This window comes from Humibacillus xanthopallidus, from assembly GCF_044793955.1.
Taxonomy (GTDB): Bacteria; Actinomycetota; Actinomycetes; order Actinomycetales; family Dermatophilaceae; genus Humibacillus; species Humibacillus xanthopallidus_C.
Genome location: NZ_CP084995.1, coordinates 1,258,950 through 1,316,128 on the forward strand (window position 1 = coordinate 1,258,950; position 57,179 = coordinate 1,316,128).

Here is a 57,179-nt window from a genome sequence, read left to right on the forward strand (position 1 = left end):
CGGAGACCTGCGCGCCCGGCTCGCCGACCTCGCGAGCCGTCCCGAGCGCATCTCGATCCTGCCGCAGGTGACTGCCACCCTCGACGAGCTGCGCAGCGTCGGGCTGGGTGACCTCGTCGAGGACCTCGCCCGCCGCGGCATCGGCACCGACCAGGTGATCCCGGAGGTCGAGCACGTCTGGTGGGCCTCGCTCGCCAAGGAGATCACGGTGAGCGACCCGGCCTACGGGGCGCACGACGGGGCGGGCCTGCGTCGCGACGTCGCCGAGTTCGCCGAGGCCGACCGGGCGCACCTCACGGCGACCGTCGCGCGCGTGCGAGCAGCGGTCGCGCGCAACGTGAGGGAGGTCCTCGCCGACCACCCGGCGCAGGAGGCACTGGTGCGCGCCGAGGGCGGCAAGTCGAGGCGGCACAAGGCGCTTCGCGATCTCATGCCCCAGGCATCGGCCGCGCTCACCGCGATCAAGCCGTGCTGGGCGATGAGCCCGCTGGTCGTCGCATCGACGCTCCCGCCCGGCAAGTGGTTCGACGTCGTCATCTTCGACGAGGCCTCGCAGGTGCAGCCGGCCCAGGCCATCTCGGCGATCAGCCGGGCCCGGCAGGTCGTCGTCGCCGGCGACGAGCGACAGCTGCCGCCGACGAACTTCTTCACCGTCGTGTCCGACGACGAGGGCGCAGCCAGCGCGACACCCGCCGACGAGACCCTGACCGACGGCTTCGAGTCGGTGCTCGACGTGCTCTCCGCCGCGCTGCCCACCCGCGACCTCACGTGGCACTACCGCAGCCGCGACGAACGCCTCATCGCCTTCGCCAACGCGCAGATGTATGACGGCCGGCTCACGACCTTCCCCGGCACCGCCATCGACTCCGCCGTCGTCTTCGAGCCGGTCGACGGACAGGCCGTCGTGCAGGCCGGCGTCGACACCATCGAGACGACCGACGGCGAGGTGGCGCGAGTCGTCGAGCTCGTGCTGGAGCACGCCCGCACCCGTCCGAACGAGTCGCTCGGCGTCATCGCCCTCGGCATCAGGCACGCCACCCGGCTCGACGAGGCCGTGACCAACGCCCTGCGCGACGCTCCCGAGCTGGCGGCCTTCTTCGCCGACGACCGCGACGAGCGCTTCTTCGTCAAGAACCTCGAGCGCGTGCAAGGTGACGAGCGCGACGCCATCATCCTGTCCATCGGCTACGGCAAGACGCCCCACGGCCGGGTGCTGCACCGCTTCGGGCCGCTCAACATCGAGGGCGGGGAGCGGCGGCTCAACGTCGCCATCACCCGCGCCCGCTCGCGCATGACGGTCGTCTCCGCACTGCGGGCGACCGACCTCGATCCGACCCGGCTCAAGGCCCGCGGGGCGCTTATGCTGCGCGACTTCCTTGCCTATGCCGAGGCCGGTGGCGGCCGCGGCGACGAGGACACCCTCTTCGCCAACGCGCCGACCACGACCGACCCGCTCCGCAGCGACCTCGCTGCGCGGCTGCGCCGCGAGGGCCTCACTGTCCACGAGGACTTCGGCACCGCCAACCACCGGATCGACCTCGTCGTCGAGGACCCCTACCACCGCGGGCGCGGGCTGCTCGCCGTCGAGACCGACGGGCCGCGGTATGCCGCCTTGCACAGCACGCGTGACCGTGACCGTCTGCGCCCCGACCAGCTCATGCGGCTGGGTTGGCTGCACGAGCGCGCCTGGACCACCGACCTCTTCCGCGACCCGGCCCGCGAGATCGCCCGCATCGTGACGATCGTCAAGGCGATCCAGCCCCCTGCACCGCAGCCGCCAGACGACACCGTCACACCGGGCGAGGACGAGGGCGCGGCAGACGCGGAGGTCGATGCCGGCGCCGACACGACCGGAGCCGCCGCCAGCGATGGGGGAGGAGGCGACGATGGGTCGGCGACTTCCGGCGCAGACAGCGCTCCCGCCGCCGGCGCCGCCAAGGCGAAGCGCAAGCGTCGCCGCGTCTTCCGCAAGGGCACCGGTGCCGCTGCCGAGCCGGACGGCGACGGGACGGGCGCGTCGGGTGCAGTCCCGTCCGAGCCGGGCCCGGCGCTCGGCCGCAGCAGCGACGAGCTCGACCTCGGCTGGGGCGAGCGACCCACCGGCTCCGGTGTCGGGGACACCTGGCTCCAGGAGCAGCGCCCCCCGCACTACGAGTGACCACGCCCCGAAGCCGACTCCGCCCCGCCGTGATTCAAGGTGACGCCGGGACCGACGTGGGGTGCAGGATCACCTCGAATCGCGGGAGGGTGGGTGAGGCTCGGCGCGGGTGTGGAATGTGGTGGACCGCGCCGACGTTGTGGGGCGCATGAACACGACGACGCCCTTCTCCCTGCGGCTCTCGCTCGCCCAGGGTCTCTTCGACCGCGGTGACTTCCGCGAGGCCGCGCTCGCGCTGGCCGAGCTCGTCGAGGAGATCGAGGGTGCCGCCGCGAGGGAGACCACGCCCACGTTCGACGACGGGGTGCTGCACGGCACAGACGACCTGCGGCTGCTGCTCGCTCGGGCCTACTACCACTCGGCCCAGCTCGGCCGTGCGGAGGTGACTCTGGCCCGGATCACGACCGAGTCGCCCACCGACGCCTACGCCCACCTGCTGCTGGGCCGCACCCTGCAGCGGGCGGGTCGGCACGCCGAGGCCGCGCGCCCCCTGGCGCTCGCCGAGATCCTCGGCGACTACGAGCGTCCTCAGGTCTACGGCGCCACGACCCGCTCCGAGGCCGTCTGACGGTCCGACGGTCCGACGGTCCAACGGACTGACGACCCTCCAGCGCTGGCCACTCGACGGTCGGCTGGCACGGCGAGTGGCGTGTGATTGCGCGGCCGCTCGAGGGTGGGGGCCGGAGACGACGAAGGGGCAGGAGCCGGGTGGCTCCTGCCCCTTCGGGGTGCGGCATGCGGGCCGCGACGACGTCGCTCAGCGAGAGCGCAGCGAGTCGCGGATCTCCGTGAGGAGGAGCACCTCGGGTGACGGGGACTCCTGCTCCGGCTCCCTGCCCTGGGCGAGGCGTTCGAGCAGCTTGTTCACCGGCAGGACGATGATGAAGTAGACGGCGGCCGCGATGATGAGGAAGTTGAAGAGCGCATCGAGGATGAGCCCGAGCGAGAACTGGGCGTTGTTGAGCGTGAAGTTGCCGACCTGGGTGAGGTCGGGCTTGCCGAAGATGGCGGCGATGACCGGCGTGATGAGGCCCTTGACGACGGCGTTGACGACGGCGGTGAAGGCTGCGCCGAGCACGACGGCGACCGCGAGGTCGATGACGTTGCCGCGCATCACAAAGTCCTTGAAACCCTTGAGCATGAAGGTGATCCCTTTCTGTGCGTCCCCCGGAGGGGTCCCTGGGGACCGCGACGGTGCGCGGCCTGGTGACCTCGGCCCGGCGGCGGTGCCGGGGCTTGGCTCGACCCGGTGTGCGGGCGACCCGAGCCTAGCGTGACAAACCGGTCGGTGGCCGCACGGCGACGACCAGTCCCTGGCCGCCGTCGAGGCCGCTGAGGCTGCGCGCCACCGTCGCGGCGGCGGCGGCGTCGAGCGCGACCGTCAGCTGCGGCGAGGACCCGCCGCCGAGCACCGACGCCGACTCCGCGGGTCGACGCACCGCGAGCACGACCACGTCGGTGGCGGCGGCATCACCCGAGCCCGTCGCATAGAGGTCCACACGCGTGCCGGGGCGGGTCGCCTCCCCGACGTCGAGCACCGGCACCGACATGGCGACCGACCCGGCGGGCTGCCCTGCCAACAGGGCCGCACCGACGAGCCGCTCGGACGTCACGATGTCGCGGCTCGACAGCGCCGTCGCCGTCGTGCGACCGACGACGTCGGCGTATGCCGAGAGGCCGGTCTCGGGGACCGTGCTCACCGGGCGCCCGGCCAGCTCGACGTCGGCGCGCGTGACCACCGCGCCCGCAGGCAGGTCGCGCACGGCCACGACGACCTCGCGGCCACCGGCCTGGGTGGCACGAGGCGCCACGGCCGCGAGCGTCACCGCAGCTGCCGCCGCTGCGATCAGGGCAGCCGCCCACCGCCGCCACCGGGCCCGGCGGGCCAGGCGTTGACGGGTGTTGAGCGAGCGTCGCCCGGCCGGGCCGGAGGTCGGTGCGCCCGGCCCGTGGTCGGCTCCCGGTCCCGTGACTGCGGGTCGCGTGCGCGCGGGTCTCGTGAGTGCGGGTCGCATGGATCGGGCCGCTCGGTCGCGAGGTCGGGTCGGTCAGGGCAGGGTGATCGGCAGGTCGATGCCGTCGAGGCTGCGCCGGCACGGGCAGGTGGCCTCGGCGTCGTCCTCGTGCGCGGGCAGTTGACCGATCGCGTCGCGCAGCAGCGCCTTGAGGTGCTCGACGTTGTCGGCAAAGACGCGCAGCACCTCCTCGTGCGTCACCGCCTCGCCGCCCTCGACACCGGCGTCGAGGTCGGTGACCATCGCGATCGTCGTGAAGCAGAGGGCGAGCTCACGGGCGATGGACGCCTCGGGCATGGCCGTCATGCCGACGATGTGCCACCCCGCCTGCTGGTGCATGAGGGACTCGGCGCGGGAGGAGAAGCGCGGCCCGTTGACGACGACGAGCGTGCCGTCGCTGACCACCGCGAGCGGAGAGAGGCGAGCCGCATCCACCGCGACCTGCCGGCCGTTGGGGCAGTAGGGCTCGGCGAACGACACGTGGACGACGGGACCTTCGGCCTCGTAGACCGTCTGCGACCGGCCCCACGTGCGGTCGACGACCTGGTCGGGGACGACGATCGTGCCGGGGCCGTAGTCGGGGCGCAGCGAGCCGACCGCACACGGTGAGAGCACCTGTCGCACCCCCAGCGAGCGCAGCGCCCAGAGGTTGGCGCGGTAGTTGACCCGGTGCGGGGCGAAACGGTGGTCGCTGCCGTGCCGGGCGATGAAGGCGACCATGCGCCCCTCGACCTCGCCGACGACGATAGGGTCGCTCGGGGGCCCGAAGGGGGTCTCGACCGCGACGGTCTCGTAGGTCTTGAGGAAGTCGTAGAGGCCCGACCCGCCGATGACGCCGATCTCGGCGCGCGGCCCCGCGGGCGACCGGGTGGGCGAGGGTGCGGACGGGACGGGGGAGCCGGAGGTCTCGAGGTCGGCGAACGTCGTCATGCGGGAAGCCTAGGACGCCAGGGGGCCCAGTCGTCCGGCATACGGGCTGCTTGGGGACAACGTCCCCGCGTGTCAGGAGGGTGTGGACGACGACGTGCTGGGCGACGTCTTGGCCTTGGTGGCGGCGGGCTTCGACGACGCACCCGATGAGTCGGAACCCGACGACCCCGAACCGGACGACCCCGACGACGATTCCGACGACCCCGTCTTGCCCGCACCCGCGCTGGAGGAGTCGGAGGAGTCCGACGAGCCGCCGGCGGCAGCCGCACCCGACCCAGACCCGGCGCCCTTGGCGGCGGCCCGCGAGTCCGTCTTGTAGAAGCCCGAGCCCTTGAAGGAGATGCCCACCGGGTGGATCACCTTGCGCAGCGTCGTCTCCCCGCACTCCGGGCACACCGTCAGGGAGTCGTCGGTGAACGACTGGCGGATGTCGAAGGCGTGGCCGCAGCCGGTGCACGCGTAGGAGTAGGTGGGCATGGGTGAACCTCGAGCTCGGGGAGGAGAGGGGACGGAACCGCCCGCCAGTCTACGGCCAGCCGGAGAGGCGCCCGTCACGGCTCACGTCGCGGATGCGCTGCTCGGTGCGGGAGCGCACGGTCGACGTCGTGACGACCAGGAGCCGGTCGCCGTGCCGGATCGTGGTGTGCGGCGCCGGCACGAAGCCCTCACCTCCCCGCACGATGAGCGTCACGTTGGCCCCGGGGGGCAGGCGCAGCTCGAAGACGGCGACTCCGTGCAGTCGCGAGTCGTCGCCGACCGTCACCTGGATGACGTCGGCACCGATCTCGATGAGGGTCGTGCTCTCGAGGTCGACGTCGACCGAGTGGACCTGCTCGGTGAGCCCGAGCCGCCGCGCCACCCACGGGAGCGTCGGGGCCTGGACGATCGTGAAGACGACGACGAGCACGAAGACGAGGTCGAAGATCCACTCGGTGTCGGGCGTGCCCGCCGTGAGGGGCACGGTCGCGAGCACGACCGGCACCGCACCCCGCAGGCCCGCCCACGACAGGAAGGCCTGATCTCGCCACGACATGCGAAACCACGACACCGACGCAAACACCGACAGCGGCCGCGCGACGAGCAGCAGCACGAGGCCGATGACGATGGCCGGCACGAGCTGGGCCCCGAGGTCGCGGGGGTCGGCGAGCAGCCCGAGCAGGACGAAGAGCCCGATCTGGGCCAGCCAGCCGAGCGCGCTGCCGAAGCTCTGGAAGGACGTGCGGTTGGGCAGCCCCATGTTGGCGAGCACGAGGGCGCAGAGGTAGGTCGCGAGGAAGCCGGAGACGTGGACGGCGGCGCCTGCGGCATACGCGAGCACGGTGAGCGAGATGACGCCGATCGAGAAGAGGGCCGAGGATCCGCCGGCCACCCGGCGCAGCAGCTGCCCGCCGAGGGCGCCCACCCCGATGCCGACGACGGCGCCGCCGACGAGCTCGACGGCGGCGAGGAGGAAGAGCTGCCACCACGCCTGCGACTCGCCTCCGGGGACGCCCTGAGCGGAGAAGGCGACGACGAGGATGACGACGGGGGCGTCGTTGAAGCCCGCCTCGGCCTCGAGCATGCCCGACAGCCGCTTGGGCAGCGGCACGTTGCGCAGCACGGCAAAGACCGCCGCGGCGTCGGTCGAGGTGACGATCGCCCCGACCAGCAGCGAGATCGTCCATGACAGCGGCAGGAGCGTGTGCGCGGCGATGGCCACGACGATGACCGAGACGGCGACGCCGACGGTCGAGAGAAGCGCGGCCGGGGCCACCGAGTCCTTGATGTTGCCCCACGACGTCGTGAGGCCGCCCTCGGCGAGGATGAGGACGAGCGCGGCGTACCCCAGCACGCGGGTGATGGAGGCGTCGTCGAACTGGATGCCGAGGCCCGCGTTGCCGAGGGCGAGGCCGATGCCGAGATAGATGAGCAGCGACGGCAGGCCCGACCGCGCCGACAGGCGCACCGCCGCGACGGCCACGAGCAGCACGATCGACCCGATGAGGAGCACACGTGTCAGGTCGTCGAGAGTCATTCCCGACGACGTGACGGACGCGAGCGAGATCACGGGCAGCTCCTGACGTGTGGGCCCATGAAACCACCTGGCCCACCCGGCCCGTCGAGAGGTCCATGAGGCAAAGTCGTCGGTTCGGCAACGATGTCGCGCCGGCCCCGCACGGCTGCGCCGGGGTGTCGCGACGGTGTCCTAGGCTCGGTGCGTGCCACGGATGAAACGAGCTCGTCGGGTCCTGATCGTCGTCGCCGTCCTGCTCGTCATGGCGGTCGTCGGTGTCGGGGTGCTCGGCGTGTCGACCGTGCGGCAGAGCTTCCCGCAGACCGGGGGCGAGCTCGCGATCGAGGGCCTCACGAGCACCGTGTCGGTGCTGCGCGACGACCGCGGCATCCCGACGATCACTGCCGACAACGCGAGCGACCTCTTCCGCGCCCAGGGTTTCGTCAGCGCGCAGGACCGCTTCTTCGAGATGGACCTGCGTCGCCACCTCACCGCCGGCCGGCTCGCCGAGATGGTCGGAGCGAGCGGCCTCGAGTCCGACAAGGCCGTGCGCACGATGGGCTGGCGCCGCGTCGCCGAGCAGGAGCTGCCGCGGCTGGCGCCCGAGACCCGGCAGTACCTCCAGGCCTACGCCGACGGCGTCAACGCCTACATCGCCCAGGCCGAGTCGCCCGAGAAGATGTCGCTCGAGTACACCTTCCTCCAGCGCCGCAACCCCGGCTACCGCGTCGAGCCCTGGACCCCCGTCGACTCCCTCGCCTGGCTCAAGGCCCTGGCCTGGGACCTGCGCGGCGACTACAACGACGAGCTGACCCGCGCACGTCTCTCACGCCGCGGCATCTCGCTGAAGCAGATCGCGCTGCTCTATCCGCCCTACCCCTTCGACCGCCACCTGCCGATCCTCTCGGCCGAGGACTGGGCGCCCGGCGCGGCCGACGACGCGGCGACCGACCAGGCGGCCTCTGCCGTGCCGGCCGCTCCCGCCGCCCTCTCCGACCTGCGCAGCAGCGACGGTGCCCGGGCCGTCGACGCCGCGATCGCCGCCCTCGACGCCGCGCCCTCCACGCTCGGTCGGGGCGATGACATCGGCTCGAACTCGTGGGTCGTCTCGGGCCCTCGCTCGACGACGGGCAAGCCGCTGCTCGCCAACGACCCGCACCTCGCCCTCTCGATCCCCGGCATCTGGTCGCAGGTCAACCTCCAGTGCCGCGAGGTCACGCAGGCCTGCCCCTTCCGGGTGTCGGGCTTCACCTTCTCGGGGGTGCCGGGGGTCGTCATCGGCCACAACGAGCGCATCGCGTGGGGCATGACCAACCTGCGCCCCGACGTCACCGACTTCTACCTCGAGCAGGTCTCGGGCGACACCTACCTGCGCGACGGCCAGCGGGTGCCCCTCGAGAAGCGCGAGGAAACCCTCAAGGTCGCGGGCGGCGCCGACGTCACGATCACCGTGCGCAGCACCGTGCACGGCCCGATCATGTCCGACGTCTCCGCGTCGGTCGACGAGGCGGGTGACCGCGTCGTCGTGCGCGGGGCGCCCCAGTCCAACCGGTATGCCGTGTCGCTGGCCTGGACGGCCCTGACGCCGGGCACCGCGGGCGACGCGATCTTCGCCCTCAACACCGCTCGCGACTGGGACGACTTCCGGGCGGCGGCGGCGCAGTTCACCGTGCCCTCGCAGAACCTCGTCTATGCGGACACGGCCGGCCACATCGGCTACCAGACGCCCGGCCGCATCCCGGTGCGCCGCTCGGCGACGCCCGGTGCGCCTCCCGGCTACTGGCCCGCGCCGGGCTGGGACAGCCAGTGGGACTGGAAGGGATGGGTGCCGTCCGCGGACCTGCCCCACGTCTTCGACCCCGACGAGGGCTTCGTCGTCACCGCCAACCAGGCGGTCACGGCGAGCACCACCCCCTTCCTCACGACCGAGTGGGACTACGGCTTCCGCGCCCAACGCATCCGCACCCTCCTGGCCGCCAAGGCGAAGGTGTCGCCCCAGGACATGTCGCAGATCCAGGGCGACGTGCGCAACACCTACGCGCCGGCTCTCGTCGAGCGGCTGCTCGCGGTGCAGGTCGACGACTTCACCGCCCAGGCGCAACGGCTGCTGCGCGACTGGGACGGCAGCCAGCCCAACGACAAGTCGCGTGACTCGGCCTCGGCCTCCTACTACAACGCGGTCTGGAAGCACCTGCTCGACTACACCTTCGACGAGCTGCCGCCCGACCTCGCGCCCGACGGCGGCAGCCGCTGGATGATCGTGCTTGAGCAGCTGCTCGCGGACCCCAAGAACGAGTGGTGGGACGACCGCACGACGCCCGGCCTCACCGAGGGCTCCGGCGAGATCCTCAAGCGGGCCCTCGTCGACGCCCGGCTCGACCTCGCCCGCGAGCTCGGCAAGGTGCCGGCGCAGTGGCGCTGGGGCCGTCTGCACCAGCTCGACCTGCGCCACCCGGTCATGGGTGACGACTCGCTGCCCGAGGTCGTGCGCAGCATCTTCAACCGTGAGGGCATCGAGCTGGGCGGCGGCAACTCCATCGTCAACGCCAACTCGTGGAACGCCGCGAAGCCCGGCTACGACGTCATCGCCGGCCCGTCGATGCGCATGGTCGTCGACCTCGGCAACCTCGACGGCTCGCTCTGGGTCAACTCGACCGGCCAGTCCGGTCACACCTACGACGACCACTACGCCGACCAGATCGACGCCTGGGCCGCGGGCGAGAGCTTCCCGTGGCCGTTCACCGAGGCGGCGGTCCGCGAGGCGTCGTCCGACGAGCTGACGCTCGTGCCGCCGGGCGCCCCCACCGGCTGACGTATGCCGTCCGGCCGGCTCACGCTCGCGGCGCGGGGTGGGGGCCCGCAGCCGGTCGGGGGCGGGTGCCCTCAGCCGACGCGGACGAGCCGGCCCGTCGTCGTGACATAGGCATCGACCGGGAGGTCGTGCTCGTCGACGGGCAGGTCGTCCTCGCTCGCCTCGCCCTCGTGCAGCAGGGTGACGACCGGCGCGGCCGGGTCGCGGTGGAGCAGGGCCCGGTCGTAGCAGCCGCCGCCCTGGCCCAGCCGCGCGCCGTGCCGGTCGACGGTGAGGCCCGGGGTGACGACGAGGTCGCACGCCGAGAGTGCGTCGACGCCGAGCCACTCCGAGCGGTCGTCGGGACCGCGCTCGTCGGCACCGGGGGCAGCCCGCCGCCGCGTCACGGTGCCGCGGTCACCGACAGCCCCCCGGACGGGATACCGCCACTCGAGCGAGAAGTCGTCGAGCACGACGGGCACGATGACCTCATGACCTGACTCGAGGAGCCGCTCGATGAGCCGGCCCGTCGGCGGCTCGTCGGGGAGCGACTCGTAGACGGCGACCCGGCCCTCGTCGGGCACGAAGCGCAGCACGGTCTCGGCGATGGCCTCGGCGGCGTCGGCGACGCCCGCCCCACCAGGGGCCGAGCGAAGCGCGGCAGCGAGCCGGGAGCGGCGCTCGCGGGCGGCGTGACGCAGGTCACGTTTCGACGCCCCGCTCACGGACCCGCTCACGGAGCCGTTCACCCCGAGCTCCTAGCGGTGACGTGGCTCCGGCCCATGCCGTCCATCGTAGGGTGATGGCCATGACTGACCAGGGGCTGCGCGAATCCGTGGACCTGATGCGCCAGCGCGGCCTCGGGCCCGAGGCGATCAAGGTTTTCGAGTACTACTACGAGCAGCTCGAGGCCGGCGCCCAGGGCACCATCCCGGAGGACAGCATCGACCCGCTCGGCGAGATCCAGGCGCTCGGCGAGGTGCAGGTCACCGACGAGGAGGCGCGTCGGGCGCTGTCCCAGACGGCCGTCATCAAGCTCAACGGTGGCCTCGGCACGGGCATGGGCATGACCGGCGCCAAGTCGGCCCTCGAGGTGCGCGACGGCCTCACCTTCCTCGACATCATCGCCCTGCAGGTGCTGGCGCTGCGCGAGCGCTGGGGCGTCGAGCTGCCGCTCGTGCTGATGAACTCCTTCCGCACCTCGGAGGAGTCGCTCAAGATCCTCGCGAAGTACGACTCCCTCGCCGTCGACGGGCTGCCCCTCGACTTCATCCAGAACGCCGAGCCCAAGCTCACCCCCGGCGACCTCACCCCGGTGAAGTGGCCGCGTGACCCCGAGCTCGAGTGGTGCCCGCCGGGGCACGGCGACGTCTACGTCTCGCTCGTCACCTCTGGCGTGCTCGACTCCTTGCTGGAGAAGGGGATTCGGTTTGCCTTCCTCTCCAACTCCGACAACCTCGGTGCCACGTGCGACCCCGACGTCGCCGCCTGGATGGTCGAGCACGACGTGCCCTTCGTCGCCGAGGTGTGCCACCGCACCAAGAGCGACCGCAAGGGCGGTCACCTCGCGGTGCGCAAGAGCGACGGCCGCCTGATCCTGCGCGACACGGCGATGGTCGAGGACGGCGAGGAGCGCTACTTCCGCGACATCCGCCGCCACAACACCTTCAACGCCAACAACGTGTGGATCAACCTCGAAGTGCTGCGCGAGCGCATGACCGCTCGCGAGGGCGTGCTCGGCCTGCCGATCATCGTCAACCACAAGAACGTCGACCCTGCCGACCCGTCCTCGCCCGAGGTCATCCAGATGGAGTCGGCGATGGGCACGGCGATCGAGGTCTTCGAGGGGTCGGAGGCGATCCTCGTGCCGCGCACCCGCTTCCGTCCGGTCAAGACGACCAACGACCTGCTCGTGCTGCGCTCCGACTTCTTCTCCCTCGACGAGAGCTACCACGTCGTCGCCGCGGGCGACCGGCCCGAGCCCTACGTCGACCTCGACTCCGCCTACCGCTTCGTGTCCGGCTTCGAGCAGCGCTTCCCGCAGGGCGTGCCCTCGATGAAGGACTGCACGAGCCTGCGGGTCATCGGTGACCCCGTCTTCGGCAGGGACGTCACCCTCGTGGGCGAGGTGCTCATCGACGGCTACCACCGGGTGCGTGACAACGCCGTGCTCGGCGAGCAGGCGCAGCCCGAGCCCGCCACGCGCCGCGCCCCGGCGGACGTGCGCACGGTCGACGAGCACCTACGGGCGATCCTCTCCTCGCTGGAGCCGGCCCCGACGGCGCCGATCCCGCTGACCGAGAGCCTCGGGCTCGTCGTCGCCCGCGACGTGCGGGCCAAGGTCAACCTCCCCGGCTTCGACAACTCGTCGATGGACGGGTATGCCGTCGTGTCCGACTCGCTCGCGGGCGCCGGCTCGCAGCCGGTGCGGCTGCGCATCGTCGGCGAGGTCGCTGCCGGTGACGACCCGACCTTCCGGGTCGGCCCCGGCGAGGCGGCCCGCATCATGACCGGTGCCAAGATGCCGCAGGGCGCCGACGCCGTCATCGCTGTCGAGGACACCGACGGGTCCGCCGGGGGTGAGGTCGAGTGCCGCGCGGAGGCGCGGCGTGGCCGCTTCGTGCGCCCTCTCGGCGAGGACGTCGCCGCCGGCGCGGTCGTCGTGTCGGCCGGCGAGATCGTCGGCCCGCGCACCATCGCCGTGCTCGCCGCCTGTGGGCACGCGACCGTCGAGGTGCACCGCCGGCCGCACGTCGTCGTGCTCTCCACCGGCGACGAGCTCGTCGCGCCAGGGGACCCGCTCGGGCCCGCCCAGATCCATGACTCCAACTCCTCGATGCTCTGGGCGGCCGCGGTCGCCTCCGGTGCGTCCGCGGAGATCCGCACCGCCGTCGGCGACACCGACGAGGAGCTGCTCGCCGTGCTCGACGAGGTCGTCGGCGTGGCCGACGTCATCATCACGAGCGGTGGCGTCTCGATGGGGGCCTACGACGTCGTCAAGAGCGCGTTGCGCCGCGAGGGCATCGACTTCGTCAAGGTCGCCATGCAGCCCGGCAAGCCGCAGGGCTTCGGGCACCTCAGCGGGCCCGGCGGACGGCAGGTGCCGCTCTTCGCCCTGCCCGGCAACCCCGTCTCGTCGTTCGTGTCCTTCGAGGTCTTCGTGCGGCCGGCCCTGCGCCGGCTCATGCGCCTCAAGCCGGAGAAGCGCCGCCTGCGCGCCGCCAGCATCACCTCTGGTGTGCGCTCCCCGGAGGGGCGCCGGCAGTTCGGCCGGGCCGTCGTGTCGCGCTCGCCCGAGGGTGAGCTGCTCGCCTCTCCGGTGGCCGGCCAGGGGTCGCACTTCCTCGCGGACCTGTCGCGGGCCAACGGCCTCTTCGTCGTGCCCGAGGACATCACCGAGCTCGTCGCCGGCGAGCACGTCGACGTCATCCTCCTCGACGGCGAGGCGTGAGATGAGTGACGCCACCGGCACCGGCGCGGCGCCCACCGGTGACGCGGACGCCCCCCGGCTGACGCACGTGCGCGCCGACGGCAGCGCCCACATGGTCGACGTGTCGGCCAAGGCCGTCACGGCGCGCGAGGCGAGCGCAGCGGGTCGGGTGCTGCTGAGCGCTCACGCGGTCGCGGCGCTGCGCGGAGGCACGGTGCCCAAGGGCGACGCGCTCGCCGTGGCCCGCGTCGCTGGCATCCAGGCCGTCAAGCGCACGCCTGACCTCATCCCGCTGGCGCACCCGATCGCCGTGCACGGCGTCGTGCTCGACCTGCTCGTCGTCGACGAGGGCGTCGAGATCACCGCCACGGTGCGCACGGCCGACCGCACCGGCATCGAGATGGAGGCCCTCACCGCCGTGAGCGTCGCAGCCCTTGCGCTCATCGACATGGTCAAGGCCGTCGACAAGCACGGCCGCATCACCGACATCCGGGTCACCGCGAAGTCGGGCGGACGCTCGGGTGACTGGCATGAGTGAGCCGGACCTCCCGGACCACGAGACCGGGCCCGGCTTCGGAGCGGGGCGCCGCGCTGTCGTCGTCACCGCGTCGACACGGGCGGCCCGTGGCACGTATGCCGACCGGTCGGGTCCCGTGATCGCCCAGCGCCTGCGCTCGTGGGGCTTCGCGGTCGGAGACCCGGTCGTCGTGCCCGACGGCGACGAGCTGGGGCTGGCGCTGCGTGACGCCCTGGCGAGCGAGCCGGAGCTCGTGCTCACCACGGGCGGGACGGGGCTGACCCCCACCGACTCGACTCCCGAGCAGACGCTGCCGCTGCTCGACCGGCTCGTGCCCGGGGTCGCCGAGGCGATCCGCGCGGCGGGCGTCGCCAAGGGGGTGCCGACGGCCATGCTGTCGCGCGGTCTCGCCGGCGTCGCCGGTCGCACCTTCGTCGCCAACCTTCCCGGCTCGCGGGGCGGGGTCGCCGACGCGCTCGACGTGCTCGAGCCGGTGCTCGGGCACGCCCTGGCGCAGATCCTCGGGAGCGACCACGGGAGCGGCCACGGGAACAACCACGGGAACGACCACGGGGTGTGCGGGTCCGCATGAGGATGCCGTGGCGTCCGCACCGCGACGGACAGGCGGGCTGGCCCGTCGTGCTGCGCGACGCGTCGGCCGAGCCGGCCGTCGTGCTGCGCCCGCTGCGCACCTCCGACGAGGCGGAGTGGCAGCAGGTGCGCCGCGACAACGCCGCTCACGTGCAGCCGTGGGAGCCGACGCTCCCCCCGGGCTCGGACTCGCGCACACCGGTCACCTTCCGCCAGTTCGTGCGCGACCTCGACACCGAGGCGCGGGCCGACCGCGCCATGCCGTGGGCCATCGAGGTCGATCGCCGCATCGTCGGGCAGGTGCACATCTTCGGCATCATCCGTGCCGCCCAGCTATCGGGCGCCGCGGGCTACTGGGTCTCGCAGGCCGTCACCCGCCGCGGCATCGCCAGTCGCGCCCTCGCGCTCGCGATCGACCACGCCCTCGGGCCGGCGGGCCTGCACCGCATCGAGGTCAACATCCGGCTCGACAACGTCGCCTCGCTCGGCGTCGCGCGTCGTCTCGGCCTGCGCGACGAGGGCATCCGGGAGCGCTACCTCCACATCGACGGCGCCTGGCGCGACCACCGCTCGTTCGCCGTCACGACCGAGGACCTGGCCGGGTCGACGGTGATGGCTCGTCTGTCACAGCAGTAACACCAGCCTCTTGCGCGACACGCACCCGATATGCATGGTGCGCCAGCGCCCCCGGCCTACCGTGGGGTTCGTGCAAGTGGGGAGCCTGATCTTCGTGGTGATCGTCGCGATCTGGGCTGCGTATTTGCTGCAGCACTGGGTGCGACGTCGTGATGACGCTGCCGCGACCCGGTCGGTCGACGGCTTCTCGAAGGCCATGCGGGTGCTCGAGAAGCGGCCGCTGCTGCCGTCCACCGAGCTGCGCGCTCCGCGTCCCAACTCGTATGCCGTGAAGCCGGCCGCCGCCGCCCGCGCCACGGTCGACGTCAAACGGGCCGTGCCGGCCGGTGCCACGCGCGCCTCCTCCCCCCTCGTCGCCCGGCGGGCCAGCGAGCACCGCGTCGAGTCCCTGCACCAGCACCAGATCGACCAGCACGAGATCGACCAGCAGCACCCGTCCGACGCACACCGCGGTGAGGTGGATCGAATGCCCGTGTCCCACAGCCCAGCAACCCGAGACCGAGGCCGGGTCGCCGGCAGGCCGCCGGCCGGCTCGCACCCCGGCGCCCCCCGCCGGCAGCCGGTCCGCCCTGACTCGAGCCGGCATGACCCCAGCCGCCATGACCCCAGCCGCCATGACCCCAGCCGCCATGACCCCAGCCGCCTCGGCCCGTCCGACTCCGGTCAGCAGCGTCCGTCCCAGCACCGGGTGTCGATGGGGCAGCGGCGCCTGCGCGCAGCCCTGCTGCTCGTCGCCCTGCTCTGGGTGCCGGTCTCGACCGTGCTCGCCATCACCGGCGTGCTGCTCTGGGTGTCGGTGCCCTTCGCTCTCGTCACGCTCGTCGTGGTGCTCTACTGGCTGCGCACCGAGGCCCAGGCCGACCGTGCCCACCGCGCCGAGCAGCGGTCCGGTCGCAGCGACGGCACCGCGGACTCCCGCGCCGACCGTGGCCGGGGCGACGCCCCACCGGTCCTCTCGAGCGAGGACACGCAGGTCATCAGCCACCGGGCCATCGAGCAGGCGCGCCGTGCGGCAGAGACCGCCACGCACGACCAGCGTGAGCGCACCGAGAGGCACGAGCGGCACGAGCGGCACGAGCCGTCCCGCGACACCGCGGCCGCCCGCCACGCGCACGAGCCGGCGGCGGTCGCCTCGGCCCACGCGGCGGCATACGACGGCGTCTTCGACGTGCAGGCCGCCCAGACGGCTGGCGTGCCCGTGCAGCCTGCCGCTGCGGCAGCCGAGGCTGCCCCCGGCAGCTGGAGCCCCGTGCCCGTGCCGGTGCCGACCTATGCGCTCAAGGCGAAGGCCGAGCCCCGCTACACCGACGACGGCATACCCGCCGACGTCTTCGACACCCCGGAGTTCGCCGACGAGGCGGACGAGCTCGACGACCGGGCGCTCTTCGCCCGGCGCGCCGTCTCCGGCTAGCCCCCAGGCACACGAAACGCCCCGAGGCCACAGCGGCCTCGGGGCGTTCGTCGTGGCGGTGGTCAGGCGGACGCTGGTGAGCCGCCCTGATGAGCGCGTTTCTCGAGCTCGTCGTCGAGCTCTTCGCGCGTCTCGCCGATCAACAGGTGCTTGCCGACGGCGTTGATGACGGCCGCGAAGGGCACGGCCACGAGCGCCCCGACGATGCCGGCGGTAATGGAGCCGATCGCGATCGCGAGGATGACCGCGAGCGGGTGCACGCTCACCGCCTTGCCGAGCAGGAAGGGCTGCAGCACGTGCGACTCGAGCTGCTGCACGCCGATGACGACCGCGAGCATGATGAGCGCGACGCCGGGGCCGTGCGCGACGAGGGCGAGCACGACCGCCACGAAGCCCGAGAGCAGCGCACCGACGATGGGGATGAAGGCGAGCAGGAAGACGAGGATGCCGATCGCAAAGGCGAAGGGCACCTTGAGGATCGCCGCACCGACGCCAATGCCGACGGCGTCGACGAAGGCCACGATCATCGTCGCGCGCACGAAGGCGGAGAGCTGGTCCCAGGCGATGACGGCCGAGGAGTCGACGCGGTCACGCGCCGTGCGGGGGAAGAGCCGCACGACCCAGGCCCAGAGGCGCGGGCCGTCGTAGAGGAAGAAGAAGAGCGCGAAGAGCGCGATGAAGACGCCGGCGACGAAGTGCGTGGCGGTCAGGCCGAAGGCGGTCGCGGTGTCACCGAGGTTGCCGGAGCTGCTGACCTGGTCGCGGATCGTGTCGAAGTAGTCGTTGAACTGAGCGTCGGTGATGTTGAAGGTCGTGCGCACCCAGTCACGGATCTGGCTGAGGCCGTCGGCGAGCTTGGTCGTCAGGTCGGAGAAGCCCGACGTGAACTGGCTGCCGACGAGGGTGAGCAGTGCCGAGATGACGACGATGGTCGCGACGACCGTGAGGCCGGCCGCAGCCCCCGCGGGCATCACGGAGCGCAGCCGCAGCGCGATCGGGCGCAGCAGGGCCGTCAGCAGCAGGGCGATGGCTATCGGCACGATCACCTGGGACACCGACCGCACCAGCAGGGCCAGGCCGAAGAGGGCGGCCGCGATGAGCAGGAGGCGCCACGACCACTCGCTGGCGGCCTTGACGCCGGCGGGCACGACGCCGACACCGGTCGCAGGACGCTCGAGGTCGGCGGGAGGAGCGGGCGTGTAGTGCGACGTGTGCCCGGGCGCAGGGGCGCCGGAGTCGGTCACGTCTGGGCTGGCGTCGTCAGCCACGGGGTGGGTTGAGTTGTCGGTCACGAGGCCACCGTATGCTGCCCGGTCGGGTCGGCGCCGCACGGCTCGGCCGGACGAGGGCTCGTCGCGAGCGGGGTGGTCTCGCGCTGCGTAGGGTCGAGAGCATGGACACGGCACGCGCAGACCAGGGCCCGGATCTCGCCGTCACCGGCTCGACGGGCTGGCTCGGCGGTCTCGTCGCCCGTGACCTCGCGCAGCGCGGGGTCGCGCAGCGGCTCGTCGTCCGCGCCGCGTCCCGGGCGCCGGACCTGCCCGGGGCCTCCGTGGTGGAGTGCACCTACGGCGACCGCGAGGCGGCCGAGCGGGCGCTCACCGGGGTGCGCACCCTCTTCATGGTGTCGGCGGCCGAGCAGGAGGACCGGCTGACGGAGCACCGCACCTTCGTCGACGCGGCGGCTGCGGCGGGTGTCGAGCACGTCGTCTATCTCTCCTTCTTCGGTGCTGCACCGGATGCCACCTTCACGCTCGCGCGCGACCACTGGGCGACCGAGGAGCACCTGCGGGCATCGGGCATGGCCTGGACGTTCCTGCGCGACAACCTCTACCTCGAGTTCATGGACCACATGGTCGGTGACGACGGGGTCATCCGTGGCCCAGCCGGCGACGGGCGTGCAGCGGTCGTGTCACACGCCGACATCGCGCGCGCTGCCGTGGCGGTGCTGCTCGACCCGGATGCGCACGCCGGGCAGACCTACGACCTCACCGGTCCGGAGGCGCTCACCTTCGAGGAGATGGCGGCGGTCATCACCGAGGTCTCTGGACGGGACGTGAGCTTCCACGACGAGACGGTGGAGGAGGCGTATGCGTCGAGGGCCTCCTATGGCGCCCCGGACTGGCAGGTCGATGCCTGGGTGTCGACCTACACGGCGGTGCGCGCAGGTGAGCTGGACGGCGTGAGCCCAGCTGTGGAGGGGCTCACGGGTCGGCGTCCCACGTCACTGCGCGAGCACCTCGAGAGCCTCCCCGAATCGAGGTGATGCTGGTGGGGAGGTGGCTGCCGCGATCACCTCGACCCGGAGTGTGAGCGGGCCAGGTCAGTGCACGAGGTCGGCGGTCTGGCGGGCGATCGCCAGCTCCTCGTTGGTCGGCACGACGGCCACGACCACCCGGCTGCCGTCCGGCGAGATCACGGTCGGCTCGGTGACGCGCCCTCCGTCGGCCTCGTTGCGTGCGGGGTCGACGGCGATGCCGAGCCCGTCGAGCCCGTTGGCCAGGCCCGCGCGCACCCGAGGGCTGTTCTGGCCGACGCCGGCCGTGAAGACGAGGACGTCGATGCGTCCGAGGTGGGCGAGGTAAGCGCCGACATAGTGCTTGAGCCGGTGCACGAAGACGTCGAGCGCCAGCCTCGCCGCCTCGTCACCCGCGTCCAGCCGCTTGCTGAGCTCACGGAAGTCGTTGACACCGGTCAGGCCGAGCAGGCCCGACCGCTTGTTGAGCATCTCGTCGATCTCGTCGATCGAGAGACCGACCTGGCGCGAGAGGAAGGCGTGCAGGCCGGGGTCGACGTCACCCGAGCGCGTGCCCATGACCAGCCCCTGCAGGGGAGTCAGACCCATCGAGGTCTCGATGGCGACCCCGCCCCGGATGGCCGAGGCGGAGCAGCCGTTGCCGAGGTGCAGCACGACCTGGTTGAGCTCCTCGACGGGGCGCCCGAGCAGCTCCGCGCTCGCCCGCGAGACGAACTGGTGCGAGGTGCCGTGGAAGCCGTAGCGGCGAATCGCGTGCTTCTGCGCGAGGTCGCGGGGCACGGCATACGTGGAGGCCTCGGGCGGCAGGGTCGAGAAGAAGGCGGTGTCGAACACGGCGACGTGCGGCACGTCGAAGTGTGACCGCGCGGCCTCGATGCCCGTCACCGCAGCCGGATTGTGCAGTGGCGCAAGGGGACTGAGCGCCTGGATGCGAGCGACGACGTCGTCATCGATGACGACGGGCTCGGAGAAGTCTGGCCCGCCGTGCACGACGCGGTGCCCGACGGCACGCAGTGACACGGCATCGAGGTCGACCCCGTCGTCAGCAAGCCTTGCCCGCATGGCCTCGAGCGCAGCGGCGTGGTCGGCGACGTCGCTGCCGGACTCGCCGATGCGCTCGATCACACCGCTCGCGCTCACCTCGCCCGACTCGGGCACGAGCAGCTGGTACTTCAACGAGGACGACCCGGCGTTGAGCACGAGCACGGGTCGCTCTGTCTGGTCGGACGGGTCGGGCTGGTGGGGGTTGTCGTTCACCCGGTGGCTCCCTGCTGGGCGGAGGCGGACAGGCTCTGCGCCTGCACGGCGGTGATCGCGACGGTGTTGACGATGTCGTCGACGAGGGCGCCGCGCGAGAGGTCGTTGACGGGCTTGCGCAGGCCCTGGAGCACCGGCCCGATCGCGACGGCGTGCGCGCTGCGCTGCACGGCCTTGTAGGTGTTGTTGCCCGTGTTGAGGTCGGGGAAGACGAAGACCGTGGCCTTGCCGGCGACATCGGAGTCGGGCATTTTGGCGCGCCCGACGACGGGGTCGATGGCCGCGTCGTACTGGATCGGCCCGACGAGCCGCAGGTCGGGGGAGCGCTGGGCCACCAGCTCCGTTGCGGCACGGACCTTCTCGACGTCGGCCCCCGACCCGCTGGAGCCGGTGGAGTAGGAGAGCATCGCGACGCGCGGGTCGATGCCGAACTGCGCGGCGGTCTGGGCCGACGAGATCGCGATGTCGGCGAGCTGCTCGGTCGTCGGGTCGGGGATGACGGCACAGTCGCCGTAGACGAGCACCCGGTCGGCGAGGCACATGAGGAAGACGCTCGAGACGGTGCGCACGCCGTCGGCGGTCTTGATGAACTCCAGCGCCGGCCGGATCGTGTGGGCGGTCGTGTTGACGGCGCCGCTGACCATGCCGTCGGCGAGGCCGAGGTGCACCATCATCGTGCCGAAGTACGAGATGTCGGTGACGACCTCGCGGGCGCGCTCGAGGGTCATGCCCTTGTGAGCCCGCACGTCGGCATACGTCTGGGCGAAGCGCTCAACGAGCTCGGGGTCGTGGGGAGAGACGACGCGTGCCTCGTCGAGGTCGAGGCCAAGGGCGGAGCCGCGGGCGCGCACGGCGTTCTCGTCGCCGAGGAGCGTGAGCTCGGCGACGCCGCGTCGCAGCAGGACGTCGGCGGCCTCGAGGATGCGGTCGTCCTGGCTCTCGGGCAGCACGATGTGGCGGCGGTCCGACCGTGCACGCTCCATGAGCTGGAACTCGAACATCAGCGGTGTGCGCACCTCCGACGACGACACGTCGATGGCCCGCAGCAGGGTGGCCTGGTCGACCCGCTCGGAGAAGAGGCGCCGGGCGGTCTCGATCTTGTTGCGCGAGCTCGCCATCATCGGGCCGCGCACCTGCATCGCGGCCTGCGCCGTGTGGATCGTGTCGGCCTCGGTGAGGGCGATGGGCAGGTCCTGCTGCACACCGGCGGTGAGGCGCGCGATCGTCTCGGGCATCTCGTAGCCGCCCGTGAGGATGATGCCCGCGAGCGCGGGGAAGGTGCCCGACTGGTGCGCCAGCATCAGGCCGGGCACGAGGTCGGTGCGGTCGCTCGGGGCGATGACGGTGACGTCGGTGCGCAGTCGCGAGAGCACGTTGGGCAGGCTCATGGCGGCCACGACGAGCCCGAGGCTGTCGCGGTCCATCCACGACTCCGAGCCGAGCACGAGGCGCGCGCCGACGGCCTCGGCGAGCGAGCGGAAGCTGGGGGCGGCGAGGAGCGCGTTCTCGGGGATCGCCGCGGTGACCGGGTGCGGCAGGTCGGCGAGGGCGGCGCTCGTCGCCTCGAGGTCGTCGGGCTCGACGCGGTTGGCGATGACGGCCACGGTGAGGGCGTGGTTGGCCTTGAGCTCGGCGAGGGCGCTGTCGGCGGCGACGCGCACCTGCTCGGGCGTGCGGTCGCGGCCGTGCACGACGAGCACGACGGGGGAGCCGAGGTTGGCCGCGACGCGGGCGTTGAACGACAGCTCGGTGCCGGTCGAGACGTCGGTGTAGTCCGACCCGAGCACCACCATGACCTCGAAGCGGCTCGCGAGACGGCTGTAGCGCTCGACGATGAGGTGCAGGGCCTCGTCGGGGTCGACGTGCGCCTGGGCATAGGTGACGCCGAGCGCCTCCTCGTAGGTCTGGTCGGTGCCGGGCTGCGCGACGAGCATCTCGACGATGTGGTCGACCTCCTCGTCGGGCCCGCTGCCCCCGAGCGTTGTTAGGGGACGGAAGACCCCGACTGACCCGACCTCACGGATGAGGGCGTCGAGCAGGCCGAGGGCCACCGCCGACTTGCCGGTGAGTCCCTCGGGCGACGCGACATAGACACTGCGGCTCACACGACGAACCTAGCGGTCGAGGCGACGGATCGGCAGGGCCCGCTCGCCGCGCGAGTCGTCACCGTCCACCCGGGTCAACTCCCGCGCCGGGGCGCGGGGCGGTCGTCATCCCGAGCCGGTCGAGGAGCCGGACGGCATCCCACGGCGCATGGCCGCGAGCGTCGTTGTCGAAGTAGACGTGCACGTCGTGCCCCTGATCGAGCCAGCGCCTGCACGTCGCGGCCCAGCGGTCGAGCGACGCGTCGGTGTAGCCGCTGGCATAGAGCTCCGTCTCGCCGTGCAGACGGACGTAGCGGAAGTCGCTCGTCGCATCGTGCATCGTCGGCCACCGGCCGGCACTGTCGGCGACGACGATCGCGATGTCGTGCTCGGCGCACAGGGCTCTCACCTCGTCGGAGTCAAAGCTCGGGTGCCGTGGCTCGAGGGCATGACGCAACGGTTGGTCGACCTCGCAGGTCGTGAGCGTCCGGTCGTCGTCGAGCCTGTCATCGTGACAGGTGGCGAGTCCGGCAGCCGCGCCCGTGGTGCGCGGGAGCAGGTCGAAGAAGCCTCGGAGCCGATCAGCGTCGAAGGCGAGCCGCTCGGGCAGTTGCCACAGCACGGGGCCGAGCTGGCGCCCGAGAGCCAGCACTCCGCTCGCGAAGAAGTTGGCCACCGGGGTCTCGACGTCGCGCAGGGACTTCATGTGCGTGATGAAGCGGCCGCCCTTGACCGCGAGCACGACGTCGGGTGGCACGGCAGCCCGCCACGCGGCATACGAGCTCGGGCGCTGCAGGGAGTAGAACGAGCCGTTCACCTCGATCGAGGTCATTCGCTCTGCGGCGTACGTCAGCTCGAGCCGCTGAGGCAGTCCCTTCGGGTAGAAGTCACCGCGCCAGCGCGGATAGCGCCAGCCGGAGACGCCGACGAGGGCCCGGGCCATCACCCCACCGTAGGGCTCAGATCCAGCGGCGCTTCTTGAAGATGCCGAAGAGCGTGGCGCTGACCAGACCCATGAGCCCGATTGCCATGGGGTAGCCGAGCTGCCAGTGCAGCTCGGGCATCACGTCGAAGTTCATCCCGTAGACGGTGCCGATGAGGGTCGGCGCGAAGAGGATGGCGGCCCAGGCGGAGATCTTCTTGACCTCCTCGTTCTGGTCCATGCTCGCCTCGGTGAGGGTCTTCATCTCCTCGTTCTGCTTCTGTGCGACGAGCGTGGCGTTGACGGTGAGGATGTCGCGCAGCAGGTGCCGGAAGCCCTCCACCTGCTCACGCACCTGGGTGAGGTGGTCCTCGACGTCGCGCAGGTAGCGGCGCAGCTCCTCGTCGGTGCCGTACTTCTCGAAGCCCGCCGAGAGCGACTGGATGACGGTCGCGAGCGGCCGCACGGCGCGCTCGAACTCGATGACCTCGCGGCTCAGCTCGTAGATGCGGCGCGACACCGCGGGGTCGCCACGGAAGACCTCGGTCTCGATCTCGTCGATGTCGTTGTGCAGGCCGCGGACGACGGGCACGTACCCGTCGACGACGCGGTCGAGGATCGCGTAGAGCACCGCCTCGGGGCCCAGCGCGAGCAGCTCCGGGTCGCTCTCGAGGCGGCGGCGCACGGCGGATAGGTCGGGCGCCTCGCTGTGGCGCACGGTGATGACGAAGTCGGGCCCGACGAAGAGGTGGACCTCACCGAACTCGACCTCCTCGGACTCGTCGAGGTAGCGCGCCGCTCGCAGCACGACGAAGAGCGTCTCTCCGTAGCGCTCGAGCTTGGGTCGCTGGTGGGCCACGATCGCGTCCTCGACCGCCAACTCGTGAAGGTCGAATTCGGCTGCGAGAGCGGCAAGCTCGTCTTGCGTCGGGCGATAGAGGCCGATCCAGCCGACGGCATCGGTCTGCTCGCGCAGACTCCGGAAGGTCTCGGCGAGGCTGGTCGGCGACGCCGTCCGTCGACCGTCGACGTAGATCGCGCTGTCGACCATGCTCGCGCCGTCACGGCCGCGACGCGACGGCGTCGACGCCGGTGCCGGCAGCACGACGCCACCGGTCGCGGCGGGTCGGCGGACCCGGTCGGCGAGGGTGCGGATCGGGTTGCGGGTGCGCTCGGACATGACGACTCCCTGAGGGGCGGAGGGGCAGGCGGTCAGCAGGGGACCTCTGCCCGTGAGTCGTCGGCCGTGTGGGCGCGCTCGAGGGGTCAGGTGTCCCGGGGCGGATGACTGGGAGGTTCGCCGCACATGGCGTCCACCTCCCTGCCGTTCGTCCTGCGTGTCGTCCGACGAGCCCGTATGCCGTCGCCTCGGGGAGTCTAGACCCGCTGGCCGGGTGCGTGTCCGGCGTTTGACGCGTCGTGGACGGTGCCACCCACGAAGCCAGGTGCGTTCGGCCCGGAGGTTGCTGAGATGTCAGCACAGCAGGTGCGCGAGCTGTGCTCGTGCACCTGCTGTGGTGTGAAACTCGATGATCACCGTGAGGCCCTGAGGCGAGATCCGGATTCCGGACCTCACCGATGCCTGGTGGTGCCCTAGGCCTCGACGTAGACGGTCATCGGCTGGATGACCCCGTGCGACTCCGCCTGGGCGGCTACGTCCGGGGGTAGCGACGACAGCATGCTCTTGAACGCATCCAGGTCGTCGATCTCGAAGGTCACAGCGGCGTTCGTGGTCCCGTCCAGGGCCACGAGGTCGGTGACCCCGACGGCACCGGGGAGGGCTGCGACGCGCTCGGTCCTTCCGCCGAGCCAGCGGTCGATGTCCTTGATGGCGTGGGTGATGACGATTCTTGGCATGGGTCAACTCCTGACAGGTGCGACAACCGCGTCCGCGGCATGGTGTGAGCCCGGGTGCAACGGGCCGAGGGCTATGACGGAGCGCCGGCGGGCACGACGCCCAGCTGTTGCATCAGCGACAACATGTCCGAGACACCCCAGTGCTCGCAGACCAGCCCATCGTCGTCAAAGCGCATGATGTCGATCAGCGCCACCCCGACGACGCGCGTGCCAGTGGGCGGCATACCCATGAACTCGCCCTGGTGAGTTCCCGTGACCGTCACCCGCGCCACGGCCTTGTCGCCGTCCGCGATGACGTCCTCGACGTTCATCTGCATGTCGGGGAACGATGCCCGCAGGCTTCGGAAGAAGTCTAGGGTCCCCTCCTTCGTGGCAGGAAAGCCGGGTCCGCCCTGGTGGTCGACGAAGTCGTCCGCCACCAGATCGCCGAACCCGTCGATGTCTCCTGCACTGATCCGCTCGTACGTCCTGCGCATCGTCGCCGCGTGGTCCATCGCGCATTCCTCTCTCCGTGCTTGCGCCCTGCGCTGCTGTGACCCATTGTCGTAACGGTCAGCGGCCGAGACATCACTCGATCAAGTGGTTCACCGCGGTGGCGAGGGTGACCCTGTTGGACACGCCGAGCTTGGCGAACACGTGCCGGAGGTGGGTGTTGACGGTGTGCGGCGAGATGTAGAGCTGCCGGGCCACAGCACCGTTGGTCAGTCCTTCGGCCACCAGCCGCGACACCGCTCGCTCGGTCCTGGTGAGGCTCTCCCAGCCGCCGTCGGGCGCGCGCCTCGGCCCGCGCGGACCAGGACGAATGCCGAGGGCGCGCAACTCCCCTCTGACCCGACCTGCCCAGGCACCGGCGCCCGCCTGCTCGTAGCGATCCCATGCCTCCGTCAGCAGCGCCGCCGCCTCGTCGCGCCGCCCCACCCGAGCCAGCACCCTCGCCGCATCCTCACAGGCGCCGGCGTGCTCGACGAGGAGCGGCGCGCGGCGGGCCAGTGCGACGGCCTCGAGCATCGCCTCGACGTCGCCGTGGACGAGGCCCTGGCAGCGCAGGGCCATGCTGCGCACGGTCGGCACCTCCGGAGCGAGGGCACTCCCCGTTGCGACGTCGGCGGCCACCTCGGCAGCAACCTCATGATGCCCCAGCGCCAGGGCCAGGCGCACGAGGTCAGGAGCGAGACGGCGGTGGTAGTAGCGGCACTCCCGTGCCGCGTCAAAACGCCAACACCGCAACAACACGTCATACGCACCCTGATGGTTGCCTTCGGCCGACTTCAGGCCTGACACCGCGAAGGCGAGGACTCCCGCGTTGTAGCTCAGCGGGGAGCCGTTCAGCGGTGCAGCGATCCCGGCGGTCAGCTCGTTCGCCGCGTGGAGGTCGCCTGCGCCCGTCGCGATGATGGCCCGATAGGCGAGCGACTGGGCGACCAGCAACTCGTTCCCCTTCCCCCGTGCAGCCTGTTCGCCCGCGATGAGGCCGGGGACCGCGTCATCCCACTCCCCGATGACGAAGGACGCCTCCGCGTCGGCCATCAGCGTCTCGGAGAGCCACCACGCGGAGCCGAACTCGTCCGCGAGCGCCTCGCGGTACGCAGCTCGCGCCTCATCGACGAGGTCGCAGTCGAACAGCGCCAGGCCGAGGAAGAACTTCGGCTGCAGCGGCAGCGATCTCATGTCCTGCGAGCCGGCAGCGAGGGCGGCCGCCCGCCGGCCGTGGGCCAGCGCCTCACCGAAGCGGCCCTGCCGCCCCACTGCCACCAGCAACGCCGTCAGCGCCCACACTGTCATCGCCGCATCGCGCGCTTGCTCGGCGATGCCGACCCCCCGGGTTGCCACCGCCTCGCCCGAGCGCGGATCGCCTGAATACGTCAGAGCCCAGCTCTGCTGGGCGAGGATCATCACCCGATCAGCGGGGCCAAGCAGTGCCGAGTCGGCGAGGCTGGCCTGAGCCACGGCGATGACCTCGTCTGCGCGGTTCTGGAGCGCGAGCGCACCAAGCAGCCCGACGCGGAGCGGGGTGTCCACCTCGGCTGCGTGGTGCCGGGCGAGCACCGCTTCCGCACGGGACGACGCCTCGGCCACCTGCCCGGCGCGAAGCAGTGCCTGGATGACCTCCGACGCGACGGCGTCCTCCTCAGGATGACCGGCTGGCAGCAAAGTCTCAGCACGGCGGAGGAGCTCGACAGTGACTGAAGGGGCTTGCGATGACGCCTCGCGGGCGGCGTCGCGCAACCAGGTGACCGCCTGCACGTCTCCTCGCTCAGCTCCCAGCATCAGGTGGTCTGCGACGTCCAGTCGATCCGCGCCGGCCGCGACCAGCACGACTGCGGCCTCACGATGCAGGAGGCGACGGGCCGACGGCGGAATGTGCTGGTAGATCGCGTCATGCACGAGCTGGTGCCGGAACACGACCCGCTCGTCCGACTCGTCGAGAAGCTGGGCGTCGAACGCATGGCCGAGCTGTCTGACCACGTCGGCCGACGGCTGGCGCGCGACGGCTGCGACGTCGCGCAGCGATACGGCATCGCCGAGCACCGCGGCTATCTGCAGGAGCTCGAGCGTCGCCGGAGGCAGATCCCGCAGGCGGCGAAAGACAAGGTCACTGACTGAGGCCGGGAGATCCGAGGTGCTCACCTCGACGGTGTCGCCTGCACGTCGCAGCATTCCGTCGTCGGCCAGCGAGCGCAGCATGGCCGTGGCCCAGAGCGGGTTGCCGGCAGCCTTGGCCAGCATGGCGGTCAGGGCCTGACCAGGAGTCGCCCCGAGCACGTCACGGGCAAGGACGGTCACGTCGTCGGACGTCAGCGGCTGGAGCTTTAGGGTGCGCGCGTGCCCCGCCGCCAGGTCGTCGAGGAGGCGTTCGACATCAGCCGGCCGAGGCGAAGACCGCGCTGTCACCACCACGAGCAATGGTGAAAGGGATAGCTGCCGCGAAACGGTCAAGATCGCCAACGCTGTGGCGCTGTCCGCCCAGTGGAGGTCTTCCGCCACGAGCAACACCGGGCCCGTCGCGCACAGCGTCTCCACCAGGTCCACGACCTCCTCGACGACCCGATATTGGATGTCGCCGGCGGGCGCCGCCGAGGCTTCGGTGCTCCGGCCTCCCAGCAGCACGCCGATCGCGGCCCTGCGCGGGTCCGGTGACCGACGGCTCAACCCGAGCGCCTCAGCCACGACGCCGAATGGGCGGGTCCTTTCGAAGGGATGCGCCTGCCCGGAGAACACGGCCACCTGATGCGCCCGCGCGTCGTCGACGATGCTCTGCACCAGGCGGGTCTTCCCGATGCCGGCTTCGCCCTCGATCGTCAGCACGGAGGCTCGCCCCTCGCCGAGATCGCGGACTGCGTCCGCGGCCGTGGCGAGTTCGGCCTCGCGACCCACGAGCGTCTCCGCCGAAGACACACTCAAAGGCTTCCCCAACTGCATCGCCCGAGTCCGGATCCCTCAGTATGCCAGCGGGTTCCGGCCTGCAAGGGACGGTTGGCGAGAAGGGCGTGGCCGGTGCCCACGAGCGTCCCGCTTCGCGTGGAGGAAGCCCGAATGCCGGGCTTGTGCCCCCGCGAACCACCCCGCGAGCTGAGGGGAGCCGTCGCCTCCGCTTCGCTCCGGCTCCTCACGAATCCCCCCATACACATCCAGAGATGACAAGAGGGCCGGACGAAAAGCGTGTCCGGCCCTCTTGTCATCTGTGGAGCTGAGGGGATTCGAACCCCTGACCTTCTCATTGCGAACGAGACGCGCTACCAACTGCGCCACAGCCCCTAGTGCGCGTGAATGCTAACACCACGCCGGACGGCATACCCAATCGGTGGGGCGGGCCGGAGGCCGCTCAAACCCAGCTCGGGAACCACATCCGGCGCTGCCACTCGGTGAGCGGGATGACGTCGGCGACGTAGATCGGGTGGAAGAACGCGAAGAGGCCGATCGTCAGCACGACGAAGGCGCCCATGACGCCGTAGCCGACCCTCCGCCTCGTCAGTGAGGCGCCCCGCCCACCCAGGATCAGCCCGAGCACGTAGACGCAGGCGAGCACCACCCACGGCACGAACGCCACCTCGTAGAACGAGTAGATCGTGCGGCCCGAGAAGACGAACCACGGCAGGTAGCCCGCGGCGATGCCGCAGAGGATGGCGCCCGCGCGCCAGTCGCGACGCAGCGCCCACATGAAGAGCAGCACGAAGATCGCGAGGGTCGCGCCCCACCAGACCGACACGGTGCCGATCGAGGTGATCGCCTTGCTGCACTGCTCGACGACGCACCCGTCGGCCCCCTGCTTGGGCCCCTCGTAGAAGAACGAGGTCGGACGCCCTTGGATGAGCCACGACCACGGGCTCGTCTGGTAGGGATGCGGCGAGTTGATCGCCTGGGTGGAGGCGAACATCTGCTGGTGGTAGGCCCACAGCGAGCGCCACCAGTCGGGCAGCCAGGTGTGGGTCGTGGGGTTGGTTTCGGCCCAGGTGCGGAACGACCCGCCCGTGCTCAGCACCCATCCCGTCCAGCTCGCGACGTAGGTGACGATGGCGGTCCCGACGATCTGCACGAAGGCGAAAGGGGCGTCCTTGACGAGCGTGCCCGCGGTCCAGCCGCGCACGCCTGCGGCGCGCCGCGCGCCGAGGTCCCACAGCACGGTCAGCAGTCCGAAGGCCACGATGAAGTAGAGGCCCGACCACTTGACGCCGGCCGAGAGGCCGAGCATCACCCCGGCCACCCACCTCCACGGTCGCCAGCCCAGCCACGGCCCGAGGTAGGACGTCGCGGCCCGCGGCCGGTCGCCGACCGCCCGGGCCAGCACGTCGCGCGCCCGGTCGCGGTCGATGAGCAGCGCCCCGAAGGCGGCGAGCCCGAAGAACATGACGAAGATGTCGAGCAGCCCCGTGCGTGAGTGGACGAAGTGGTGGCCCTCGAAGGCGAGCAGCGCCGCGGCGACGGTGCCGAGCAGGTCGGAGCGGAAGAGGCGACGCGCGATGAGGCCGAGCATGAGGATCGAGAGCGTGCCGGCCAGGGCGACGGAGAAGCGCCAGCCGAAGGAGTTGAGGATGCCGAACGGCACCTCGCCCCAACCGATCAGCCACTTGCCGACCGGTGGGTGCACGACGAAGTCACCCTCGGTGCCGTAGATGAACGGGTCGTTGGCGGTGAAGTGCTGGTCGACCTGCTGCGCCTCCTGGAGCAGGTCGTCGTTCTTCATCTCGAACCAGAACAGGACCATCGACCAGCCCTGCTTGACGTAGTACGTCTCGTCGAAGATCAGCTGGTGCGGAGCGCCGACGTGCCAGAAGCGCATGATGCCGCCGACCGCCGCGAAGAAGAGCGGCCCGGCCCAGCCGAGCCACGCGATCCGACCGGCGGTGCGCCGGCTCAGGCGGTGGTCGTCGGCCGGGTCCCCGAGCAGGCGGGCGCGCACCTGCCGGGCCGAGTTCATGGGCGAGAGTGTATGCAGTGTGGCTGGCTCGAGCGCCCTCGCGCCCTCGTGGGTGGCGGAGTCCGTCGACCGAGTGGTCAGTCGAGCGTTCAGATCGAGCCGTCAGATGGAGATGCCGCGCGCCCGTAGCACCGAGTAGCCGACGAACGCGACGATGTCGAGGATCGAGTGGCACACGACGAGGGGCATCACCCGTCGCGTGCGCACGAAGACGAGCCCGAGGATGAGCCCCATGACGATGTTGCCGGCGAAGCCGCCGAAGCCCTGGTAGAGGTGGTAGGACCCGCGGATGACCGCGGACAGGCCGATGATGAGCGGCCACGACCACCCGATCTGGCGCCACCGGGTGAAGAGGTAGCCGACCATGATGACCTCCTCGAGGAGGGCGTTCTCGATGGCCGCCAGCACGAGCACCGGCCCCGACCACCACACCGCCTCGAGGTTGGCCGCCGAGACCTGGGTGTTGATCCCGATCGCCTTGGCGAAGAAGTAGAAGGCGAGCCCCGGCAGGCCGATGAGCGCCGCGAGCCCGACACCGCGCAGCAGGTCGCGGCCGGGTTGGCTCCGGTCCAGCCCGATGAAGCGGCCCGCGCGCACGTCGACCGCGGGGCGGCTCACGGTGTTGAGCAGATAGACCGCCAGCACCACCGCGACGAGCGGCAGCGCGATGCCGACGAGCTGGTAGGCGAGGTCGAGCCACGGGCGGTCCGGTGTCGCTGACTGGTTCATCGCCGTCGTCTGCTGCGAGAGCGGCACGGGCCGGGTCAGCTTCTCGATGATCGACAGGATCGCCCAGATCGCCGACGCCCCGAGACTGACGCCGAGCACGAGCGCCGTCTCGAAGCCGAGCGCACGCCGGGCGGCGGGCTCGACCACAGGCGCAGGGTCACGGTCCGAGGCAGCGAACAGCCCGGCATACCGGCGTGGCGTCATGGCGTCACTGTACTTTTGGCGCATGGGCGCCGCCGGGGCTGCACGCCTGGCTGCACATCGGGTTGCTCGCCGGCCACGGCGATGAAGGAGGTGAGCCCGTGAGCCTGCTCGCCGAGTGGGAGGGGAGCCGTCACGTGGCGGACGGCTTCGACTACCCGACCTATCGGCGGGGTCACGGTCCGGGGGTCATCGTCCTGCACGAGAGCCCCGGCCTCACCCCTGAGGTGATCGCCTTCGGTGACGAGCTCGTCGACCACGGCTTCACCGTCGTCCTGCCGCACCTCTTCGGCAGCGCGCACGCGCCGCCGAGGAGGCACGAGGGGGCGCTCGTCATCCCGCGCCTGTGCGTGACCCGCGAGTTCACGATGTTCGGCACCGGGGTCACCGCGCCGCTCTCGTCCTGGCTGCGCAGCCTGGCCCGCGCGCTCCACGCCGACACAGGTGGGCCCGGGGTCGGAGCGGTGGGAATGTGCGTCACGGGCGGCTTCGCGTTGGCGATGATGGTCGACCCCGTCGTCGTCGCGCCGGTCGTGGCCCAGCCCGCGACACCCCTGCCGATCGGCAGGCGCCGCGCCGGCGACGTCAACCTCTCCGACGAGGACCTCGCGGCGGTCGCGCGCCGTGCCGCCGAGGGCTGCCGCGTGCTCGGCGTCCGCTACCACCACGACTGGGTCACCGGCACCCGCTTCGACACCCTCACCGAGCTCCTCGGGGAGGCGTTCATCCGGGTCGAGCTCGACGGTCACGGCCACGCGACGTTGACCGACCACCGCCATCCTGAGGCGGTCGCGCGGGTCGTCGGCTTCCTCGAGGAGCGACTCCGCGAGAAAGGCCCCGCCTGAGGGAAGTCCGGGAAAGGCCCTCGCCACAGCCCCCCACGGTCATACGCTGCCCATGCGCGGGAGTGTGCCCGCGTCTCGGGGGAGTCCAGCGTCGAAGGGCTTGTCATGAGGAAGAGCGTTCTGGCGATCCCGGCGGGGGCACTAGCCATCGCCCTCACTCTCGGGTTGAACACCACGGCGGCTTCTGCCGTCAGCGGCGCAGCCCCACCCGGTGGAGGTGATCCCCAGGTGCAGCAGGGTCGGGACAGTCTCGAGCATCCGCTCGGGAAGAAGCAGGGCTCTCTGCGCGCCAAAGGCCTGGAGATGAAGCTGTCGGGCAAGCTCGCTCCGGACACCAAGGTCGCCAAGATCGCCAAGGGGCAGTACGTCGAGCTCGCCCGCCAGGGCGAGGACACGATCTGGACCGTCCTCGGCCAGTTCGGCAACGCCATCAACCCGACCTACGGCGGGACCACCGGGCCGGTGCGGAACCAGATCCCCGAGCCCGACCGGTCCGTCGACAACACGACGATCTGGACCGCGGACTTCAGCCCGGCCTACTTCACCGACCTGCTCTTCTCCGACGCCCCCGGGGCGATCTCGATGCGCAACTTCTACAAGGAGCAGTCGTCCAACCGCTACACCGTGAACGGCGACGTGACCGACTGGGTCACGGTGCCCTTCAACGCGGCGAACTACGGCTCGAACTACTGCGGCGGCATCGTCTGCGCCCGGACCTGGCTCTTCGTCAGTGACTCGGTCAACGCCTGGTACAACACCCAGGTCGCTGCCGGGAAGACTCCTGCGGAGATCAACGCGGCCCTCGCGAAGTACGACGTCTGGGACCGCTACGACTACAACGGCAACGGCAACTTCAACGAGCCCGACGGCTACATCGACCACTTCCAGTCGGTGCACGCGGGCGAGGGCGAGGAGACCGGAGGAGGCGCGCAGGGCACCGACGCGATCTGGTCGCACCGCTGGTACGCCTTCTACAACAACATCGGGGTGACCGGTCCGGCCACCAACAAGCTCGGTGGCATCCAGGTCGGCAGCTCCAACCTCTGGATCGGCGACTACACCGTCGAGCCCGAGAATGGTGGCGTCGGCGTCTTCGCCCACGAGTTCGGCCACGACCTCGGCCTTCCGGACCTCTATGACACGTCCGGTAACACCGGTGGAGCCGAGAACTCGACCGGCTTCTGGACGCTCTACTCGTCCGGCTCCTACGGCAGCTCGGGCAAGCCTGCTGACGGCATCGGCTCCAAGCCGATCCCGATGTCGGCCTACGAGAAGATCTTCCTCGGCTGGTCGGACTACCAGCTCGTCGGACCGGGACAGTCCGCGGCCGTCAAGCTCGGCCCGGCGTCAGCGACCACGAAACAGGCGCAACAGCTCGTCGTCGTCCTGCCCGACAAGCAGGTGACCACCAACATCGGTGGTCCGTACGAGGGGTCGAACTTCTACCACTCCGGCTCCGGGCAGACATCGACAACTCGATGACCCGGCAGGTGACACTTCCTGCCGGCACGGTCGGGCTGACAGCCAAGGCGCGCTACGACGTCGAGCTCGACTGGGACTACGCGTACCTCACCGTCAACGGCGCCCCGGTCGCGACGAACCGCTCAACGGGCACCAACCCGAACGGGCAGAACTTCGGCAACGGGATCACCGGGTCGACCGGCGGAGCCTGGGTCGACCTCACAGCCGATCTCTCGGCGTATGCCGGCCAGACGGTGACGCTCGGCTTCCGCTACTGGACCGACGGAGCGGTCGCGCCGGCCGGCTTCGGCATCGACAACATCGCGATCACGGGCCAGCCCCTGGACGGTGCCGAGTCCGACCCCGGGTGGACCTTCGCCGGGTTCAGCCGCACCACCGGCTCGGTGACGCAGTCCTTCTTCAACGCCTACTTCGCCGAGTACCGCAACTACCGCGGCTACGACGCGGGCCTCAAGACGGGCCCGTACAACTTCGGCTTCCTCAACAACCCGAACCTGCAGAACTGGGTGGAGCACTTCCCGTACCAGGACGGCCTGCTCGTCTGGTACTACGACACGTCGTTCGCCGACAACAACATCGGTGACAACTGTCTGGCTGGTCGTTGCGGTGGGCTCTACCTGCCCGTCGACGCGCACCCGAGTCTGATGCTCCGGCCGGACAACGGTCAGATGTGGCGTCCGCGCATCCAGTCCTACGACTCGACCTTCGGGCTCGAGAAGACCGACCGGATCTGCCTTCACGCCAACAGCACCGAGCAGTGCTACGGCCCGCTTCCGGCCAACCCCGTCTTCGACGACTCGAAGAGCTACTGGGTGGCGCCCGACCCCTCGATCGGCAACGTCGGATGGTCGAGCGTCCAGGTGCCCAACACGGGGACGAAGATCCGTGTCGTCGGAACGTCGGCGCAGGGTGACTTCATGCAGGTGACGGTCAACAAGTAGGACCGTCAGCTCACGCTGAGCGGGTGTCGGAGCGGGCGGGGCAGACCCCGCCCGCTTCGTCGTCTCCCGCCCTGGGGCGAGGCCCGTCCGAAACTCGTTGGCGCGCAGTGCAGTTGGCGTTCTACGGTCATGACATGCCGTCGACACTCCGTGCCGCCCTGCGCTCCCGGCTGATCGTTGCGATGCGCGAGCGTGACCGCGAGGTCGTCGCCGTGCTGCGCAACGCCGTCGCCGCGATCGAGAACGCCGAGGCCGTCCCCGTCGTCGACCTGCCCACGAGGACGACGTCGGCAGCGACGACCTCGGCCGAGGTGGCCGGCTCGGCGCTGGGCGTAGGAGCTGCCGAGGCCGACCGCCGTGACCTCGACACCGCCGCCGAGCGCAACGTCGTGCTCGCCGAGGTGGCCGCCCTCATCGAGGCCGAGCAGGTGTATGCCGCCGCCGGAGACACGTCGCGCGCGCGGTCCGCCTCGGCCGGGGTCGCCGTCCTCGAGGCCGTCCTCGAGGTCGTCATTGACGACGCGGGAGTCGGGCCGTCCTGACCGGTCTTGTCCACAGGGTCGGTGCACAAGCTGTGCACCGACGCTCGCGACGTGTGGAGAACCGACTCCGTCCTGTGGACGACACGCCGAAGGTCTGTGGACCCGACAATTGTTTTCCGGATTCCCTTGCGGGGCTTGGCCGAAGCGGGATAGAAATCTCTCACGCCCTCCTCTCGGGGAGAGCGGGACAGCTCGGAGACGAGGGTCCACACAGCGGGGCAACCCACTGCGGAAGCCGGGTGACGCGGCGACCGGGACCGGAGCCGAAGAGAAGTCGATCGGGAGCGTCACATCGACCGATCACCTAGAAGGGCCCTTGAGACTCATACTCCCAAGGGCCCTTCGCCTGTCTCACGCTCCTCGTCGCTCAACCGATCTCGCGCCTCAGCGCATTGACGCAGCAGGCCTCCACGGCTTCAGCCAGTCGGTCTCGGGCCATCCCTCGCGGCCGGCGACGAGCTCATACATCGTCGCCCCGTCGATCGACTCGCGCACGATGTCGGCGTGCCCAGCATGACGGGCCAGCTCCTCGACGATGTGCATCGCCACCCACCGCACCGACCATGCCTCGACGTCGTGGGGGAACCACGGCGCATCGCGGGGCACGGGCACCGGCGCGCCGAGATCCGCGCGGCGCAGCACCTTGCGGGTCACCTCGCCCTGGGCCGCCAGCGCCGAGAGCAGCGACTCGAGGGTGTCGTCGTCGGTCACGCGGAAGTCGTCACCCCACGCGGTGGCCTGCTCCTCGAGCGACTGCTCCGGCGGGGTCGGCACCCCGGGAGCCGCCGCCATGCGCTCGGTCCAGCCGCGCTCGCACGTCGTGACGTGCTTGATGAGGCCGCCGATGGTCAGGGTGCCGGCGGTGGGGGCGAGGCGGATCTGCTCTTCGGTGAGGCCGAAGGCGATGCTGGCGAAGGCGTCGCGCTGCTGGTCGAGGTAGGCGACGAGGCTCTCGCGCTCGTCGGCGACGGGTGGCACGTGTGCGGGCATGAGGGATGCTCCTGTCAGTCGTTGCGGTGGGTGAAGAGGTCACGCAGCAGGGCGATCTCGGCGCCGTGGTGGATGACCTCGCGGTTGATGTGCGCGACCAGCTCGGCGCGCGAGTGCTCGCCCCACGGCCCCTCGGCCGGGCCGCACGGCTCGGCGAGCCCGGCGAGTCCCCAGCTGCGCACGCCCTCGATCCACCCGGCAAACGCCGCGTCGAGCTGGGCGAGGGCCTCGTCGGCGCCGCCGGCGTAGTCGAAGGTGAGGTAGTCGGCCTCCGGGCCGCCGAAGTGGCTGTGCACGCGGGCGCCGAGCACGCCCACGATGAGGTGGGCGAGCCGCCAGGCGATGGTCGTGACGGGCGGCGGCACGGGCTCCGGGTAGGCGAAGTCGATGGTGAAGGCACCGCTGCCCCCTTGGATGGCGGTCTCGCTCTCGCCGCGGGGATGCACGTTCCACGCGCCGGGGGTCGGCTCCCAGAGGTACTCCTCGTCGGTGAGGCCCGTGAGCCGTGGGCGGAGCTGGTGGGTCCAGTGCCAGTCCACCTGCTCGAGCAGGACCCGGGGCCAGTCGATGGGCTGCGGTGCCGTCGTCTCTGTCATGTCCTCATCGTGGCAGTCATCTAGGACAGAACCTGTCCGCAGTCGGTGCGATGCTGGAGCCGTGTCCGAGACGATGGAGGGTGGCCCGACCGCCCGCACGCTGCGCCTGCTCGACCTGCTCCAGAGCCGTCCGGTCTGGAGTGGCACCGAGCTGGCCGAACGACTCGGTGTCACGACCCGCAGCGTGCGCCGCGACATCGACCGGCTGCGCGAGCTCGGCTACCCCGTGCGGGCCACCCACGGCTCCGGCGGCGGCTACCAGCTCGGTGCCGGACGTCGCCTCCCGCCGCTGTTGCTCGACGACGACGAGGCCGTCGCGGTGGCGGTGTGCCTGCGCCTCGCCGCCGGCGGCACGATCGAGGGCCTCGGCGAGGCCGCGGTGCGCACCCTCGCCAAGCTCGACCAAGTGCTCCCGGCGCGGTTGCGCTCACAGGTCGAGGCCATCCACGAGGCCACCGTGACGCTCGACGCGTCCGCCCCGTCGGTCGACGCGCGCACGCTGCTGCTGCTCGCCCGCGCCTGCCGCGAGACCGAGCGCGTCACCTTCAGGTATGCCGGCCCGCGGGGTGAGGGGGAGCGCCGCATCGAGCCCTACCGCCTCGTCGCCACCGGACGCCGCTGGTATCTGCTCGCCTGGGACCTCGACCGTGAGGACTGGCGCATCTTCCGGCTCGACCGCATGACCGAGCCGGCCACCAACGGCTGGCGCTTCCGCCCCCGCGAGGCGCCGGACGCCGCCGACTTCGTGCGGAGGGCGATCACCGTCGGTGCCTACGACCACGTGGCCAGGGTGCGCATCGCGGCACCGAAATCGGTGGTGGAGCAACGACTTCCGTCGTCCGTCGGCACGGTGACGGCCGACGGACGATCGCACTGCATCCTCGAGGCCGGCGGGCAGCACCTCGGCGCCATGGCGATGCACCTCGGCGCCCTGCCGTGGGAGATGGAGGTGCAGGACCCGCCGGAGCTGCGCGAGATCATGCGCGAGCAGGCCGCCCGGATGCTCCGCGCCACCCGCGAAGGCTGATCCCAGTGAGGTGACGCGGCCACTCGAGGGTCGAGGGGCCTCGTCGTCACGCGGGTCGGGGTCAGCCGGTGTTGCGCAGTCCTGCCGCGATCCCGTTGATCGTGAGCAGCAGCGCGCGCTGCACGTCGGGGTCGGGATCGGCCTCGTCGGGCACCGACCGCGACCGCGCGAGCAGCGAGGTCTGCAGGGCGTGCAGCGGCGCGAGATAGCTGTCGCGCAGCTCGAGGGTGCGGCGCAGCGTCGGGGCCGACTCGAGCAGCGCCGACTGCCCCGTCACGCGCAGCACCTCCTCGAGCGTGCGCGCGTGCTCCTCGCGGATGGTCTCGAAGAGCCCGGCCACCTCGGCCGGCACGAGCTCGTGCACGTAGCCCGCCGCGATGTCGAGGTCGGTCTTGGCGAGCGTCATCTGCACGTTGGACAAGAAGGTGCGGAAGAACGCCCACGAGCCGTACATCTCGCGCAGGGTGCCGCCGCGGCCGTCCTCGCGCGCCGCCGCGAGGCCCGAGCCGACGCCGAACCAGCCGGGCAGGATGATCCGCGACTGCGTCCACCCGAAGACCCACGGGATGGCGCGCAGGTCGTCGAGCCCGCCCTCGCCGCCGGGGCGCTTGGCCGGGCGCGAGCCGATGTTCATCTTGCCGAGCTCGTCGACGGGCGTGGCCGACACGAAGAAGGGCACGAGCCCCGGGTCGCGGACGAGGCCGCGGTAGGTGCGCTGCCCGCTGGCGGCGACGAGGTCCATCGTGCCGTTCCAACCGTCGAGCACGTCCTGGGGCAGCAACGACGTGCGGTGCAGCACCGAGGCTTCGAGCACCGCGGCCAGGGCGACCTCGAGGTTGAAGCGGCCGAGCCCGGGCAGGGTGTACTTGTCGCTCAGCACCTCGCCCTGCTCGGTGATCTTGATCGGCCCGTCGAGGCTGCCGTAGGGCTGCGACAGCACGGCCTCGCCCGTGGGGCCGCCGCCACGGCCGACCGAGCCGCCGCGGCCGTGGAAGAGCCGCAGCACGACCCCGTGCCGTCGTCCGACGTCGCGCAGCGCCCGCTGCGCGCGGTGGATCTGCCACTGCGACGCCGCGATGCCCGCGTCCTTGGAGCTGTCGGAGTAGCCGAGCATGATCTCCTGCACGTCGCCCCGGGCGGCGACGACGCGGCGGTATGCCGGGTCGCTGAGGAGGGCGTCGAGGAGCGGTCCCGCTGCCTCCAGCTCCGCGACCGTCTCGAAGAGCGGGGCGAAGCCGATGCGGGCCGATGCGGGCGCGGTCTCGGAGCCGGTGTCGACGAGGCCCGCCTCGCGGGCGAGCACGACGACGGCGAAGAGGTCGTCGATGTCGTGGGTCATCGACACGATGTAGGTCTCGACGACCTCGGGCCCGTAGGTGTCGAGCGCCGTGCGGATCGTGCCGAGCAGCTCGAGCGACGCCGAGGCTGCCACCCCCAGGTCGGCGACGCCCGTGCCCGTCAGGGGTCGCCTCGAACCCAGCTCGCGAGAGAGGAGGGCGATGCGTGCGGGACGGTCGAGCGCGGCATACGGCGTCTCGAGCTCCCCGATGCGCTCGTAGAGGTCGGCGAGGGCGGCATGGTGCTTGTCGCTGTGCTCGCGGATGTCGAGGGTCGCGAGGCCGAGCCCGATCGCCGTCGCCGTGCGCGTGAGCCTCAGGATCGAGCCGTCGGCCGTCAGCTCGTCGCCGCCGGCGCGCATGGAGTCGCGGATGAGCACGAGGTCGGCGAGCAGCTCGTCGAAGCCGGCGTAGTCGCGGCCGGGCTCGTGGGCGGTGCCGTGGGCGAGCCGGTCGCGGGTGCGCAGGAGGCGCACGCGGACGAAGCTGAGCTTGAGGCGGTAGGGCTCCTCGGCGTTGAGCCGCTTCACCGCGGTGTAGGTGATCGGCAGCGCCTCGGCGTCGCGCTCGAGGCTGGCACGCAGCTCGTCGGTCACGCGGACGACCCGGGTCGAGGACGACAGCTCGGAGAGCAGCTCCTCGACGCGGGCGACGAGTTCGCGCAGGCCGGCGTCGTGCTGCAGCCCGATGACCTCGAGCGTGACGGCGGGGGTGACGTTGGGGTTGCCGTCGCGGTCGCCGCCGGCCCAGGCGCCGAAGCGGAGCGGCCGGGCCTCCGGTGGCAGCTCGATGCCGATCGAGCCGAGGGTGCGGTCGAGCTCGGCGAGCAGGTCGGGCACGACGCTCGAGGCGATGGTGTGGAGGTAGTAGATGGCGGTGCGGGCCTCGTCGGTGGGCTCGGGGCGCACGATGCGCAGCTCGTCGGTCTGCCACAGCAGGTCGACGAGCTCGGCGAGGCGGCGCTGGAGGCGCGGCAGCTCGGCGGGCGGGCGGCGGGGGTCCTCGATGGCCTGCACGGTGTCGGCGATGCGCCGCAGCAGATCGGTGACGGAGCGCCGAGTCGCCTCGGTCGGGTGCGCGGTGAAGACGGGGCGGTACTCCAGCCGCTTCAGCACGTCGACGAGCAGGTCGCGGTCGAGGCTGCCGTCCTCGAGCGCCCCGCCGATGCGGCCCACCGCCGAGGCGAGGGGACCCTCCTCGACAGCGGTGACCTCCTGCCAGCGGTGCAGCTGCTCGGTGACGTTGACGAGCTGGAAGTAGGCGGTGAAGGCGCGGGCGAGCACGACGGCCGTCTTCGCGTCGACGCCGGCGAGGGTGGCGCGCAGCTCGTCGTCCTCCGGCTGGCGGGCGAGGCGGCGCACGCGCTCGACGAGCTCGAGCAGCTCGGGTCCCTCGTGGCGCGTCAGGGCCTCGCCGAGGAGCGCGCCGAGCTGACGCACCGACGCGCGCAGGGCCGTGTGCTGCTGCGCGGAGGAGACGCCGGACGCGAAGGTCGCGACGTTGGGCTCACGGCGGTCGGCCTCGATCAGCTGCTCGGTGGTGGTGCGGGCCTGGTTGGTCATGGCTCAAGTCGTATCGCGTGCAGGTTTCGTCGGCGTTTCACGTTCCAGCATCGGGACACCGCCGTTGAGGGACAGCTGACGCCCTCTCGCCGCAGGCGTGAGCGTGCGGCGGGTCGTGACAGGTCCGAAGGTGCGTCAACCGTCCCCCGACCGGCTGCGAGGATGGCGCCATGAGCACCGGCACCCTCGTCCTCGCGGCCACCCCGATCGGCGACCCGCGCGACGCGGCGCCCCGGCTCGGGCAGGAGCTCGCCACCGCCGACGTCGTCGCGGCCGAGGACACCCGCCGGCTCAAGCGGCTGCTGACCGCGCTCGAGGTCGCGCCGACGGGCCGCGTCCTCAGCTATCACGAGCACAACGAGGCGGCTCGCACCCCCGAGCTCGTCGAGCGGCTCCTCGCGGGTGAGCGCGTCGTCGTCGTCACCGACGCCGGTATGCCGTCCGTGTCGGACCCGGGATACCGCCTCGTCGCCGCCGCGGTGGAGGCCGGCATCCGCGTCACCTGCGTCCCCGGACCGAGCGCGGTCCTCATGGCGCTCGCCGTCTCGGGGCTCCCGGTCGACCGCTTCGCCTTCGACGGCTTCCTGCCGCGCAAGGCCGGGGAGCGCTCGCGGGTGCTCGCAGAGGCCGCGCAGGAGCGGCGCACCCTCGTCTACTTCGAGGCGCCGCACCGGCTCCCCGAGACCCTCGAGGCGATGGCGGAGGCCTTCGGCCCGACCCGCCGCGCCGCGGTCTGTCGCGAGCTGACCAAGACCTACGAGGAGGTGCGTCGCGGCACGCTCGCCGAGCTCGCCGCGTGGGCGGCCGAGGGCGTGCGGGGCGAGATCACCGTCGTCGTGGCGGGGGCCGAGCGGGTGGTCACGTCCGTCGAGGACGCGCTGGACGGCATACGGGCGCGGGTGGCTGCGGGGGAGCGACTCAAGGACGTCGCCGCCGACGTGGCGAGCCGCACAGGGCTGTCCAAGAAGGCGCTCTACGACGCTGCGGTCGCCAAGGCCTGACGGCAGCCCCTTGTCAGAGCTGTCAGCCCTTGTCAGAGCCGACGGCAGCGGCTTGGCTGGAGGGCGAGGGGCGAGCAGCCCCGACCGACGCACGACTTCACTGGAGGATCAGCACATGGCAGCCATCCGCAACGCCTCGGCCCACTGGGAGGGTTCCCTCATCGAGGGCGCCGGCAAGGTCACCTTCGAGTCGTCCGAGCTGGGCACCCACGACGTCACGTGGGCGGCGCGCGCGAACGAGTCGAACGGCCTGACCAGCCCAGAGGAGCTCATCGCCGCCGCACACTCGACGTGCTACTCGATGGCCCTGTCCAATGACCTCGCGAAGGCCGGCAACCCGCCCGAGGCGATCGACACCAAGGCGGCCGTCACCTTCGTGCCCGGCACCGGCATCACCGGCGTCGCGCTGTCGGTGACCGGCAAGGTGCCCGGCCTGACCGCCGAGCAGTTCGAGGAGGCGGCGCAGGCCGCCAAGGAGGGCTGCCCCGTCAGCCAGGCGCTCAAGGTGCCGATCACGATCGAGGTCAGCTTCACCGAGTGAGCGTTGTGGGACGGATGACGCACCTTCAACGCGGCCGGCCCCGCACGTCGTGCTCAGCCGCACGGGTCAGCTCAACGAAGGTGCGTCATCCGTCCCCGCCGCAGGGGTATGCCGTCCGGCTGAGCCAGCCGGACGGCATACCTGGGCACAGGGCGGGTCAGGAGGGGTCGGCGCCGCCTCCACGTGGAGGTAGGATGGCTGCGGTCAGGCCTCGGCGGTCTGCTTGAGGCTCTCGAGCATCTGCTGCCAGTTCTGCGAGAACTGGTCGGCCTGCTCCTGCGAGTCGTTGCCGTCCTGCTCGAGCGCCACGGTGGTGCGGCCGTCCCTCGTCGGAGTCAGCGTCCAGGTGACCGTGTGGTAGTTCTCGGGCCGGTCCTCCTTCCCGAGGAGGGGGCTGTAGTGCGTCACCCTGAGCCGGCTCTGCTCCTCGACCTCGAGCACCTCGCCCTTGTCCTCGTAGGGCTTGCCGTCCATCTCCCCCTGCCAGGTGATCGGGCTGCCCACCTGCCAGTCGGTCGTCAGGGTGGTGCCGAGCATCCAGGACCGCACCTGCTCGGGATCGGTGAGGGCCCTCCACACGGCGCTCCGGGGCGCCTTGACGATGACCTCTGCTCGTGCCACGTGACCAGTCATCCATCCGTCCTACTCCTCCCGCTCGGCCGGCGCCAGATCTCGTGCGCGGCGGGGTCGGGCGCCCGCCTAGGATTCAGCGCATGAGTCATGTCCTGTCTGCCGTCGCCTGGCCGTACACCAACGGTCCGCGCCACATCGGCCATGTGGCCGGTTTCGGCGTGCCCTCCGACGTCTTCAGCAGGTTCATGCGGATGGCCGGCCACGACGTGCTCATGGTCTCGGGCACCGACGAGCACGGCACGCCGATCCTCGTCCTCGCCGAGGAGGAGGGCCTGCGCCCGCAGGAGCTCGTCGACAAGTACAACGCCGTCATCGCCCAGGACCTCGCCGACCTCGGCCTCTCCTACGACCTCTTCACCCGCACCACGACGCGCAACCACTACGCCGTCGTGCAGGAGATGTTCCGCCAGGTGCACGCCAACGGCTACATGATCGAGCAGACGACCCGCGGGGCGATCAGCCCGTCGACGGGTCGCACGCTGCCCGACCGCTACATCGAGGGCACCTGCCCGATCTGCGCCTTCCCCGAGGCGCGCGGCGACCAGTGCGACAACTGCGGCAACCAGCTCGACGCCGACGAGCTGATCAACCCGCGCAGCAAGATCAACGGCGAGACGCCGGAGTTCATCGAGACCCAGCACTTCTTCCTCGACCTGCCCGCGCTCGCCGGCGCGCTCGAGGAGTGGCTCGACGGTCGCGAGGCCTCGGGCACGTGGCGCCCCAACGTCATCAAGTTCAGTAAGAACCTCCTCAAGGACGTGCGCCCCCGCGCGATGACCCGCGACATCGACTGGGGCATCCCGATCCCGCTCGAAGGCTGGGAGGAGGACCCCACCAAGCGCCTCTACGTGTGGTTCGACGCCGTCATCGGCTACCTCTCGGCCTCGATCGAGTGGGCCCGCCGCACCGGAGACGCCGATCGCTGGCGGGAGTGGTGGAACGACCCGGAGGCGGTGTCCTACTACTTCCAGGGCAAGGACAACATCACCTTCCACAGCCAGATCTGGCCGGCCGAGCTGCTCGGCTACGCCGGCAAGGGCGCCAAGGGGGGCGAGCCGGGCGAGTTCGGCGTGCTGAACCTCCCGACCGAGGTCGTGGCCTCCGAGTTCATGACGCTCGAGGGCAAACAGTTCTCGACCTCGCGCAAGCACGTCATCTACGTGCAGGACATCGTCGCGCGCTACGGGCCCGACCCGATCCGCTACTTCATCTGCGCGGCGGGTCCCGAGAGCCAGGACGCCGACTTCAGCTGGGCCGAGTTCGTCCAGCGCAACAACAGCGAGCTCGTGGCGGGGTGGGGCAACCTCGTCAACCGCACCGCGGCGATGATCGCCAAGAGCTTCGGCGAGATACCGCAGCCGTATGCCGTGGAGCCCGTCGACGAGGAGCTGCTGGCCACCGTCGCGGCGGGCTTCGACACCGTCGGCGCCTCGCTCCGGAGGCACCGCCAGAAGGCGGCGCTCGCCGAGGTGATGCGCATCGTCGGCGAGGCCAACGCCTACGTCAGCAAGACCGAGCCGTTCAAGCTCAAGGGCGACGACCAGCGCGAGCGGCTCTCGACCGTGCTGCACACGCTGGTCCAGGCCGTCTCAGATATCAATACGCTCATCTCACCGTTCTTGCCGCACGCCGCCAACCGGGTGCACGCCGTCCTCGGCGGGGTGGGCGAGTTCATGCCGATGCCCCGTCTCGAGGTCGTGCGCGACCTCGACGACGACGTCCGCACCTACCCCGTCATCACCGGTGACTACTCGGCGACGCCGCGCTGGGAGCGGCGCCCGGTCGTCGTCGGCACGCCGATCGCCAAGCCCACCGGCGTCTTCGTCAAGCTCGACCCCGAGCAGGTCATCGAGGACGAGCGCGCCCGCCTGGGCGACTCTGCTCCGGGGGGCACTCGTCACCACACCGACCCGCTCGCCGACCCGAAGATGGGTGCGCCGAAGCGCCCCGACAGTGCGAGCGAGTCCGTCTCACGCGTCCCCGGCACCGATGAGGCGCCCAGCGCATGAGCCCCCACGCGTCGGGCCAGCGGGGACTGCCGGACACGCTGCCCGACCCCCTGCCGATCGACGTCGTCGACAACCACGTGCACCTCGACATCACCCGCGAGGGCGACGAGCCCTTCGGCGTCGACGAGGCGGTGCGGCGCGCCCGCGCGGTCGGTGTCACCCGCCTCGTCCAGGTCGGTTGCGACCTCGAGGGGATCCGCTTCACGATGGACGCCATCGAGCGGCATACCGAAATCGTGGGCGGAATCGCCTTGCACCCCAACGAAGTTCCGAGACTCGCCGCGGCAGGGCGGCTCGAGGACGCCTATGCCGAGGTCGAGAGGTGCGCGGCGCACGACCGCATCCGCGTCATCGGCGAGACGGGCCTCGACTACTACCGCACCGGCCCGGAAGGGGTGCCGATCCAGCAGGACGGCTTCCGGTGGCACATCGACCTCGCCAAGCGCCTGGGCAAGGCCCTGCAGATCCACGACCGCGACGCGCACGACGACGTGCTGCGCATCCTCGACGAGGAGGGCGCGCCCGAGCACACGGTGCTGCACTGCTTCTCCGGCGACCTCACGATGGCTCGCGAGTGCGTCGAGCGCGGCTACTACCTCAGCTTCGCGGGCACCGTGACCTTCAAGAACGCCAGGCCGCTGCGCGACGCCCTGACCGCGATCCCGCTCGACCGCGTGCTGGTCGAGACCGACGCGCCCTACCTCGCGCCGGCGCCGCACCGGGGGGCGACGAACGCGTCGTTCCTCGTCCCGGTGACCCTGCGGGCGATGGCCGGTGTGCTCAACATCGACATGCCGACGTTGTGCCGCGCGGTGTCCGACAACAGCGAGCGCGTCTACGGCCCGTGGGACGCGGAGCGAATCGGGCAATCCGCCTAGCGCACCCCCAGATCGGGCGTCCAGCGGGGAGGGCTGCCGTTACCGAAATTTGACCTAACCGTCGGCGATCCGCCACATTGGGTGACTGTTGGCCGGATGCCGCCCCGCATCGACCTCCCCCCGACGGCGTGTGGAGGAGCGATCGAGAGCGCGTTGCACCCGGATCGTTCGACGTTCGGAGCACTGTGCTTTCTCGCAACATCAAGATCATCGCCGCCACCGGCGCCGCCGTCATCCTGACTGGCGGAGCCGTGGGCGCCACCCAGCTCGACAAGGCCGTGAACCTCTCGGTCGACGGCACCTCGACCGCGACCCACGTCTTCGGCACCACCGTGGGCGACCTGCTCGACAGCGAGGGCATCGCCGTCAAGCCGGGCGACGTCGTCGTGCCGGCCGTCGACGCCCCGCTGCGCGACGGTGACAAGGTCATCGTGAAGTACGCCCGCACGCTGACCATCACGGTCGACGGCAAGACGCGCACGGTCAACACGACCGAGACGACCGTCGACGGCGCGCTGCTCGCGCTGGGCGTCCGCGGTGAAGGCGCCCGCCTGTCGGTGTCGCGTTCGCAGACGATCGGTCGTCAGGGCCTGGCCCTCACGGTCGTCACGCCGAAGTGGGTCACCGTGACGGTCGACGGCAAGACGACGACGAAGACGATCACGGCTGCCACCGTCGGCGAGGCCCTTGGGCAGCTCGGCGTGACCCTCGGCAAGGCCGACAAGGTCAACCCGCCCGTGACGACCCCGCTCACCGCCGGCATCAAGGTGGCCGTTGAGCGCTTCACCACCAAGGACGTCAAGCGCACCGAGGCCATCGGCTACTCGACGAGCAAGAAGAAGTCGGCAGACCTCTACACCGACCAGACGAAGGTCGCCACCAAGGGTGTTGCCGGCGTGCGCACGATCACCGAGCGCCGCACCCTCAAGGACGGCAAGGTCGTGTCGACGAAGGAGATCTCCTCCGTCGTGACGAAGAAGCCGGTCAATGCCGTCGTGCTCGTCGGCACGAAGAAGCGCCCCGCGCCCGCCCCCGCGCCGGCCCCCCGCACGACGACGACCACGACGACCGGTGGCGGCTCGACCTCCGGCGCCGGCATCAACCTCGCCCGCGCCGCCATGTGGGACTCCATCGCCCAGTGCGAGTCGGGCGGCAACTGGTCGATCAACACGGGCAACGGCTACTACGGTGGCCTGCAGTTCCTCACCTCGACGTGGCTCTCCAGCGGTGGCGGCGACTTCGCCCCCCGTGCCGACCTCGCGTCGCGTGCGGAGCAGATCACGGTCGCCAACCGGCTCTACGCCAAGGCGGGCACCAGCCCGTGGGGTTGCGCCTGATCGTCCCCTGATCACCTCCTGATCGAAAGAGCAATTCGCCCGCCCCACCGGGGCCGCGAGCAGGTCTCCTGTCTCCGGGCGGATTGCTCTTTCGATCGTGGCCCTAGGGTGTGGGCATGACGAAGAAGGGCGACGCCGACAGCGTGCCCGCGGTGGCCGATGCCGTGCTGCTCGGGCCCGCGCAGGTGCGCGCGCTCGCCGAGCGTCTCGAGGTGCGCCCCACCAAGCAGTGGGGCCAGAACTTCGTCGTCGACCCCAACACCGTGCGCAAGATCGTGCGGGTGGCCGGCGTCGGACCCGATGACGTGGTCGTCGAGGTCGGCCCTGGTCTCGGGTCGCTCACGCTGGCGCTGCTGCCCGTCGTGCGCCACGTGACCGCCGTCGAGGTCGACCCGCGGCTCGCGGGCGCGCTCGAGGAGACGGTGCGCGATCTTCAGCCCGGCAACGTGCACCGGCTGCGGCTCGTCGCCGCCGACGCGCTCACGGTGACCAGCCTGCCCGGGCCCGACCCGACCGCCCTCGTCGCCAACCTGCCCTACAACATCTCCGTGCCGGTCGTGCTGTCCTTCCTCCAGCACTTCCCCTCGCTCCAGCGGGTGCTCGTCATGGTGCAGCTCGAGGTGGCCGAGCGTCTCGCCGCCAAGCCCGGCAGCAAGACCTACGGCGTCCCGAGCGTCAAGGCCGCGTGGTACGGCGACGTCGAGCTCGCCGGCAAGGTCGGGCGCACCGTCTTCTGGCCGGTGCCCAACGTCGACTCCGGCCTCGTCTCGCTCGTGCGTCGCGACCCGCCGCAGACCACGGCCAGCCGGACCGACGTGTTCCGCTGCATCGACGCGGCCTTCGCGCAGCGCCGCAAGTCCCTACGGGCCGCGCTGTCAGGGTGGGCCGGCTCGGCTACGCGGGCCGAAGCGGCCCTGGTGGCGGCCGGCATCGACCCCCGCACCCGCGGTGAGCAGCTCGACATCGTCGCCTTCGCGCGCATCGCCGAGGCGGCGACGGCGCTCGACGCGCCCGGCACGTAGGGTGACCGCATGACCGTCGCCCCGACTCTGCCCGGTGCGGTCACCGTCCGTGCGCCAGCCAAGGTCAACCTCGAGCTGCGCGTCGGACCCCGGCGTGCTGACGGCTTCCACGACCTCGCGACCGTCTTCCAGGCCGTGTCGCTGCACGACGAGATCTCGGTGACCCGGTGGGACGAGTGGCAGGTCGTGCCCGCGGGCACGTATGCCGCGCTGATCCCGACCAACGGTGACAACCTCGCCGTGCGTGCCGCCCGGCTCGTCGCCGAGCAGTGGGACGTCGACGAGAAGCTCTCGATCCGCATCGACAAGGACATCCCCGTGGCGGGGGGCATGGCCGGCGGCTCGGCCGACGCCGCCGCGACCCTGCTCGCCTGCGACCAGCTGTGGGGCCTGGGGCTGATGCGCGACGAGCTCGCCGAGCTCGCCGCCTCGCTCGGCAGCGACGTGCCGTTCCCGCTCACCGGTGGCAACGCCATGGGATCGGGCCGCGGCGACCAGCTCGCCCCGGTGCTCGCCCGTGGCACGTTCCACTGGGTCTTCGCGATCAGCGACGTGGGCCTGTCGACGCCGGCCGTCTATGCCGAGTGCGACCGCCTGCGTGACGAGAGCGGCAGCGCCACCGAGGTGCCCGAGCCGCAGGTGAGCTCCGAGCTGATGGCGGCCCTGCGCAGCGGCGACCCCGCCTCGCTCGGAGCAGCCCTGCACAACGACCTCGAGCCCGCGGCCTTCTCGCTGCGCCCGGACCTCAAGGAGCTGCGCGACGCCGGCGTCGAGTTCGGGGCTCTCGGCGGCATCGTCTCGGGGTCGGGGCCGACCGTCGCCTTCCTCACCGAGAGCCACGAGGCCTCGCTCGACCTGTCGGTCTCGCTCGCGGCCGCCGACCTCTGCCGCGACCTGCGCCGGGCCAAGGGCCCCGTGCACGGAGCGCACGTCGTCGGCGCCCCCCGCTCCACCGACTGACCCCATCGACAGAGCACGATCGAAAGAGCAATCCGCGCTCTCTCGATCGTCTGGCGGGCGGATTGCTCTCTCGATCGGGGGACGGCATAGAGTCGGGTCGCCATGGCTAACCTCGTTTCCCTCGAACGCGTCTCGCTCGTCTTCGGCACGGCGCACGTGCTCGACGAGGTGAGCCTCGGCGTGCAGACCGGTGACCGCATCGGAGTCGTCGGCGTCAACGGCGGCGGCAAGTCGACGCTGCTGCGCGTCATGGCCGACCTGCAGGAGCCCGACTCGGGCCGCATCACCAAGCAGGGCGGCGCTGACGGCATCCACATCGGCATGCTGTCGCAGGTCGACGCGCTCGACCCGGCCTGGACCGTGCACGAGGCCGCGCTCGGCGACCGTCCCGAGCACGTGTGGGCCGGCGACCCCCGCATCCGCGACGTGCTCGACGGGCTCCTCGGCGGCACCGGGGCCGAGGGCATGGGCGGGCTGGGCAGCCTCGTCGGACCCAAGTCGGGCGGTGAGCGCCGTCGCCTCGCACTAGCCCGCCTGCTCGTCGCCGACCCCGAGCTGCTGCTGCTCGACGAGCCGACCAACCACCTCGACGTCGAGGGCGTCGCCTGGCTCGCGCACCACCTCGCGACCCAGCGCCCGCGCCCGGGCAACGCGACCGTGGCGATCACCCACGACCGCTGGTTCCTCGACGCCTATGCGACGACGACCTGGGAGGTCGAGGCCGGAGGCGTCACCGCCTTCGAGGGGGGGTATGCCGCCTACGTCCTCGCGAAGGCCGAGCGGGATCGTCTCGCCGGGCTCGCAGCCGACCGCCGCTCCAACCTCATGCGCAAGGAGCTGGCCTGGCTGCGCCGCGGACCGCCGGCGCGCACGAGCAAGCCCAAGTTCCGCATCGACGCAGCCAATGCCCTCATCGCCGACGAGCCGCCCCCGCGCAACAGCGTCGAGCTCGCGTCGTTCGCGAGCCGCCGCCTCGGCAAGGACGTGCTCGACCTCGAGGACGCCACCGTGCTGCTCGGCGACCCGCCGAGCCAGCGGCTCCTGCTCGACCACGTCACCTGGCGACTCGCGCCGGGGGAGCGGGTCGGGATCGTCGGCGTCAACGGCGCCGGCAAGTCGACGCTGCTGCGCGCCCTGACGGGTGAGCTGCCCCTGGCGAGCGGGAGGCGCAAGATCGGCAAGACGGTCGCCATCGCCTTCCTCACCCAGGAGGTGCGCGAGCTCGAGCGCTTCGAGCAGTGGCGCGTCATCGAGGCCATCGAGGACGTCAAGCAGTGGACGACCTTGGGCGGCAAGGAGATCAGCGCGAGCCAGCTCGCCACCCGGCTCGGCTTCCCCGGCGGCCGCCAGCAGTCGCGCGTGAGCGACCTCAGCGGTGGTGAGCGGCGTCGCCTGCAGCTGACCCGGCTGCTCCTCACCGAGCCCAACGTCCTCATCCTCGACGAGCCGACCAACGACCTCGACATCGAGACGTTGACCTCGCTCGAGGACGTGCTCGACGGGTGGGCCGGCACCCTCATCGTCGTCTCGCACGACCGCTACCTGCTCGAGCGGGTGTGTGACCACCAGCTCGCCCTGCTCGGAGACGGCAAGCTGCGTGACCTCCCGGGTGGGGTCGAGGAGTACCTCCGCCTCCGCGAGGCCATGCGGTCGCGCGCGAGCCGGCCGGACGGCATACCTGCTGGGCGTGGCGGTGGCGGTGGCGCTGGCGCGGCGAGCGCCGCGTCCCCGACGACTCCGGAGGCCGTGGCGAACCCGGCGCAGGTGCGCGAGGCGCGCAAGGTGATGGCGCGCGTCGAGAAGCAGCTGACCCGGCTCACCGAGCGGGAGGAGCGGCTGCACCACGACATGGCCGAGAAGTCGACCGACCCGACGGCGCTCGCCGACCTCACGGCGCGGCTGCGGGAGATCGTCGACGAGCGTGAGGTGCTCGAGCTCGAGTGGCTGGAGGCCGCCGAGGTCGTCGGCTGAGCGACCTCTTGAAAGTATCTTGATGTCAAGATACTTTGGTGGCATGGAGATGCGGCTGCACCACGTCCAGGTGTCCGGTCCGGCGGGCTGCGAGGACGCCATGCGCGCGTTCTACGTCGGCGTGCTCGGCATGAGCGAGATCGACAAGCCGGAGCGGTTGCGCGCCCGCGGGGGCGCGTGGTTCCGGGCCGGCTCGGCGGAGGTGCACGTCGGCATCGAGGAGGGCTTCGCCCCGGCCCGCAAGGCGCACCCCGGTCTGGCCGTCACGACTCCCGGTGGCCTCGACCGGCTCGCAGAGGCGGTCGAGGCCACCGGGGCGCCCGTCACGTGGGACGACGCCATCCCCGGTCTCCGGCGCTTCCACACGAGTGACCCCGTCGGCAACCGCCTCGAGTTCCAGGAGGCGCGGGAGTCGCGGCAGTCGGCCCCCTCGCAGCAAGGGGCCGACGGGTGAGCGGGGAGAGGCCGTGCAGGCCTGGTGCGGCAGGTCGCTCAGCCCGACCCGGCCGAACGCGACTCGAGCGGTGCCAGCATGCGCCGCAGCAGTCGGGCCAGCTCTTGCCTGTCGGCGGCCGACAGCTCGGAGAGCAGCGACTTCTCCTGCTCGATGAGGTCGGCCATCGCCGAGTCGACGACGTCACGCCCGGCCGGGGTCAGCCGCACGAGCACTCCTCGGCGATCACCCGGATCGGGGCGGCGCTCGACGTAGTTGCTGCGCTCGAGCCGGTCGACCCGGTTGGTCATCGTGCCCGAGGTCACGAGCGTCTCCTGCACGAGCTGTCCGGGAGACAGCTCGTAGGGCTCGCCCGCGCGCCGCAGCGCCGAGAGCACGTCGAAGGCCCAGCCCTCGAGCTGGTGCTCGGAGAAGGCGGAGCCACGAGCGAGGTCGAGCCGCCGGGCGAGGCGCGAGACCCGCGAGAGCACCTCGAGGGGGCTGACGTCGAGGTCCGGTCGCTCGCGGCGCCAGGCGGCGACGATCACGTCGACGTCGTCGCGGCGTTCCGGGTCCTTCGCCATGCCACCAACTCTAGCCACCATCAAGACTCTTGACATCAAAAGAACGGGACCCTCATGACGACCTCCGACGCACCGGCCACGCCACCTCACGAGCCGGCCGACGTGCCGAGCCACGACGCGAGCCACGACGCCAGCCGTGACTCGAGCTGGGACCCGGCTCAGTACGCCGTCTTCGGTGACCACCGCGGCCGCCCCTTCCACGACCTGGTGGCGCGCGTGCCGAGTGAGAGACCCCGCGTCGTCGTCGACCTCGGCTGCGGGCCGGGCGATCTCACGCTGACCCTCGCCGACCGCTGGCCGGGCGCCCGCGTGGTCGGCGTCGACAGCTCCCCCGAGATGCTGGCTCGGGCCCGCGAGACCGACCTCGTCGGGCGGGTGGAGTGGGTCGAGGCCGCCGCCGAGACGTGGGACCCCACCACCCACGGCGCCCTCGACGTGCTCGTCACGAACGCCACCCTCCAGTGGGTGCCGACCCACCTGCGCCTGCTGCCCCGCTGGCTGGGCGCGCTGGCGCCCGGGGGCGTGCTGGCGATGCAGGTGCCGGCCAACTTCGACGCCCCCTCCCACCGGCTCATGCGGGAGGTCGCCGCCCGCCACCCGCGCGCCGACGACCTGCGCGCGGGGCTCGATCGCGCCGACGCCGTCGCGCGACCCGAGACGTATGCCGCCCTCCTCCTCGCGCACACGCGCGACGTGGACGTGTGGCAGACGACCTACCTGCAGGTGCTCGCCGCCGAGCCGGACGCGCCGCACCCGGTGCTCGAGTGGGTGCGGAGCACGGGCCTGCGCCCGGTGCTCGGTGTGCTGACCGACGACACCGAGCGCGAGGCCTTCCTCGCCACCTACGAGGGTGAGCTCGAGGCGGCATACCCCCGGCGCGACGGAGTCGTGCTCTTCCCCTTCACGCGGACCTTCGCCGTGGCGCGGATGCCGGGCTGACCCCGCAACTGCTGCCCGAAAGTCCGTCATGAAACGGCAGCGCCGACGTCTCATGGGGGACGACACCGTCGCGCTCCCGCTTCGTCAGGGGAGGGATCGCGACCTGACGAGGGCGGGGCCTGACGGGGCCCGACCTGCCCGAGGGGTGTCGAGCGCGGTTCGTCCCTTCGCGTGGTCTCGTGGAGGGGATCATGCGGAGGGACGCAACCGTGGCGGTGCCCCGCTCGACGCCCGCTGCCGGGTGTTGGCACACTGGGGCCGCCCGGGCGCCCACCCGAGTGCCGGCCCGTGACCTCATCGACGCGCGTCCGGCTCCGTCGAGACACCCCCGAGGAGACGCTCGTGTCGGCCGAGACGGCTCTGTGGTCGAGGGAGTCCTGGGAGTCGGCACCCGACGCAGCCCTGCTCGACCAGGCGCGCGAGGGCTCGGCGGAAGCCTTCGGGGAGCTGTGGAGACGGCACCTGCCCGCTGCCCACGGGGTGGCCGGCAAGCACGGCGGACGCACGCCGCCCGAGGACATCGTGGCCGAGGCCGCGACCAAGGTCTTCACCCTCCTGCAGGCCGGCCGCGGGCCCGACGAGCACTTCCGCGCCTACTTCCTCACGACCGTGCGCACCGTCGCCGCGGACCACACGCGTCGCGAGCTGCGGGCCGTCCCGGTGGCCGACGACGACCTCGAGCTGCTCGTCGACCCGGCTGCGGCGGCGGACGACGAGGCCAGCGGGGCCGGCGGGGTCGGCGACTCCGAGCTCTTCGACACCGAGCTCGTGCGCACCGCCTTCTCCGGCCTGCCCGAGCGAGACCAGCAGGTGCTGTGGCACACGACGGTTGAGGGCGAGGCGCCACGCGTCGTCGCCCCCAGGCTCGGCATGACGGCCGGAGCGGTCAGCTCGCGGGCCATGCGGGCGCGGGAGTCGCTGCGCGCGGGCTACCTCGACGCGTATGCCGAGCGGTGCCTCGCGCACGCCGAGTCACGCGAGTGCACGTGGACCATCGAGCGGCTCGGCCGCCTCGTGCGCGGTCGGCTCCCGCGGCGCCAGACCCAGCGGGCCGAGGCGCACGTGGCCACCTGCCCGCACGCCGCGGCCGTGGTCGCCGACCTTCAGGAGATCTATCGGGGCTTCCCCGCGCTCATCGTGCCGCTCGTGCTCGCAGCCGGGTTCGGCACGTCGGGACTAGCCGCGGCCCTGGGCTTCGCCGGTGCGGGTGCGGGTGCCGCCGGGGCCGGAGCGGCAGCGCTCGCCGGCATGGGGGAGGTGCCCGCCGCGACGGGTGGGGCCGCTGGGGCCGCAGCTGGCGCCGGTGCGGGGCTCGGAGGTGCGGTGGTGTCGGAGTCGAGCCAGCTCGCCACGCGCCTCGCCGTCGTGCTCGCGGGCGGAGTCGTCGCGCTCGGTCTCGTCGCGGCAGCCCTGACCTCGGGCGGGTCCGACGCTCCAGCACCGCCGGTGGCGGCGTCGACCGCATCAGTGGCACCGACCGCATCGGCTGGACCGACGGCATCCACGGCGACGTCATCCGCGGCGACTCCTCCGGTGACCTCGACCGCAACCACGGCGGCAACCACGCCGACGACCGGCGCGGCCACGGCAGCGCGCCCGACGAGCGCGGGGCCGGCCCTCACCGGAGCCCCCGCCCCGTCGCGCTCCGCGTCGGCCGCCCCGAGCGCAGCCCCGACCAGCGTGCCCCGCGCGACCGCCACTGCGGTGGATCCGGCGCCGGCCCCGCCGACGTCTGCGCCGGGGGTGCCTCCAGCCACTGGGGTCGCAGCCCGACTGCTCGGCACCGGCGACCCGAGCCGCATCTCCCTGCGCGTGCCGGCCGCCTCGACCGGCGGGTCGCTGACCGTGAGCGTCTCGACCGTGGGCGGTGCCGGGTCGCTCACGGCCGCCAACCGCACCTTCGACTGCACGCAGAGCGCGTCGTCGAGTCTCACCTGCGTCGGCGAGGGCGGGCAGATCCAGCTCCTGCAGTCGGGCACGGGCGGCGCGGTGGCCCTCCTCGTGCGGGTGCGCGACGCCTCGGGAGCGGTCACGCAGTCCGTCGTCGTCCCGTCCTGAGGACGCCCAGAGGCCCGCGTCGGGCTTGGCGCGCCAGACCACGCCGCGCCGCGCCGGGCCGCGCCGGGCCGCGTCGGGCCCCGCCGATGACCGACTGAGCTCGCCAGCGATCGCCGGCCGCACGGCATACCCCATCGGGGTGGTGCCCTCAGCGGCGAGGCACGCTGATGAGGCGAGGGGTGCGGTCGAGACCGGAGAGCCCGTTCCACGCGAGGTTGACGAGGTGCGCCGCGACCTGGTCCTTCTTGAACTTGCGCTGCTCGAGCCACCACTGACCCGTCAGCGCCACCATGCCGACGAGCATCTGCGCGTGGATCGGGGCCGACTTGGGGTCGAGCCCGCGCTGCTTGAAGGCGGAGGCGAGCAGGTGCTCCACCTGGCTCGCGACTTCGCCGAGCACGCTCGCGAAGGACCCCGTCGACTGGCCGGGGGGCGAGTCGCGCACGAGGATCCGGAAGCCGTCGGGGTCGGCCTCGATGTAGTCGAGCAGCGCCAGGGTGGCGTGCTCGAGCAGCAGCCGCGCGCCCTCGCCCTCGTCGAGCGCGGCGTTGATCCCCCCGAGCAGCGCCTGGATCTCGCGGTCGACGATGACCGCATAGAGGCCCTCCTTGCCGCCGAAGTGCTCATAGACGACCGGCTTGGAGACATTGCCCTTGGACGCGATCTCCTCGACGGTCGTGGCCTCGAAACCCTTCTCGGCAAAAAGCTTGCGACCGACGCTGATGAGCTGCTCACGGCGCTCCGGACCAGTCATCCGCGCCCGGGGTCGCCCCCGCTCGGCTCGGTCGGATCGCTCGGCTCGGTCGGCAGTCACATCGACCATTGTGCCGTCCGTGCGCAGCGCACCGTGGCTGCACCGTGGCGGCGCCGTGGCAGCGCCGGGTGGGGCGTGGCCGGCGGCCGGACTGCACTACCCTGTGGTGGTCCCGAGAGTGGGTCGCGTGTGCGGCCCGGGTGACGTTCCCCGGTTGGTCTGTCGGCAGGGCCCGCCTGACTTTGAATCAGGACAAGCGACGTAGGTTCGACTCCTACCCGGGGAGCCACGCCAGCGCGTCGAGCAGGGGCGCTGGCCTGCTCGACGCGGTGACGGGGGCGCTGGTGCGTGGCTTCGGTGGCCCGCGGCGGGTCAGCGGGTCACAGGCGGCGGCACTGGTCTTCCTTGTTGCCGCCGACGACGTTGCCCCAACCGGTGGGAGCCGGCACGTTCTCCTTGCACTGCAGGTTGCCGTTGACGGTGTTGTAGGTGAAGCGCTGGGTGCCGGCGTTGGTGAAGGACTGGATGTCGCCCGTCACCCGGTTGCGGTCGAGGTAGGCCTGCGATCCCTGCTTCACCTGGATGCTGCCGCCGACCTGGCTGCTGACGACGCGGACCGACCGGTGCCCCTCCGCCTGGACGTTGCCGATGACCCGCACCGACGTGGCCGACAGGGTGGCGCCCTGCTCGACCTTGATGGTCCCCTTGACGTAGGTGCGGGTGAGCGTGCACGTCGCCCCGGCGGGCACGCGCAGGTTGTCGACCGTCACGGCGCCGAGCGAGCCTCGGCAGATGCGCTCCTCGGCCGCGGCGGGTGATGCGGCGACCAACGCTCCGGCGACCGCCATGGCCGACGCCAGCAGCACGTGTGTTCCTCGTTGCATGACTCACACCCTTCTTCTCTGGGCCCGCCCTGACTGGGCTTGGAGGGCCACGGGACCACCGTCGGCCCGGCGCATGACGAAGGCATGAGAGTCCGATGACAGGGCTCTCATGGGCGGTGCCCCGATGCGCCCAAAACACCTGCCACAGGCGGAGATCCGTCTTAGTGTTCTCTCATCGCTCTTGCTGAGGGGGTTGGATGTCCGGCGCCACGCGCCCCCCGGTGATCGTCCTCGAGGACGATCCCCTCATTGCGGCCTTCATGTCGAAGGCCCTGCGCAAGAGCGGCCACGTCGTCGAGTGCTTCGACCGCGGGCTGGCGGTGCTCGAGCGGGTGCAGGGCGACCCCTCGGCGCTGCTGCTGCTGGACCTCGGACTTCCCGACATCGACGGACTGGAGGTGCTGCGTCGGTTGCGGGCGTCCGGGTCGACGATGCCGGTCATCGTCGTGACCTCGCGCAGCGACCCCGGTGACCGCGTCGAGGCACTCACCTTGGGAGTCGCCGGCTACGTCGTCAAGCCGTTCCCGCTCGCTGAGCTGCTCGCCAGCGTCGAGGCGGCCGTGGCGGCGATCCCGCCCGCCGGCTCCGTCGCGGGCGCCCCCGGGCCCACTGCACCAACCGGGCCGGGCGGTCCGTCAGCCCCCCCGGGGCTCAACCG

General features: G+C 71.5%; 50 protein-coding genes and 2 tRNA genes (3 of these 52 running past the window's edge). 27 read left to right on the top strand and 25 right to left on the bottom strand.

Going from position 1 to position 57,179, the window contains the following annotated elements:
* On the top strand, positions 1-2,158 hold the 3' portion of the coding sequence (locus tag LG278_RS05740; RefSeq protein WP_404391816.1) for an AAA domain-containing protein. It extends 1,991 nt beyond the left edge of the window; the window shows 2,158 of its 4,149 coding nt (coding positions 1,992-4,149); its start codon lies beyond the left edge, outside the window; the stop codon is at positions 2,156-2,158.
* Between the two features lie 148 nt (positions 2,159-2,306).
* On the top strand, positions 2,307-2,726 hold the full coding sequence (locus LG278_RS05745; protein ID WP_404391818.1) for a tetratricopeptide repeat protein: 420 nt from the start codon (positions 2,307-2,309) through the stop codon (positions 2,724-2,726).
* 189 nt (positions 2,727-2,915) lie between these two features.
* On the opposite strand, the gene mscL is transcribed toward LG278_RS05745, so the two are convergent.
* The 5 genes from mscL to LG278_RS05770 form a co-directional block, all read right to left on the bottom strand.
* Positions 2,916-3,299, bottom strand: coding sequence for a large conductance mechanosensitive channel protein MscL (gene mscL, locus LG278_RS05750; protein ID WP_404391820.1), 384 nt, complete (start codon positions 3,297-3,299; stop codon positions 2,916-2,918).
* Positions 3,300-3,426: 127 nt separating this feature from the next.
* On the bottom strand, positions 3,427-4,173 hold the full coding sequence (locus LG278_RS05755) for an SAF domain-containing protein (RefSeq protein WP_404391822.1): 747 nt from the start codon (positions 4,171-4,173) through the stop codon (positions 3,427-3,429).
* 33 nt (positions 4,174-4,206) lie between these two features.
* On the bottom strand, positions 4,207-5,103 hold the full coding sequence (locus LG278_RS05760) for an S-methyl-5'-thioadenosine phosphorylase (protein WP_404391824.1): 897 nt from the start codon (positions 5,101-5,103) through the stop codon (positions 4,207-4,209).
* A gap of 72 nt (positions 5,104-5,175) precedes the next feature.
* On the bottom strand, positions 5,176-5,580 hold the full coding sequence (locus tag LG278_RS05765) for an FmdB family zinc ribbon protein (RefSeq protein WP_404391826.1): 405 nt from the start codon (positions 5,578-5,580) through the stop codon (positions 5,176-5,178).
* A 49-nt stretch (positions 5,581-5,629) separates the two neighbouring features.
* A complete protein-coding gene (locus LG278_RS05770) occupies positions 5,630-7,150 on the bottom strand; it encodes a potassium/proton antiporter (RefSeq protein ID WP_404391828.1) in 1,521 nt (506 codons plus the stop codon).
* A 160-nt stretch (positions 7,151-7,310) separates the two neighbouring features.
* On the opposite strand from LG278_RS05770, the gene LG278_RS05775 reads away from it, so the two are divergent.
* Positions 7,311-9,908, top strand: coding sequence for a penicillin acylase family protein (locus tag LG278_RS05775; protein WP_404391829.1), 2,598 nt, complete (start codon positions 7,311-7,313; stop codon positions 9,906-9,908).
* Positions 9,909-9,979: 71 nt separating this feature from the next.
* Here the strand turns inward: LG278_RS05775 and LG278_RS05780 are convergent, their stop codons facing one another.
* On the bottom strand, positions 9,980-10,636 hold the full coding sequence (locus LG278_RS05780) for a 5-formyltetrahydrofolate cyclo-ligase (RefSeq protein WP_404391831.1): 657 nt from the start codon (positions 10,634-10,636) through the stop codon (positions 9,980-9,982).
* A 59-nt stretch (positions 10,637-10,695) separates the two neighbouring features.
* Between LG278_RS05780 and glp the strand changes: the two genes are divergently transcribed.
* From glp to LG278_RS05805, 5 genes are all read left to right on the top strand, one after another.
* Complete coding sequence (gene glp / locus LG278_RS05785; protein ID WP_404391833.1) at positions 10,696-13,338, top strand: gephyrin-like molybdotransferase Glp; 2,643 nt, start codon at positions 10,696-10,698, stop codon at positions 13,336-13,338.
* Position 13,339: 1 nt separating this feature from the next.
* Positions 13,340-13,855, top strand: a complete 516-nt coding sequence (gene moaC, locus LG278_RS05790) for a cyclic pyranopterin monophosphate synthase MoaC (protein ID WP_404391835.1) — start codon at positions 13,340-13,342, stop codon at positions 13,853-13,855.
* Positions 13,848-14,426 (top strand): molybdenum cofactor biosynthesis protein B, encoded by a 579-nt coding sequence (locus LG278_RS05795; protein WP_404391837.1) that lies wholly within the window; start codon positions 13,848-13,850, stop codon positions 14,424-14,426. The genes moaC and LG278_RS05795 overlap by 8 nt, the downstream gene beginning before the upstream one ends.
* Entirely contained in the window at positions 14,423-15,061 is a 639-nt protein-coding gene (locus LG278_RS05800; protein WP_404391839.1) for a GNAT family N-acetyltransferase, read from the top strand. Before LG278_RS05795 ends, LG278_RS05800 begins: the two co-directional genes overlap by 4 nt.
* 70 nt (positions 15,062-15,131) lie before the next feature.
* Positions 15,132-16,472, top strand: coding sequence for a hypothetical protein (locus LG278_RS05805; RefSeq protein ID WP_404391841.1), 1,341 nt, complete (start codon positions 15,132-15,134; stop codon positions 16,470-16,472).
* Positions 16,473-16,534: 62 nt separating this feature from the next.
* Here the strand turns inward: LG278_RS05805 and LG278_RS05810 are convergent, their stop codons facing one another.
* Positions 16,535-17,764 carry an AI-2E family transporter gene (locus LG278_RS05810; protein ID WP_404391843.1) on the bottom strand — a complete coding sequence of 410 codons (1,230 nt, stop codon included), beginning with the start codon at positions 17,762-17,764 and terminating at the stop codon, positions 16,535-16,537.
* Between the two features lie 101 nt (positions 17,765-17,865).
* On the opposite strand from LG278_RS05810, the gene LG278_RS05815 reads away from it, so the two are divergent.
* The gene (locus tag LG278_RS05815; protein ID WP_404391845.1) at positions 17,866-18,738 is read left to right on the top strand and encodes an SDR family oxidoreductase; all 873 of its coding nucleotides are present in this window, start codon (positions 17,866-17,868) and stop codon (positions 18,736-18,738) included.
* 57 nt (positions 18,739-18,795) lie between these two features.
* Here the strand turns inward: LG278_RS05815 and LG278_RS05820 are convergent, their stop codons facing one another.
* The 10 genes from LG278_RS05820 to LG278_RS05865 all read right to left on the bottom strand — a co-directional run bounded on the left by LG278_RS05820 (position 18,796) and on the right by LG278_RS05865 (position 31,198).
* The gene (locus LG278_RS05820; RefSeq protein WP_404391847.1) at positions 18,796-19,986 is read right to left on the bottom strand and encodes an acetate/propionate family kinase; all 1,191 of its coding nucleotides are present in this window, start codon (positions 19,984-19,986) and stop codon (positions 18,796-18,798) included.
* A complete protein-coding gene (gene pta, locus LG278_RS05825) occupies positions 19,983-22,091 on the bottom strand; it encodes a phosphate acetyltransferase (RefSeq protein WP_404391849.1) in 2,109 nt (702 codons plus the stop codon). Before pta ends, LG278_RS05820 begins: the two co-directional genes overlap by 4 nt.
* Before the next feature lie 58 nt (positions 22,092-22,149).
* On the bottom strand, positions 22,150-23,013 hold the full coding sequence (locus LG278_RS05830; RefSeq protein ID WP_404391850.1) for a DUF72 domain-containing protein: 864 nt from the start codon (positions 23,011-23,013) through the stop codon (positions 22,150-22,152).
* A 16-nt stretch (positions 23,014-23,029) separates the two neighbouring features.
* Positions 23,030-24,172 (bottom strand): magnesium/cobalt transporter CorA, encoded by a 1,143-nt coding sequence (gene corA, locus LG278_RS05835; protein ID WP_404391852.1) that lies wholly within the window; start codon positions 24,170-24,172, stop codon positions 23,030-23,032.
* Between the two features lie 413 nt (positions 24,173-24,585).
* Positions 24,586-24,849: a hypothetical protein gene (locus tag LG278_RS05840; protein ID WP_404391854.1), complete on the bottom strand. Its 264-nt coding sequence runs from the start codon at positions 24,847-24,849 to the stop codon at positions 24,586-24,588.
* Between the two features lie 71 nt (positions 24,850-24,920).
* Positions 24,921-25,343 (bottom strand): ester cyclase, encoded by a 423-nt coding sequence (locus LG278_RS05845; protein WP_404391856.1) that lies wholly within the window; start codon positions 25,341-25,343, stop codon positions 24,921-24,923.
* A 73-nt stretch (positions 25,344-25,416) separates the two neighbouring features.
* On the bottom strand, positions 25,417-28,224 hold the full coding sequence (locus LG278_RS05850) for a helix-turn-helix transcriptional regulator (protein WP_404391858.1): 2,808 nt from the start codon (positions 28,222-28,224) through the stop codon (positions 25,417-25,419).
* A gap of 308 nt (positions 28,225-28,532) precedes the next feature.
* A tRNA-Ala gene (locus LG278_RS05855) sits at positions 28,533-28,605 on the bottom strand.
* A gap of 67 nt (positions 28,606-28,672) precedes the next feature.
* The gene (locus LG278_RS05860; protein WP_404391860.1) at positions 28,673-30,265 is read right to left on the bottom strand and encodes a dolichyl-phosphate-mannose--protein mannosyltransferase; all 1,593 of its coding nucleotides are present in this window, start codon (positions 30,263-30,265) and stop codon (positions 28,673-28,675) included.
* 102 nt (positions 30,266-30,367) lie between these two features.
* Positions 30,368-31,198, bottom strand: coding sequence for a CPBP family intramembrane glutamic endopeptidase (locus tag LG278_RS05865; protein ID WP_404391862.1), 831 nt, complete (start codon positions 31,196-31,198; stop codon positions 30,368-30,370).
* Between the two features lie 98 nt (positions 31,199-31,296).
* Between LG278_RS05865 and LG278_RS05870 the strand changes: the two genes are divergently transcribed.
* The 4 genes from LG278_RS05870 (at position 31,297) to LG278_RS05885 (ending at position 35,005) form a co-directional block, all read left to right on the top strand.
* Positions 31,297-32,040, top strand: a complete 744-nt coding sequence (locus LG278_RS05870) for a dienelactone hydrolase family protein (RefSeq protein ID WP_404391864.1) — start codon at positions 31,297-31,299, stop codon at positions 32,038-32,040.
* Positions 32,041-32,145: 105 nt separating this feature from the next.
* Positions 32,146-33,522: an immune inhibitor A domain-containing protein gene (locus LG278_RS05875; RefSeq protein WP_404391865.1), complete on the top strand. Its 1,377-nt coding sequence runs from the start codon at positions 32,146-32,148 to the stop codon at positions 33,520-33,522.
* An 8-nt stretch (positions 33,523-33,530) separates the two neighbouring features.
* Positions 33,531-34,463, top strand: coding sequence for a hypothetical protein (locus LG278_RS05880; RefSeq protein WP_404391866.1), 933 nt, complete (start codon positions 33,531-33,533; stop codon positions 34,461-34,463).
* Positions 34,464-34,597: 134 nt separating this feature from the next.
* Positions 34,598-35,005 (top strand): hypothetical protein, encoded by a 408-nt coding sequence (locus LG278_RS05885; protein ID WP_404391868.1) that lies wholly within the window; start codon positions 34,598-34,600, stop codon positions 35,003-35,005.
* Positions 35,006-35,389: 384 nt separating this feature from the next.
* Here the strand turns inward: LG278_RS05885 and LG278_RS05890 are convergent, their stop codons facing one another.
* Both LG278_RS05890 and LG278_RS05895 read right to left on the bottom strand, forming a co-directional pair.
* Positions 35,390-35,995 carry a DinB family protein gene (locus tag LG278_RS05890; protein WP_404391870.1) on the bottom strand — a complete coding sequence of 202 codons (606 nt, stop codon included), beginning with the start codon at positions 35,993-35,995 and terminating at the stop codon, positions 35,390-35,392.
* Positions 35,996-36,009: 14 nt separating this feature from the next.
* Entirely contained in the window at positions 36,010-36,591 is a 582-nt protein-coding gene (locus LG278_RS05895; RefSeq protein ID WP_404391872.1) for a DinB family protein, read from the bottom strand.
* Positions 36,592-36,652: 61 nt separating this feature from the next.
* On the opposite strand from LG278_RS05895, the gene LG278_RS05900 reads away from it, so the two are divergent.
* On the top strand, positions 36,653-37,618 hold the full coding sequence (locus tag LG278_RS05900) for a helix-turn-helix transcriptional regulator (RefSeq protein WP_404391874.1): 966 nt from the start codon (positions 36,653-36,655) through the stop codon (positions 37,616-37,618).
* 61 nt (positions 37,619-37,679) lie between these two features.
* Here LG278_RS05900 and ppc read toward each other — a convergent pair whose 3' ends face one another.
* Positions 37,680-40,517: a phosphoenolpyruvate carboxylase gene (gene ppc, locus LG278_RS05905; protein WP_404391876.1), complete on the bottom strand. Its 2,838-nt coding sequence runs from the start codon at positions 40,515-40,517 to the stop codon at positions 37,680-37,682.
* A gap of 170 nt (positions 40,518-40,687) precedes the next feature.
* On the opposite strand from ppc, the gene rsmI reads away from it, so the two are divergent.
* The gene (gene rsmI, locus LG278_RS05910; RefSeq protein ID WP_404391878.1) at positions 40,688-41,518 is read left to right on the top strand and encodes a 16S rRNA (cytidine(1402)-2'-O)-methyltransferase; all 831 of its coding nucleotides are present in this window, start codon (positions 40,688-40,690) and stop codon (positions 41,516-41,518) included.
* 115 nt (positions 41,519-41,633) lie between these two features.
* Positions 41,634-42,059, top strand: coding sequence for an OsmC family peroxiredoxin (locus LG278_RS05915; protein WP_404391880.1), 426 nt, complete (start codon positions 41,634-41,636; stop codon positions 42,057-42,059).
* Positions 42,060-42,263: 204 nt separating this feature from the next.
* Here the strand turns inward: LG278_RS05915 and LG278_RS05920 are convergent, their stop codons facing one another.
* Positions 42,264-42,692 carry an SRPBCC domain-containing protein gene (locus tag LG278_RS05920; RefSeq protein ID WP_404391882.1) on the bottom strand — a complete coding sequence of 143 codons (429 nt, stop codon included), beginning with the start codon at positions 42,690-42,692 and terminating at the stop codon, positions 42,264-42,266.
* 80 nt (positions 42,693-42,772) lie between these two features.
* Here LG278_RS05920 and metG point away from each other — a divergent pair, with 80 nt between their 5' ends.
* The 7 genes from metG to LG278_RS05955 all read left to right on the top strand — a co-directional run bounded on the left by metG (position 42,773) and on the right by LG278_RS05955 (position 51,323).
* On the top strand, positions 42,773-44,701 hold the full coding sequence (gene metG, locus LG278_RS05925; protein ID WP_404391884.1) for a methionine--tRNA ligase: 1,929 nt from the start codon (positions 42,773-42,775) through the stop codon (positions 44,699-44,701).
* Positions 44,698-45,579 carry a TatD family hydrolase gene (locus LG278_RS05930; protein WP_404391886.1) on the top strand — a complete coding sequence of 294 codons (882 nt, stop codon included), beginning with the start codon at positions 44,698-44,700 and terminating at the stop codon, positions 45,577-45,579. The genes metG and LG278_RS05930 overlap by 4 nt, the downstream gene beginning before the upstream one ends.
* Before the next feature lie 185 nt (positions 45,580-45,764).
* On the top strand, positions 45,765-46,916 hold the full coding sequence (locus LG278_RS05935) for a ubiquitin-like domain-containing protein (RefSeq protein ID WP_404391888.1): 1,152 nt from the start codon (positions 45,765-45,767) through the stop codon (positions 46,914-46,916).
* Between the two features lie 116 nt (positions 46,917-47,032).
* The gene (gene rsmA, locus LG278_RS05940) at positions 47,033-47,938 is read left to right on the top strand and encodes a 16S rRNA (adenine(1518)-N(6)/adenine(1519)-N(6))-dimethyltransferase RsmA (RefSeq protein ID WP_404391890.1); all 906 of its coding nucleotides are present in this window, start codon (positions 47,033-47,035) and stop codon (positions 47,936-47,938) included.
* Between the two features lie 9 nt (positions 47,939-47,947).
* Entirely contained in the window at positions 47,948-48,898 is a 951-nt protein-coding gene (locus LG278_RS05945; protein ID WP_404391892.1) for a 4-(cytidine 5'-diphospho)-2-C-methyl-D-erythritol kinase, read from the top strand.
* Positions 48,899-49,000: 102 nt separating this feature from the next.
* Positions 49,001-50,869 (top strand): ABC-F family ATP-binding cassette domain-containing protein, encoded by a 1,869-nt coding sequence (locus LG278_RS05950; RefSeq protein ID WP_404391894.1) that lies wholly within the window; start codon positions 49,001-49,003, stop codon positions 50,867-50,869.
* A 43-nt stretch (positions 50,870-50,912) separates the two neighbouring features.
* Positions 50,913-51,323 carry a VOC family protein gene (locus tag LG278_RS05955; RefSeq protein WP_404391896.1) on the top strand — a complete coding sequence of 137 codons (411 nt, stop codon included), beginning with the start codon at positions 50,913-50,915 and terminating at the stop codon, positions 51,321-51,323.
* A 38-nt stretch (positions 51,324-51,361) separates the two neighbouring features.
* On the opposite strand, the gene LG278_RS05960 is transcribed toward LG278_RS05955, so the two are convergent.
* Positions 51,362-51,886, bottom strand: coding sequence for a MarR family winged helix-turn-helix transcriptional regulator (locus LG278_RS05960; RefSeq protein WP_404391898.1), 525 nt, complete (start codon positions 51,884-51,886; stop codon positions 51,362-51,364).
* Positions 51,887-51,940: 54 nt separating this feature from the next.
* Between LG278_RS05960 and LG278_RS05965 the strand changes: the two genes are divergently transcribed.
* Positions 51,941-52,825: a methyltransferase domain-containing protein gene (locus LG278_RS05965; RefSeq protein ID WP_404391900.1), complete on the top strand. Its 885-nt coding sequence runs from the start codon at positions 51,941-51,943 to the stop codon at positions 52,823-52,825.
* A gap of 288 nt (positions 52,826-53,113) precedes the next feature.
* Positions 53,114-54,883: a sigma-70 family RNA polymerase sigma factor gene (locus LG278_RS05970; protein ID WP_404391902.1), complete on the top strand. Its 1,770-nt coding sequence runs from the start codon at positions 53,114-53,116 to the stop codon at positions 54,881-54,883.
* 148 nt (positions 54,884-55,031) lie between these two features.
* On the opposite strand, the gene LG278_RS05975 is transcribed toward LG278_RS05970, so the two are convergent.
* Positions 55,032-55,637: a TetR/AcrR family transcriptional regulator gene (locus LG278_RS05975; protein WP_404393549.1), complete on the bottom strand. Its 606-nt coding sequence runs from the start codon at positions 55,635-55,637 to the stop codon at positions 55,032-55,034.
* A gap of 207 nt (positions 55,638-55,844) precedes the next feature.
* Here LG278_RS05975 and LG278_RS05980 point away from each other — a divergent pair.
* A tRNA-Gln gene (locus LG278_RS05980) sits at positions 55,845-55,926 on the top strand.
* A gap of 91 nt (positions 55,927-56,017) precedes the next feature.
* On the opposite strand, the gene LG278_RS05985 is transcribed toward LG278_RS05980, so the two are convergent.
* The gene (locus LG278_RS05985; protein ID WP_404391904.1) at positions 56,018-56,521 is read right to left on the bottom strand and encodes a hypothetical protein; all 504 of its coding nucleotides are present in this window, start codon (positions 56,519-56,521) and stop codon (positions 56,018-56,020) included.
* 197 nt (positions 56,522-56,718) lie between these two features.
* Between LG278_RS05985 and LG278_RS05990 the strand changes: the two genes are divergently transcribed.
* On the top strand, positions 56,719-57,179 hold the 5' portion of the coding sequence (locus tag LG278_RS05990) for a response regulator transcription factor (RefSeq protein ID WP_404391906.1). The gene runs 4 nt beyond the window's last position; only the first 461 of its 465 coding nucleotides appear in the window; its start codon is at positions 56,719-56,721; its stop codon lies off the right edge, out of view.
* A protein-coding gene (locus tag LG278_RS05995) for a sensor histidine kinase (protein WP_404391908.1) crosses the window boundary here: on the bottom strand, positions 57,157-57,179 show its final stretch. Its footprint extends 1,396 nt past the window's final position; only the last 23 of its 1,419 coding nucleotides appear in the window; the start codon falls outside the window, past its right edge — the gene reads right to left on this strand; it ends in the stop codon at positions 57,157-57,159. The two genes, LG278_RS05990 and LG278_RS05995, sit on opposite strands and share 27 nt — an antisense overlap.

Coding starts and splice junctions, on each gene's coding strand:
- LG278_RS05860 (WP_404391860.1), bottom strand. CDS start 30,265: ATGAACTCGGCCCGGCAGGTGCGCGCCCGCCTGCTCGGGGACCCGGCC.
- LG278_RS05775 (WP_404391829.1), top strand. CDS start 7,311: ATGAAACGAGCTCGTCGGGTCCTGATCGTCGTCGCCGTCCTGCTCGTC.
- mscL (WP_404391820.1), bottom strand. CDS start 3,299: ATGCTCAAGGGTTTCAAGGACTTTGTGATGCGCGGCAACGTCATCGAC.
- LG278_RS05975 (WP_404393549.1), bottom strand. CDS start 55,637: ATGACTGGTCCGGAGCGCCGTGAGCAGCTCATCAGCGTCGGTCGCAAG.
- rsmI (WP_404391878.1), top strand. CDS start 40,688: ATGAGCACCGGCACCCTCGTCCTCGCGGCCACCCCGATCGGCGACCCG.
- LG278_RS05845 (WP_404391856.1), bottom strand. CDS start 25,343: ATGGACCACGCGGCGACGATGCGCAGGACGTACGAGCGGATCAGTGCA.
- LG278_RS05950 (WP_404391894.1), top strand. CDS start 49,001: ATGGCTAACCTCGTTTCCCTCGAACGCGTCTCGCTCGTCTTCGGCACG.
- LG278_RS05955 (WP_404391896.1), top strand. CDS start 50,913: ATGGAGATGCGGCTGCACCACGTCCAGGTGTCCGGTCCGGCGGGCTGC.
- LG278_RS05800 (WP_404391839.1), top strand. CDS start 14,423: ATGAGGATGCCGTGGCGTCCGCACCGCGACGGACAGGCGGGCTGGCCC.
- LG278_RS05755 (WP_404391822.1), bottom strand. CDS start 4,173: ATGCGACCCGCACTCACGAGACCCGCGCGCACGCGACCCGCAGTCACG.
- LG278_RS05795 (WP_404391837.1), top strand. CDS start 13,848: ATGAGTGAGCCGGACCTCCCGGACCACGAGACCGGGCCCGGCTTCGGA.
- LG278_RS05815 (WP_404391845.1), top strand. CDS start 17,866: ATGGACACGGCACGCGCAGACCAGGGCCCGGATCTCGCCGTCACCGGC.
- LG278_RS05885 (WP_404391868.1), top strand. CDS start 34,598: ATGCCGTCGACACTCCGTGCCGCCCTGCGCTCCCGGCTGATCGTTGCG.
- LG278_RS05865 (WP_404391862.1), bottom strand. CDS start 31,198: ATGACGCCACGCCGGTATGCCGGGCTGTTCGCTGCCTCGGACCGTGAC.
- LG278_RS05875 (WP_404391865.1), top strand. CDS start 32,146: ATGAGGAAGAGCGTTCTGGCGATCCCGGCGGGGGCACTAGCCATCGCC.
- LG278_RS05915 (WP_404391880.1), top strand. CDS start 41,634: ATGGCAGCCATCCGCAACGCCTCGGCCCACTGGGAGGGTTCCCTCATC.
- LG278_RS05920 (WP_404391882.1), bottom strand. CDS start 42,692: ATGACTGGTCACGTGGCACGAGCAGAGGTCATCGTCAAGGCGCCCCGG.
- LG278_RS05890 (WP_404391870.1), bottom strand. CDS start 35,995: ATGCCCGCACACGTGCCACCCGTCGCCGACGAGCGCGAGAGCCTCGTC.
- LG278_RS05745 (WP_404391818.1), top strand. CDS start 2,307: ATGAACACGACGACGCCCTTCTCCCTGCGGCTCTCGCTCGCCCAGGGT.
- LG278_RS05945 (WP_404391892.1), top strand. CDS start 47,948: ATGACCGTCGCCCCGACTCTGCCCGGTGCGGTCACCGTCCGTGCGCCA.
- glp (WP_404391833.1), top strand. CDS start 10,696: ATGACTGACCAGGGGCTGCGCGAATCCGTGGACCTGATGCGCCAGCGC.
- rsmA (WP_404391890.1), top strand. CDS start 47,033: ATGACGAAGAAGGGCGACGCCGACAGCGTGCCCGCGGTGGCCGATGCC.
- LG278_RS05765 (WP_404391826.1), bottom strand. CDS start 5,580: ATGCCCACCTACTCCTACGCGTGCACCGGCTGCGGCCACGCCTTCGAC.
- corA (WP_404391852.1), bottom strand. CDS start 24,172: ATGTCCGAGCGCACCCGCAACCCGATCCGCACCCTCGCCGACCGGGTC.
- ppc (WP_404391876.1), bottom strand. CDS start 40,517: ATGACCAACCAGGCCCGCACCACCACCGAGCAGCTGATCGAGGCCGAC.
- LG278_RS05930 (WP_404391886.1), top strand. CDS start 44,698: ATGAGCCCCCACGCGTCGGGCCAGCGGGGACTGCCGGACACGCTGCCC.
- LG278_RS05985 (WP_404391904.1), bottom strand. CDS start 56,521: ATGCAACGAGGAACACACGTGCTGCTGGCGTCGGCCATGGCGGTCGCC.
- metG (WP_404391884.1), top strand. CDS start 42,773: ATGAGTCATGTCCTGTCTGCCGTCGCCTGGCCGTACACCAACGGTCCG.
- LG278_RS05895 (WP_404391872.1), bottom strand. CDS start 36,591: ATGACAGAGACGACGGCACCGCAGCCCATCGACTGGCCCCGGGTCCTG.
- LG278_RS05960 (WP_404391898.1), bottom strand. CDS start 51,886: ATGGCGAAGGACCCGGAACGCCGCGACGACGTCGACGTGATCGTCGCC.
- LG278_RS05840 (WP_404391854.1), bottom strand. CDS start 24,849: ATGCCAAGAATCGTCATCACCCACGCCATCAAGGACATCGACCGCTGG.
- moaC (WP_404391835.1), top strand. CDS start 13,340: ATGAGTGACGCCACCGGCACCGGCGCGGCGCCCACCGGTGACGCGGAC.
- LG278_RS05830 (WP_404391850.1), bottom strand. CDS start 23,013: ATGGCCCGGGCCCTCGTCGGCGTCTCCGGCTGGCGCTATCCGCGCTGG.
- LG278_RS05965 (WP_404391900.1), top strand. CDS start 51,941: ATGACGACCTCCGACGCACCGGCCACGCCACCTCACGAGCCGGCCGAC.
- LG278_RS05760 (WP_404391824.1), bottom strand. CDS start 5,103: ATGACGACGTTCGCCGACCTCGAGACCTCCGGCTCCCCCGTCCCGTCC.